This is a genomic window from Streptomyces sp. NPDC048516, assembly GCF_043199875.1.
GTDB lineage: Bacteria > Actinomycetota > Actinomycetes > Streptomycetales > Streptomycetaceae > Streptomyces.
In genome coordinates, this window is record NZ_JBICWS010000001.1 from 521610 (window position 1) to 578290 (window position 56681).

Genomic DNA, 56681 nt, shown 5'->3' on the forward strand with positions numbered 1-56681 from the left:
CCGCGGCCCCCCCCCGGGGGCCCCCCCCCCCCCGCCCCCCCGGGGGGGGGGCGGGGGGGGCCCCGGGGGGGGGCCCCCCCGCGCGGGGCCCCACCACACTGTGCGTGGCCGGGGCGGTCAGTGCTGGGCGGTGGGCGCGTTGGACGCCGTGACATTGACGGCGGCCCAGGCCTTGTCCACCGTCTTGTACTCGGTGCTCCCGGCGCCGTACAGGTCCTTGGCCGCGTGCAGCGTCGCGGCCCGGGCGTCATGGAAGTCGGTCGTGGAGACCATGTACCGGGTGAGCGCCCGATAGTAGATCGCCGTCGCCTTCTTCCGGCCGATGCCGGTCACCTTCGAGCCCTTGTAGGTGGCGGAGTCGTAGTGGACACCACCGATCGTCTTCTTGCCGCTGCCCTCGGCGAGGAGGTAATAGGCGTGCGAGGAGACGCCGGAATGGCCGTGCACCTCTCCGTCGTAGGACGCCTTCGACCAGTAGTCGACCGCGCCTTCGAGCTTGTCGAGGGACGGCTTGTCCAGACGGCGCAGGAACTTCTGGCCGAGGCCGAGCTTCTCGCCCAGCAGGTAGTTCGGCGGGTTCTTCGGGTTGTTGGCCGAGAACTCGACCGCGCTGCCGAAGATGTCCGACAACGACTCGTTGAGGGCACCGGGCTCGCCGAACTCGTTCCCCTCCTCGTCGGTGCGGGTGGGCTGCAGATCGGCCGTTGCCTCGACGACACCATGGGTGAGCTCATGGCCGGTGACGTCCAGCACGACCATGGGCTTGGTGAACGTCTTGCCGTCGCCGTCCCCGTAGAGCATGCAGCCGCAGTCCCGGGACCAGTACGCGTTGCCCACCTTCTTGCCGAAGTGGACCAGGGCGTGGGCACCGCGGCCGTCGTTCTTGATGCCGTTGCGGCCGAAGGTCTTCTTGTAGAAGTCCAGGGTGCTGGTGATGCCGTACTGGGCGTCGACGGCGGCGGTCGTCCGGTCGCTCGTGGTGCCGTTGCCCCAGCGGTTGGTGGTGCTGGTGAACGCCTTGCCGTCGGTGAACTTCTTCGCCTCCTTGTCACCGGCGTCCCGGGTCTCGGTGTTCCCGCGGGTGGAGTCCTTGAGGGTGAAGGACTTCTGCGCGGTCCGGGTGGTGGACAGCGGCACCTTGCCGACGAAGAGGGAGGCACCGGAGCCGGTGGCCGCGGAGGGGAAGCCGGCGCTCCCGGCCGCCTTTTCCGTGGCGGCCGGGGCGGCCGGGGCGGTGGAGCCCAGGCCGGTCGAGGGGCTGAGCCGTTCGCCCCGGGCGCGCAACTTGGCCTGGACGGCGGGCGACAGGAAGGAGTCGTCGACCGGGGTGTTGCTGAGCACCGCCCCGGAGGCCGCGTCGAGGACGAGCGTGCGGGTGCCGCCGGCCTCGGAGATGCGGCTGTCGGCGACCTGTACCCGGTAGGCCAGCGTGGTCCGGTTCTTGCGGGCGTCCACGACCAGTTCGGGCTCGTCGGCGCGGCCCTTCGCCACGGCGGCGGCCTTCGTCCTGGCCTGACCGGCCGACAGCTTCGGGTTCGCGTCGGGCACATCGACCTGGTGGCGGTAGGCCCGGGTCACGCTCTCGTAAGCGGACTTGGCGGTCAGGTGGATGACGAGGTCGCCACCGAGCACCGGCATCCCACGGTGGGTGCGGACGAAGCGGACATGCTGGCGGCCGTCCGGATCGATGAGTGTGTCCGTGACCTTGAGGGTGTCCTTCTTGCCGACTCCGGTGGCCGAGGCGTGTGCGTACGCGGCGGCACGGGCCGCCTCCACGGCCTTCTGGGGAGCGGGAGTTGAGGCGGAGGGGGAAGCGGCCGGCGAAGCCGCGGGGCCGGCGAAGGCGCTGCCCGCCGCCCCCGCGGTGAGAGTGGCGGCCGTCGTCACGGCGACGGCGATGGCCAGGCGGCGCCCGCGTATGTGGGGTCTACGCACTGCTGTGGGTCCTTAGCGCTGCGGGGGCGGTCGGCTGGCCAACCGCCCGTACGCGCGGTGCTGTTGTGCACCACGGGGGCCGTGGGGCCCCGCGCAAACCCTGGTATGTCTGGCATGGGCATGTAAAGCGAAATGATCAGAATGCGAGATTTCTGATCGAGATTTCACAATTAGCGAGCTTGAGATGGTCAGAAGATGACCAGCAGTGCTCTATGGGGAGAGACATGGAGTGGCGCCACTTGGTTGCTCGGGAGTTGCGCCGAACTGTGAACTGCCGGTGATTCGGCATCGTTCGCTCGGCTCGGCTCGGCTCGGCTCGGCTCGGCTCGGCTCGGGTCCGGCCCGGTCCGGCCTGGCCCGGCCTTCACCGAAGGCGCGTCGATGCGCGGCGGGGTGGTGCCTGAGGGCAGGGCGGAGGAGGGGAGGCGTGGGGGAGGCGCGGGACGGCGAGCTGAAGGCCGCCGGTCGGTCAGGCGGGCGACCTGGCGGCGGTCGCGGCCGTGCCCGGGGCCATGCGGCATCGCCTGTCGGACGCCGCGCGGAGGCCGGTGATCAGAGTGCTCCCGCGCTCACCGATGGGGTAGCGCCGGCCGGAGGGGCCGCGCTGAGGTGTGGGGGCCGGGCCGGCCTGTGTAGGCGGCGCTGATCGTTCGGGTCGCGCAGACCGTTCGGGCCGCGGTGGGCTACCGGTGGAAGAGCTCCTCCAGGGAGGCCTCGGCTCGTTCTCCACCACGGGCGGCTTCGACGACGGCCTGGTGGAAGGCGCGGCTGGCTTCTTCGGAATGGCACGGGACGGGGCTGCCGGCCATGGTGTACCAGTCGGTGGCTCCGGTGTACTGCACAGCCACATGGGCCAGGTCGTCCGACCAGGTCGTGTGGATGGTCAGGTCGCCGTTGATCACGCCGATCTCCGCGGTGCAAACCGCGCCGGGTAGGGCGTGGATCCCGACAGTGGTCCAAGATGCCCAGGTCATGGTGTTCCCCTCGGCGGCAAGGGCCCCGGCCGGCGGCCGGGCGCGGTGACTCAAGTTTGGCACTTGAGGTGCGGGAGCGCACCGCATGCGGCGGCCCAGATTCCACAAGAGACGCGTGGGCCCCGGCGGACCCTCGCGTCCGGCGGGTCGTCCACGCCGGCGCTCGGGGCACCGCCGGGCCGAAGCGGCGGCATTTCGGCCCGTGGCGGCCGGTTTTCCTGGGTGAGGTCGGTGGCTGCTCCGGGCCCGCATCGGTCACCGTCCGTGCCCGGCCCATGGGGGCAGGCCGTCCCGTCCTCGCACGCCGTGAGCGGCGACGCGCCGGCGATGTGCACCGGCCGGTGCGCGACCTCCCGGAGCAACCGTGCGGGAGACGCCCGGCCCGGGGCCGGGCCGCCGCCCGATCGTCGCCCACACCGGGGTGCTCCACGTGCTCTACGTGCTCTACGTGCTTCGGACGCTTGCATGCGCTCTTTGGCGCTCTATGCGCTCTCGTGCGCGACAAGGGCCCTCGTCCTGCATCCCTCCGGCACCGATCACTTGGTCCAAGTGCGGTGCCGGCTGGAGGACTTGGGAATCGCCGTGCTCGTTGTCGGCCATGAGCGTCCGGGCTCCCGGTGAGCAGCCGGGCCGGGGAGTGCCGATGTCGCGGCGGAATCTCAGTCGATGACCGTATGGAAGAAGGTGACGGCGGCCCCGAAGGCAGCGCCGCCGACGAGAGTGGCGGAAGCCGGGGTGCCGCCGTTGAAGAAGGTGAGCACACCGGCGCCGATAGCGGTGAGGGCGCCAAGCAGGAAGATGACGGCGGCGCGCTGACTCAGCAGGGTTGATCTGTTGTCGGACACATCAACTCCGATCTGCGCGGGAGCGACGGATCGCTCGGTGCGGATGCTGATGCTCTGACTGATCTTCTCATCCCACTCAACGGATTTTCGGCAGCACACGAGGAATTTCGGAAAGAGCCACGGAAAGAATCAAGGCGGGCCTGGGGGCCGGGCGAGGGCGCGGGGACGGAGCGGTCGCCGAACTCCCCCTGGATGGCGGGCTTTGCCGTGTGGTCCGCCATCGCAAGGGTGCGCTGCCCGGGCTGACGGGCCGGGCGTCGGCGATGCGGGGTTTCCTTACGCGGGTCGCGTCCGCGAACAGTCGAATCGACGGCGGACAGGCGGCCGCTCCTCAGCGTTCGGCGCTGCTTCCCTGCGGGGCGGGCCTTTCGCGGCCCGGCACCTGCCGGGTGATCGCGAGGACCGCCATATCGTCGTCGCGCGGTCCGCCGGTCCAGCGCTCGACATCCGCCGCCAAGCGGTCGATCAATTCCCGGGGCCCTCGGAACGGGCCCTGGTCCGCCAGCTGTGTCGCGGGGTCGTAGAACGTTCCGGTGTGGTCCCTGGCCTCCGTCACCCCGTCGGTGATCAGCAGGAGTGTGCTGCCCGCCGGGAACGGCCAGTCGGTGGGCCCGGTCCGTCCCGCGCCCAGGGCACCCATCCCCAGCGGAAGGCCCGGATCGTCGACCTCCAGTGCGCGCACCTCGTCGTCGTGGCAGAGGTAGGGCGCGGGGTGGCCGCAGTTCAGCAGCCGCAGCCCCGCGGCCCCCGGGAGAACTTCGCAGATCAGGGCCGTGATGAAGCCTTCGAGCCGGTTCTCCTCCGAGGTGTGCTCGCTCTCCCTCAGCAGTGCGTGCTCCATCCGGTCGGCCAGCGCCCGCAGGTCCAGCTCCTGCTCGGCGGCCTCGCGGAACGCGCCCAGCAGCACCGACACGGCGCTCACCGCCCCGAGCCCCTTGCCCCGCACATCGGCGATCATCAGCCGTACGCCGAACGGGGTGCGCTGGACGGCGTAGGCGTCGCCGCCGATCCTGGCCTCGCTCTGCGCGGCCTGGTAGCGGGCGGCGATGGCCAGCCGGCCGATACGTTCGGGTGGGGCGGGCAGCACGGCACGCTGGGCCGCCTCCGCCACCGAACGGACGACGTCCAGATGGCGTCCGTAACGGGCGATCACCCGGTTGACCCCGACGCCCATGAGCGCGGCGAAGAGGGTGTTGACGAGCTCCAGATGGCCTTCGAGGTTGTCGGCGGTGCCGTCCTTCACCGTCAGTGCGAAGACGCCCACGACGATGGCGACGCCGATCGCCAGGGTGTGCCGCAGGGAGAGCAGCGCACCGGCCGTGACGCTGGCGGCCGTCAGCATCGGGTCGCCCCAGTAGTCCGCCGGCGAGAACGCGTCCCAGACGAGCCCTCCGGCGACCAGAACGCTGGGAGCGAACTGGACGTATCGGGGCCATCGCGGAGAGAAAGGGGGCATAGGGATTCCTGACCAGCCATCCATGTCGGGTAGCAGGAATATGCCTGTTTCGGGGAGATTTATACAGCGGGCTCCGGTGGTCGGGCGAGGCCCGCGGCTCGCCCGACCGGTCCCTGTACCCCGTAGCTGTATCCCGCAGCCTTCGGCCACGGACGTGCCCGGGAGGGCCGAACGTGTGTCACTCCGCCGCGGCGTCGTACGGCGGTGGGCAGCCGGTGGTGGCCGGCGCCGCGAGCGCCGCGGCCCGTACGAGAAGATCCTCGTCGCGCAGCAGCACCGCCAGGTCGCCGGGGCCGCCGGCCGGGACGCGGCCGTCAGTCACTCGGGACGTGGCCGCCGGGCACCCGGGAACAGCCGCCCGGTACCCGGGAAACATCCGTCCGGCCCAGCGAATGCGGTCCCCCGGCGCCCGTGTCGCCGGGCGGTCCCGGCCGGCTGCCGGATAGCGTCGAGGCCCAGTACAGCGCCGCCCGCCGCCGCCCGACCACCGCGGCGCGGCCCTGCCGGGTGCCCGGGCGGCCGACGAGGAGGTGGGCCGTGACCACGTGGCCGGCCGTGGTGTTCGCAGTCCTCGCGGCAGCCAGCAATGCGCTGGCCACGGTCCTGCAGCGGCGCGCCGCCCGTACGGTCCCGTTGTCCACCGGACTGCGCCTCGGCCTGCTCGTCGACCTGCTGCACCGTGCGGTCTGGCTCGGCGGGATGCTCGCGGTCGTCGCCGCGGCCTGCTTCCAGGCGCTGGCGCTGTCGCAGGGCGCGCTGTCGGTGGTGCAGCCCCTCTTCGTCCTCGAACTGCCCCTCGCCCTGCTCATCGGACGGGCCCTGCTGGGCGGACGGATCCCCCGCACCGGCTGGATCGGTGTGGGGCTGCTCGTCGTCGGGCTCGGATCCGCCCTCGCCGCCGCTGCGCCCACCATCGGCACCACCCACGCCCCGTTCGACCGCTGGGTGCCCGCCCTGGTGGTCTGCGCCGCGGTGATCGCCACGGCGGTCGGTGCCGCGCTCCGCCGCGGGGCAGGCGGCGTACGGGCCGCCTGCTTCGCCGGGGCGACAGCGGTCGGGTACGCCCTCACCGCGGCCATGCTGAAGGACGCCACCCATGCCTGGCAGACCGGCGGCCCCGCCGCGTTCTTCAGCACCTGGCAGACCTACGGCTTCGCCGCCACCGGCGTACTGGCCATCTTCCTCCTGGAAAACGCCATGCAGTCGGGCCCGCTGACCGCCTCCCAGCCGGTCCTCACCCTCGGCGACGCGCTGGTGAGCCTGTCGCTGGGCGTCACCCTGTACGACGAACGGGTACGGACCGGCTGGTGGCTGCTGCCCGAGGCGCTGGGCATCGGGCTGGTCCTGTGGGGCGCGGTGCTGCTCTCCCGCGTCGCCCTGGCCCAAGACCTGACAGGCGCTCAGGAGACGACACCGGCCGCCGCCCGCGACGCCGGTACGGCGCCGGGACCGGCGGATACCTGAGCGCCGTGCGGTGGCGGGGCTACCGGAGCCACCCGCGCCCCCGGTAGCCCCCCGCCGCACCACACGAGTCTCATCGCGTGAACCTCAGCGCATGAACCTCACCGCGTGCAGCTCAGCGCATGAATCTCACGGCATGAGGCCCACGGCATGACGTTCCCCGTATGAGCCTCACAGCATGACGTGCTTGACCTGGGTGTAGTCCAACAGGCCCGCGAGGGACAGATCGCTGCCGTAGCCGGAGTGCTTGACCCCGCCGTGCGGCATCTCCGACACCGTCGTCCCATGGGTGTTCACCCAGACGATCCCGGTGTGCAGGGCGCGGGTGGCCCGCATGGCACGCGCGTGATCGGCGGTCCACACGCTCGCCGCCAGACCGAAGCGGACCCCGTTCGCCAGCCGGAGGGCCTCGGCCTCGTCGGTGAAGGGCTGCACCGTCACGACCGGACCGAAGATCTCCTCCTGCACGATCTCATCGTCCTGGCGTACCCCGGCAACGACCGTGGGGGCGTGGAACCAGCCCGCCCCGCCCGGTGCCGTGCCTCCCGCCACCACCTCGGCATGGTCCGGCAGGCGGCTCAACAACCCCTGCACGGAGGAGAGTTGAGCCTGACTGTTGAGCGGTCCGTAGTCGGCGGCCGGATCGCCGGGCGGCCCGGTCCGCAGGGTGCGCGCCGCCGCCGCGAACGCGGTCACCAAGGCGTCGTAGCGGCGGTGGTGGACCAGGAACCGGGTGGGGGCGGTGCAGTCCTGGCCGGCGTTGTAGTACGCCACGGCCGCGAGTTCGGCCGCGGCGGCCCCGGCGTCCACGTCCTCGTGGACGAGCACCGGCGCATTGCCGCCCAGTTCCAGGTGCACCCGTTTGAGGTCCGCCGCGGCGGTGGCGGCGATCTCCCGCCCGGCCCGGACACTGCCGGTGACGGCGACGAGCCGGGGCACCGGGTGCGCGGTCAGCGACCGCCCGGTGTCGCGGTCCCCGCAGACCACATTGAGCACGCCGGGCGGCAGATGCTCCGCGGCGATGCGGGCGAGCAGCACGGTGGAGGACGGGGTGGTGTCGGCGGGCTTGAGGACCGTGGTGTTGCCCGCCGCGAGCGCCGGGGCGACCTTCCACGCGGCCATCATCAGCGGGTAGTTCCAGGGGGTGATCTGCACGCAGACACCGACCCGTTCGCGACGCAGTACCGAGGTGCGGCCCTCGGTGTACTCGGCGGCGGCCGCCCCCGGCAGATTGCGCGCCGCCCCCGCGAAGTAGCGGAAGGTGTCGATGACCGCGGGCAGTTCCTCGGTCCGGAACTGCTCCGGCGGCTTGCCGGTGTCCCCGACCTCGGCGGCCACCAGGGCGTCGGCGTGCTCCTCGATCGCCTCGGCGATCCGCAGCAGCGCCCGCTGCCGCTCGCCGGGAGTGGTCGTCGACCAGCGGGCGAGGGCGGTCTGTGCGGCGGTGCAGGCCGCATCCGTGTCGGACGGGCCGGAGCGTGGCGCGCTGCCGTGCACCTCGCCGGTGGCGGGGTTGACCAGGTCCATCGTCGCGCCGGAGGCCGCCGGGCGGTCCGTCCCCGCGAGGTGATTGCGGAGCGGGGCGGGCATGGGGGCCTCAGCCATGACGCAGCACCTCCCGTGCCGCGTCGCGGCCGGTGCGCACCGCGCCCTCCATATAGCCGGCGACCCACTGGTCGGACCCGCAGACGTAGAAGGGCGGTTCGTGTGTGCCGTGCAGCGGGCCGACCGCCATCACATCGCCGGGATTCCACTGCGTGACGTACCCCTGGGTCCAGGGGTCGGTGCCCCACAGCCGCAGATATGACGTGAACGGCTGGAAGGCCTCGGCACCGTAGAGGCGCGCCACGTCCGAGAGGAGTTCGTGGTCACGGACCGAGGCGGGCATGCCCAGCAGGACGCCGTAGCGCTCGGGCGGAATCAGCGCGGAGAGGATGCCCTCGCTCTGCGGCCAGGTGCTGCCGAGCACGCCTTCACCTTCGGAGAGACCGTTGAGGCCCCGGCTGCGCCAGAAGGGCTTGTCGTAGGCCGCGGCGAACTTGGCCGCGACGGCGTGCCGCTGGCGGTGCAGCGAGGCGAGCCGGGCCCCGGAGACGCCGGTGACGGCGACCGAGCGGAGCGGACCGACCGGCAGGGCGCTGACCACGGCATCCGCCGTCAGGGTCTCCCCGCAGGCCAGCCGCACCCGGCAGCCTCCCGGCCGCACCGCCACTTCCTCGACGGGCGCTTCGAGCCGGATGCGGCGGCCGAGTTCCGCGGCCATGCGCAGCGCCACCGTCGCCGAGCCCTCGGCCACCCGCAGGCCCTCCCAGTCCTCGTAGGCGTAGGGGTCGTCACCGGGGACCGCGGCGTGCTTGCGCAGCGCGGCGAGCAGCGAGATGCGCTCGTAGGAACCCCCGGCCAGGGCGAGTTGGCCGATCTCCCAGAGCCGGACGACGGCGGGGCTCGCGCCTTCGCCGCGCAGCCAGGCGCCGACCGGCAGGCGGTCGAGGGCCGCCGCGTGCGGATGAGCCCACGGGTCCCCGGGGTCGACGGTCCGGGCCAGCGCGACGAAGGCGTCGGTGACCTTACGGTGGCAGGCCTCGTCACCGGGACCGAACCAGTGCGGCGGATCACCGGCCGAGACCCCTTCGGGGGTGGCCCGCGCCATCTTGCCGGGTTCGGCGACATAGCTGGGAATGAGGGTCAGGCCGAGCTCCGCGGCCAGCGTGAGGTAGGCGGTATGGGCCCGGCCGACCACCTCTCCGCCGAGCTGGACCAGCCGGCCGTCGGGCAGCACGGCCTGCTCGACGCGTCCGCCGACCCGGTCGCGGGCTTCGAGGACGAGGACGTCGGCGCCGGCCGCGCTGAGGTCACGCGCCGCGGCGAGCCCGGCGAGGCCGGCACCGAGCACGATGACATCGTGGTTCATGGGGAGGGCTTCCTTTGCTGTCGGTGAACGGCTGCCGGTGCGGGCGCACCGGGGCCCGGCCGGCGCACCGGCCGGAGCGGGCCCGCGCTGATCCGGAGGGCACGGCCCTACTCCAGGACCAGGCAGTGCTCCGGCCGCCAGCCGATCTCCACGCTCTCGCCGCCGCTCCAGCGGTCCTCCATGCGCGAGCGGTCGGTGTTCTGCTCCAGTACGGACACCGTGACGCCGGGGGCGAGTTCGATCAGATAGGTGGTGGTGGGGCCGGAGTAGACGGTCTCCCGGACCACGCCCTGCACCAGCGCCATGCCCGGTTCGAAGTCGGAGAGCCAGATCTTCTCCGGCCGGACCGACAGGCTGACGCTGCTGCCGTCGGCCACGCCGCTCCGGTCGCCGACCGGGAGAGCCGGGCCGCAGTCGAGGACGACCCGCCCGCCCCGGTAGGTGCCGGGGACCAGGTTGGAGGTCCCCATGAAGGACGCCACGAAGCGGCTCGCGGGGCGTTCGTAGACGTCCTCCGGCGTGCCGCACTGCTCCACGTGGCCCTCGTTCATCACCGCCACCCGGTCCGACATGGTCAGCGCCTCGTCCTGATCGTGGGTGACGAAGACGAAGGTGATGCCGACCTCGCGCTGGATCTGCTTGAGTTCGACCTGCATCCGCCGCCGGAGCTTGAGGTCGAGCGCGGCCAGCGGCTCGTCGAGCAGCAGTACCTGGGGCCGGTTGACCAGGGCGCGGGCCAGGGCGACCCGCTGGCGCTGGCCGCCGGAGAGCGTACCGGGCTTGCGGTCGCCCAGACCGCCGAGCTGCACCCGTTCGAGCATGGCGCCGACCCGCTCGCGGATCTCGGCCCGGCCGACGCCCTTGCGCTTGAGGCCGAAGGCCACGTTGTCGGCCACCGAGAGGTGGTCGAAGAGGGCGTAACTCTGGAAGACCGTATTGACGTTGCGCTTGTCCGGCGGGAGCGCGGTCACGTCCTCGCCGCTGAGCAGAATGGTGCCCGCGGTGGGGTCGGTGAAGCCGCCGATCATCCGCAGCGAGGTGGTCTTGCCGCAGCCGGACGGGCCCAGCAGGGAGAAGAACTCGCCGGGCGCGATGTCCAGGGAGAGGTCCTGCACCGCGTAGGAGCCGCCGTAGTTCTTGCTGATGTGGTCGAGCCGGACGGCGGGCGCCTCGCCGGCCGGGGCCGCACCGGGGGAGGGGGCGTGGGAGGAGGTCATGGGTGTCACTTCCCGGAGAGCAGATCGAGGCCACCGCGGCGGCCGAACAGACGCGGGATGGCCAGGGCGAGCCCGATGAGGCCGATGGAGCCGACGAGCATCAGCGTGCCGACCGCGTTGATGGTGGGCTGTACGCCGAACCGGATCGCCGAGTAGATGCGGACGGACAGCGGCTGCGGGTCCACGCCGGTGGTGAAGTAGGCCAGTACGAAGTCGTCGAAGACCAGGGCGAAGACGAGGACGGCGGAGGCCAGGATGCTGGGCAGCAGCGCGGGCAGGGTGACCAGGCGGAGCGCCTGCCACCGGGTGGCGCCCAGGTCCATCGCGGCCTCCTCCACCTCCGGGTTGAGGGCGGCGATCCGCGAACGCAGGATCACCGTCACATAGGAGATGGAGAAGGTGATCTCGGCGAGCATCACGGTGCCGGAGGAGAGCGTGATGTCCATGCCCTTGAAGAGCAGCATCGCGGCGACCCCGGTGACGATCTCCGGGGTGATCAGCGGGACCAGCATGATCAGGCCGGCCAGCGAGCCGAGCCGGGTACGGCAGCGCACCAGCCCCAGGGCCAGCGCCACGCCCAGGACCACCGAGCCCGCCATGGCCACCAGGCAGACCCGCAGGCTCATGCCGAGCGATTCGATCAGCACGTTGTCGTGGAAGAAGGCGGAGTACCAGCGGAGGCTGAAGCCCTTGAAGACGGTGAGGGACTTCTGCCCGTTGAAGGAGAAGAGGACCACCACGCCGATGGGGAGGTAGAGCAGCAGGAAGAAGAGGGTGGTGACGGTGAGGGCTAGCCGGGGCCTGCGGTCGGTGCCGCGGCGGTGCCGGCGGTGCGGGGGGCGGAGCGTCATCGGGCGGCCTCCGCCTCGTCCTTGCGGGTGCGCCGCAGATAGCCGAGCATCCCGATGAAGAGCACCGCCATCATCAGCATGGTGAGGGCGGAGCCGAGCGGCCAGTTCTGGCCCTGGAAGAACTTGTCCTGGATCAGGTTGCCGATCATGATCTGGTCCGGCCCTCCCATCAGCTGGGCGCTCACGAAGTCGCCCATGGCGGGCAGGAAGACCAGGACGGCGCCCGCGGCCGCGCCCTGGCGGGTCGCCGGGAGGGTGACGAAGAAGAAGGTCCGCAACGGCCCTCCGTACAGATCGCGTCCCGCCTCGATCAGCGAGAGGTCCATCCGCTCCAGCGCCGCGTACAGCGGGATGATCATGAAGACGATGAAGCCGTAGACGAGTCCGGCGATGACCCCGACCCCGCTCTGCAGGATCTTGGTGTGCGCGTCGGCGAGTCCGACCGCGCGCAGCGCCTTCAGCACGGGCCCGCCGTCGGACAGCACCACCGACCAGCCGTACATCCGCACCAGGTAGTTGGCGAAGAACGGGACGACGATCGCGGCGATCAGCAGATTCTTGAACCGCCCGCCGTGCAGGGCGATGGTGTAGGCGACCGGATAGGCCACGACCAGGCAGACGGCGCAGGCGATCAGGGCGAAGCCCAGCGAGCGCAGCAGCACGATGCGGTAGGCCGGGTCGGCCATGGCCGCGATGTTGTCGAAGTTGAACCCGAACCGCGGGTTGCCGAGGGGGTCGGTGGTGCCCAGGGCCAGGGTGGCCACGAGGATCAGGGAGGCGATGAGGAACCCGGTCATCCACAGGGTGCCGGGGAGCATCAGCCAGGTCCACAGCCGGGTGCCGGACGCGGAGCGCCCGCGCCGGTCCCGGAGTGCTCCGGAGGGGGTGCGTTGTGCCATGTCAGCCGGCTTTCACGTGGGTCCAGGCGGTATCGCGGGCCTGCTCGCCCTTCGACGACGCATTGCGGAAGAAGAGATCGGCCTTGAGGTCGTCGGGGGCGACCAGGCACTGCGGGAACGGCTTCACGATCGAGGCGTAGACGTCCTCGCTGCCGCCGACCGGCATGGGGTAGCCGATGTACCGGATGTTCTTCCGCACGTTCTCGGGTCTGAGCATGTAGTCGATGAAGAGCATCGCCGTACCGGGGTGGCGGGCGTTGGCGGGAATCGCGTAGCAGTCCGAGTTGATCGGCGCGCCCTCCCGCGCCACTTCGAAGCCGAGCACGGACGGGTCCTTGGCCTGTCCGAGCATCGCGGCCATGTCACCGCTCCAGGCCTGGGTCATCGCCGCGTTGCCGTTGAGCAGGTTGTTGTAGCTGTCGCTGGAGAAGCCGCGCAGCCGGGGGCGCAGGCTCTGCAGCGTGGCGGTGATCCGGGCGAGGTCGCGGTCGTCGGCGGTGTCGACGTCCAGGCCGAGTTTGAGGGCGGCCATGCCCAGCACCTCGTCGCGGTCGTCGAGGACGAAGACCTTTCCCTTGGCCCGGGCGTTCCACAGGTCGCCCCAGGAGCCGGTCAGGTCGTCGCCTATCCGGTCCTTCCGCCAGCCGATGCCCGTCTTGTACATGGTGAACGGGACGGTATGCGCGGAGCGGCGGTCGTACCAGGGGTCGGCGAAGTAGCGGTACCGGCCGAACACCGCGTCGGCATGGCGCAGCCGGGAGTGGTCGATACGGCGCAGCCGCCGGCCCTCGGCCAGCCGCTGCGCCCATTTCGCGGTGGGAAAGATGATGTCGTAGCGGTTCCCGGCGTTGAGCTTGGCGGCCATGCCCTCCATCGAGTCGAAGTTCGACTGGATGACCTTGACGCCGTACTCCTTCTCGAATCCGTCGAAGACGGCCGGGGCGACGAAGTCCGCCCAGTTGAAATAGACCAGGTCGCCGTCCGCCTTCACGTCGATCGGCCGGTCCGGATCGCCGAAGGCGTTGCGGTCCTCCGGCAGAAAGCCGCATCCGGCCAGGCCGAGGCCGAGAGCCGCGGCGGCGCCCGAGCGCAGGAACGCGCGCCGGGACGGAGATGGAGGTTCCTCGGGGGACATGGGGTCCTCTCCGTAGGGGATGTGCGCTGCTTCAGGGAGCGGTCACGGATGCACGGAAGCCCTGTCCTCCGTGCGGGACCTGTCAGCCGTGGCGCGGGGCGTCGCGCGCCGAGGGGACGGCTCATGGCGCTGTCTCACCGGTGGGGGTCAGCGCATCGCGCCACCGAGGTCGGTGCGTACCCGGTCGGCGAACCAGCCGACCGCGGCCTCGCGGCGGGACAGGGGGCCCGGCTCGAAGCCCGGGGTGCCGAGGCCTTTTTGCACCCGGGACACCAATTCGGCGTCTTCGTCATTGGTGATCCAGCCGATGTGGATGTTGAGCCGGCGCGCGAGCCGGGTCCGCGCGCTCGTCCCGCGGCGCGTGTAGAAAGCGCCGGGGACGGCCACCCTGTCGACCGCCGTCGGTATGGCGGTCCAGGCAAGCACATGGTCGGGGTAGAAGTCGATGAGCGTGTTGGGGTAGATCACCGCGTACCGCCAGATCCGCCGGTCGGCCTCGGTCAGCCCCGGCATGGGGGAGGCGAGGCGCTGGTAGAGCCGCTCGGCCCAGTTCGACGACGGCTTGTCGCGCAGCGGTGAGGCGAAGAGGACATAGGACTCGGCGGTCTCGCTGGTGTAGCCCTGGTAGTCGAGCAGGCGCATCAGCCCGGGGTGGGCGACCGGGACGTGGTAGCCCTCCAGGTAGTTGTCGACCGCGACCTTCCAGTTGGCCTGCTGTACCTCCGCGCCGGCCAGGTCGTGGATGCGGCTGCGTCCGACGGGCACCAGATCGGCCCCCGCGTAGTGGCCGACGGCCTTCGCCAGCCCGGCGCACTGCTCCGCCAGCGGAACGGCGTCCGGATCGAGGTTGGCGAAGACGAACCCCAGGAACGACTCGACCCGGACCGGGAAGAGGCCGAGGGCGGGCTTGTCCAGGCAGGGGATCTGCCGTGCTTCGGGCGCGCCGACCAGCCGTCCGTCGAGCTTGTAGGTCCAGCCGTGATACGGGCAGCGGATGGCCTTGCCGGACGCCTCGGGGGCGGAGACCAGGCGGGTGCCGCGGTGCCGGCACACATTGAGGTGCCCGGTCAGGGTGCCGTCCTCGGTGCGGACGACCAGGACCTCGCGGTCGGCGACGGTGGCGGCGAGCCGTGCGCCGGGGCCGGGGAGATCGGACTCGTGGCACACGAGCTGCCAGGACTTGGCGAAGATGTGCCGCGTCTCGGCGGCGGCCGTGGCCGGGTCGGTGTAGTAACGGCCGGACAGCGCCCGGCCGGGGACATCCTGGGGGGTCGGTGCCGTGGTGGCTTCGGGGTGCATCGGGTCGCTCCTCCATGCCGCACTGGGCGCTGGGTGCCGAGGCGGCAGGGCGCGGTGAAAGGTCCCTGAACCGGCGCACCGGCGCCCCGGATCCGTGCTGACTAATTGGTCAGTCAGATTGCTGGCGGGTTTCAACGAAATCAAGACTTGTGTCCTGACTAATTGGTTAGTTAGCTTAGTGGCATCGCCGCTCCGGCGCTCCGCCGCACGGATCCCGGGCAGCGAGCGGGCGCGCCACGCCCCGATCACGCAGGCCGAAACCCCGTAACGGCACGTCACCGGCACATCACCCCGGCACCGGGTCGCCCGGCTCCGCCCCCACCCCGCCGCCCCGGCCCGTGCCGGCCCCCCACCCCTCTCCCCGGAGGCACGCATGAGCGGTCGTCGGAACCTGATCTGGCTCGGGCTCACCCCCGAACCCGAGCGGGAGCTGCCCGCCACCGTCGCGGCCCTGCGTGGCGCCGCGCGGCGGACGCCGGACGTCCTTGCGGAAGCGACCGCGGCCGCGACCGCGGCCGAACGACGCCGCGTCGAGCGCCTGATCCTGCACGGCACCCAGCACGGCTGGCTCCGCTACCTCGCCGAGGTGACCGACCTGGTGACCGCGGTCGCCGGCCGTACCCGCCCCGGCGACCGCCGGGCCGCACTCCGTGCGGCCGAGGTCGTGCTCGACCACCACCGCATGCTGGTCGGCCTCCCCGGGCCGGGGTACGACCGGACGGCCGCGGACCGCAGTGCCCTGGAACGCGCGGTGCGCACCCTGCGCACCACCCCACCGGACGGAGACCGAGGATGACCGGGACCGAATCGCTCCTACCGCAGGGGACCCCCTCCGTGCTCGGCGCGATGCCCGGCGTGACCGAGGACGCCAGGGCGTACCTGGCCGCCGGCGGCTACCGCAGGGCGATCGGCGCGGCGGAACTCCTCGACCGGCTCGACGGCCTGCGCGGACGCGGCGGCGCCGGCTACCCCACCGCGGCGAAACTCCGCGCCGTCCGCGACGCCGGGCCCCGCCCCGTCGTGGTGGCCAACGGTGAGGAAGGCGAGCCCGGCTCCGTCAAGGACCGCTGGCTGCTGCGGGCCCGCCCGCATCTGGTCCTGGACGGTCTGGCGCGGGCCGCGGAGATCACCGGCGCGGAACGCGGCTATGTCTACGTCTCCGACACGGCGGCGGGCGAACGGATCCGCCGTGCGCTCGCCGAACGGGCACCCCAGCTGCCGTGCGACGTCGTCGACAGCCCGCACACCTATGTCGCGGGGGAGGAGAGCGCCGTGGTCCGCCGGATCAACGGCGGCCCCGCCCTCCCCACCGCCAAACCGCCCCGCCCCTACCAGCAGGGCGTCGGCGGCGCACCCACCCTCGTCGCCAACGTCGAGACCCTGGCCAAGATCGCGCTCATCGCCGCACAGCCGGACCGCCGGCGCCACACGGCCCGCGCCACCCTGGTCACACTCGCGGGCGCCGGCGCCGCGCCCCTGCTCGTCGAGGTGCCCTACAGCTGCACGCTGCGGACCCTGGCGCGGGCCCAGGGCACCCCCGAGCCGGCCGGCGTCCTCATGGGCGGCCTCTTCGGCGGGCTGCTCGGTCCCGGCCGGCTCGACCTCGCGCTGGACCCCGACACCCTCACGGCCGCGGGCACGGCACTGGGCTGCGGGGCGATCCGCTTCCTCGCCCCCGACGAGTGCCCGGTCTCCCTCGCCTTCGCCGCCGTCGCCCATCTCGCCGCCGAGAGCGCCCGGCAGTGCGGCATCTGCGTCGCGGGCACCGGCTCCGTGCGCGACGCCGTCGGTGCGCTGACGAACGGCACGGCCGACGCGGGACTCCTCACCCGGCTGCGGCGCTGGTCCACCTCGCTGCCCGGCCGCGGCGCCTGCGGTCTGCTCGACGCCGCGGCGGGCACGGCCGGCAGCCTCCTGCGCGCCTTCCCCGACCTGGTCCGCGCCCACCTCGACGCCCCGTGCCCGGGCTGCGCCGTGCCCGCCGACGCCGGCCGGCTCACCGTCCCCGTCCCGTACGTCGCCCGCCGTACGGTGCCACGCCCCCGCTCCGCCGTCTCCCCCCGCTGAAAGGACGACCGCCGTGAAACTCCGTCTCGACGCCACCCGCTGCCAGGGCTACGGCCTGTGCCAGGAACCCGCACCGGACCTCATCGACCTCGACGAATTCGGCTACGCCGCGGTCACCGCCGACCCCGCCCCCGGCACCTCCGAGGACGCCGCCCGCGCCGCCGCCGAAGCCTGCCCCAACTTGGCGCTCCGGCTGGAGAGGTGACCATGGGACGTGATCTGTCGGCCCTGTTCGACCCGAAGTCGGTCGCGGTGGTCGGTGCCAGTGACGACCCGGCGAAGTACGGCCATGCGGTCGCCGCCCAGGCGCTGCGGGCACCCGACCGCCGCCCCGTCCACCTCGTCAACCGCCGCGGCGGCACGGTCCTCGGGCGCACCGCGGCCACCTCGCTCGCCGGGATCGGCGAACCCGTCGATCTCGTGGTGATCTCCGTGCCGGGCCCCGGTTTCGAGGCCGCCGTCGACGACGCGCTCGCCTGCGGTGCCCGCGCCCTCGTCGGCATCACCGCCGGCTTCGCCGAGACCGGCGCCGTCGGGCTGGCCCGCCAGCAGGCGATCGCCGACCGGGTACGCGCCGCCGGCGCCGTCCTCGTCGGCCCCAACTGCCTCGGCATCGCCGACAACACCACCGAGCTCTACCTCGCCTCGGACCGTTTCGCGCCCGGCGGGACCGCCCTGCTGAGCCAGAGCGGCAACCTCGCCCTCGAACTCCAACTCCGCTGCGCCCCGCACGGCTTGGGATTCTCCCGCTTCGTCTCGCTGGGCAACCAGGCCGATGTCACCCTCGTCGACCTGATCGAGGACGCCGCCCGGCACGACGCCACCCGGGCCATCGCCGTCTACGCGGAAGACTTCGGCGACGGCCGGGCCTTCGCCGAGGCGGCCGCCGCCGCGGGCAAACCGGTGGTCCTGCTCACCGCAGGCCGGGGCGCCGCCTCCGCACGCAGCGCGCAGTCCCACACCGGTGCCCTGACCACCTCCGCCGATGTCGTGGCCGCCGCCTGCCGGGACGCGGGCGTCGAACTGGTCGCCACCCCCCATGAGATGACGGTCGTCCTCGCCGCGCTGCACGGGGGGCGGCGTGCCACCGGACCCCGCACCGCGGTCTGCACCGACGGCGGCGGCCACGGCGCCATCGCCGCCGACGCCACCGAAACCGCCGGGCTGGCCGTCCCCGAATTCGGATCCGCCGCACAGCAACGGCTCAGGACACTGCTGTGGGAACAATCCGCGGTGGGCAACCCCGTCGACCTGGCCGGGATGGGGGAGCAGAACCCGCACTCCTACGGCGACACCGTCGCCGCCCTGCTCGCCCTGGACGAGGTCGACTCCGTCCTGCTGACCGGGTACTTCGGCGGCTACTCGGCAGCGACCGGCGGCCTGGGCGGCCCGGCGGCCGAGAGCGGCACAGCGGGCGGCGGCAGCGCGCTCGCGGCGGGCGAGCTGGAGACCGCACAGCAGATGGCCGTCCATGCGACGAGCGCCGCCAAGCCTTTGGTGGTGCAGTCGATGTTCCCGGACGCCCCCAGTTGCCGGACGCTGGTCGAGGCGGGCATACCGGTGTTCGCCGCCACCGAGGACGCGGCCCGCGCGCTGGCGGCCATGACCCCGGCCCCCGAGGCCGCCGGCCCGCCCGGCGTCCGCCCGCTGCCCCCGGCCGCACCGCCGCTGGACGACCCCGGCTACCACGGCGTACGCGCCCTGCTGAGCGCCGCCGGAGTGCCCTTCCCCGAGGCCCGTGAGATCACCGACGAAGCCCAACTGCTGGCTGCCGCGGACGCGTTCGAGGGGCCCTACGTCCTCAAGGCCCTTCACCTCCTGCACAAGTCCGACGCCGGCGGTGTCGCCCTGGGCCTGCCGGACCGGTCCGCACTCGTCACCGCCTTCCGGGAGATGCACGCCAGGCTCGGCGCCGCCTCCTACTCCGTCGAGGCGATGGCCGACCTGACCGGCGGCGTCGAGCTGATCGTGGGGGTGCACCGCGACCCCCGGTTCGGCCCGGTCGCCATGGTCGGCCTGGGCGGGGTGCTCACCGAGGCACTGCACGATGTCGCCTTCGCCCTGGCGCCCGTCCCTGCGGACCGCGCCGCACCACTGCTGACCGGGCTGCGGACCGCCGCGCTCCTCCAGGGGGTCCGCGGCCGGCCCGCGGTCGACCTGGCAGCCGCGGCAGCCGTGATCGAGCGCGTCACCACGCTCGCCGCCGCCCACCCCGAGATCGCGGAGATCGAGGTCAATCCGCTGCTCGTCCGCCCGGACGGCGCCCTCGCCCTCGATGCCCGCGCCGTACTGGCCTGACGCCCGCCCCGCCCCGTCCCCGCCCGCCGTCCCGGAGGAACCATGGACTTCCGCTACACCGCCCGACAGGCCGATCTCAAGGCCCGTGCCGCCGCCTACACCGAGCTGCTGTTCCCGTACGAGCAGCAGGCCGAGGAGGCCGGGGGACCGCTGCCCGCCGAAACCGTCCGCGAGCTGACCCGGGCCGCGATCGACGCCGGCGTCTATGCCATCAACATGCCCGAGAAGTGGGGCGGCCCGGGACTCTCGCTGCTCGACCAGGTCATCGTCGAGGAGGAATTCGGCAAGGTCACCAACTGCCTGTGGGACGTCCCCTGGCGGCCGGCCAACGTGCTGGCGTACGGCACCGAGGCCCAGCGGGAGAAGTACCTCCTCCCCGTCATCCGGGGCGAGCGCTTCGACGCCTTCGCGGTGACCGAACCCGGCGCGGGCTCGGACCCCTCCTCGGGCACCAGCACCGCCACCCGTAGCGAGGGCGGCTGGCTGCTCAACGGCGAGAAGTGGTTCGTGACCTGCGGCGACATCGCGGACTTCCTGCTGGTGCAGGCGGACGCCGGCCCGGAGCGGGCGGCCACCCTCTTCTTCGTCGACAAGCAGGCGCCGGGCGTACGGATGACCCGGGTGCCGCGCTTCATGCACTCCGCGGTCAACGGGCACCCCGAATTCACCTTCACCGATGTCTTCGTCCCCGACGACGACGTGCTCGGCGGCGTCGGCAACGGCTACGAACTCACCAAGGAGTGGTTCACCGACGAACGGCTGATGATCGCGGCCCGTACGACGGGCGCCGCCGAGCGGGCCCTGCAACTGGCCCGCGACTGGGCGGTGGAGCGCAAGCAGTTCGGGTCCCCGATCGCCGATTTCCAGTTGGTGCAGGGGATGCTGGCGGACTGCGCGGTCGATATCGCGGTCAACCGGGCCTACACCCACCAGGTCGCCTGGGAGGCCGACCAGCCGGGCGCCGACCCCAAGACGCTGCACGCCAAGGCCTCGACGGCCAAGCTCGCGGCGAGTGAGGCGGCGGGCCGGGTCATCGACCGCTGTGTGCAGATCTTCGGCGGCCGTGGCTACGACCGTTCCTACCCGGTGGAGCGCCTGTACCGGGAGCTGCGGGTGGACCGGATCTGGGAGGGCACCTCCGAGATCCAGCGCCTGATCATCGCCAACGAGCTCATCAAGCGCGGCACCCGCGCCCTCGACCTTCCCCTGCCCTGACCGCCGCCCGCCGCCCGCCGCCCGCCACCCGCACCCCCGGCCCCCTCACGACTTCGAGGACTGACATGGACTTCCGTCTCACCACCCGCCAGGCGGACCTCAAGCGCACCGCGCGCGAGCTCACCGACACCCTCACCGCGTATGAAACCGACTGCGAGGAGAACAACGGTCTGACGGCGCAGGACCACGCCGCCATCCGCGATGCCGTCCTCGCCTCCGGTCTGCAGGCCGTCAACATGCCCCGGGAGTGGGGCGGCGCCGGGCTGACCATCCTGGAACAGGCCATTGTCCAGGAGGAGTTGGGGCAGCTCACCGGCGCCTTGTGGGACACCGTCTGGCGCCCCGCCAACGCCCTGCGTTTCTGCACCCCCGCACAGCGTGAGCGCTACCTCGAACCGGTCATCCGCGGCGAGCGCCGCGACTGCTACGCGGTGACCGAGCCCGGGGCCGGCTCCGACCCGCAGAACCTGGCGACCACCGCGACGCGGACCGCCGACGGCTGGACGCTGAACGGCGAGAAGTGGTTCGTGACCGTCGGCGACCACGCCGACTTCATGATCGTCCTTGCCGCGGCGGGCCCGGACCGGGAACCGACGCTCTTCCTCGTCGACAAGGACACCCCCGGCATCGAGATGACCCGGGTGCCGCGCTTCATGCACACCTTCGTCTACGAGCACCCCGAGTTCACCTTCAGCGAGGTGCACGTCCCCGAGGACGCCGTGCTCGGGGGCGTGGGCAAGGGCTATGACATCACCCGGTCCTGGTTCACCGAGGAACGGCTGATGATCGCGGCCCGTACGACGGGGGCCGCCGAACGGGCGCTGCGGCTGGCCAGGGACTGGGCGGTGGAGCGCAAGCAGTTCGGGTCGCCGATCGCCGATTTCCAGTTGGTGCAGGGGATGCTGGCGGACTGCGCGGTCGATATCGCGGTCAACCGTGCCTACGCGCACCAGGCCGCCTGGGAGGTGGACGAGGGCACCGTCGACCGCAAGACCCTGCACGCCAAGGCGGCGATCGCCAAGCTCGCGGCGAGTGAGGCGGCGGGCCGGGTCATCGACCGCTGTGTGCAGATCTTCGGCGGCCGTGGCTACGACCGCTCGTACCCGGTGGAGCGCCTGTACCGGGAGCTGCGGGTGGACCGGATCTGGGAGGGCACCTCCGAGATCCAGCGCCTGATCATCGCCGGCGAACTGGTCAAGCGCGGCACGGGCGTCCTGCAGCTGCCCACCGCTTCCTGATCCGGTCGGGTACCCCGCCCGGCGCCGTGCACCCGCCGGGCGGGCCCCGCGAGACCTGCCCCAACACCCGCCGAGGAGGAGCGATGTCCGAGAGCGCAGTAGAAAGAATCGGGGTCGTGGGCTGCGGCCTGATGGGCTCCGGCATCGCCGAGGTGTGCGCCCGCGCGGGCCGGGAGGTGCGAGTCGTCGAGACCGGCCCGTCCGCCGCGGAGGCCGGGCTCCGCCGGATCACCGGCTCCCTGGAACGTGCCACGGCGGCCGGCAAACTCTCCGCCCGGGACCGGGACTCCGCGCTCGCCCGGATCACGGTCACCACCGACTTCGCCGCGCTGGCAGACCGCGATCTGGTCGTCGAAGCCGTCGCCGAGGACGAGACCGCGAAGCCGGCCGTCTTCACCCGGCTCGACGAGGTGGTCCGGCGCCCGGACGCGATCCTGGCCACCAACACCTCGTCCCTTCCGGTCATCCGCCTGGCCGCCGCCACCGCGCGCCCCCAGCAGGTCATCGGCCTGCACTTCTTCAACCCCGTCCCGGTGCTGCCGCTCGTCGAGCTGGTGCCCTCCCTGCTGACCGGCGACGACACCACCCGCAGGACCCACACCTTCGCCGCCGACGTCCTGGGCAAGGACGTCGTGCGCGCCGCGGACCGCGCCGGGTTCATCGTCAACGCCCTGCTCGTCCCCTACCTGCTGGACGCGGTACGGATGGTCGAGTCCGGCGCCGCCTCGGCGGACGACGTCGACCGCGGCATGCGGCTGGGCTGCGCCCACCCGCTGGGCCCGCTCGCCCTGATCGGCCTGGACACCACACGGTCGATCGCCGAGTCGCTGTACGAGGAGTTCCGCGAACCGCGCTACGCGCCCCCGCCGCTGCTGGCCCGGATGGTCGACGCGGGCCTCCTCGGCCGCAAGTCGGGCCGCGGCTTCCACCACTACCGATGAGCACACCCTGCGAAGGCCAGCCGAAAGCGGTGATGCGGGAAGATGGACGGGACGGGCCGGCCGGGCCCGCCGAGGACACCGACACCGATCCGGGGAGCACTCACGTGGCCAAGGCTGAACGCACTCTCGAAACGCGGGAACGGATCCTGTCCGCCGCGTGCGAAGTGATCGCCGAGGTCGGCTTCGAGAAGATCCGTATGCGGATGGTCGCGGAACACGCCGGGGTGTCCACCGCCCTGCTCCACTACCACTTCGAGAACCGCGAGCGGCTTTTCGCCGAGGCGATGACCCACTCCTTCGCACAGACCGGCACCGAACTCGACCGGGACGCCGACACGGTGCCCGCCTCGGTGGTCCTGGCCCGCATTCTGCACACCATGCTGCCCACGGACCCCGAGCTGCGGCAGGACTGGCGGCTGTGGCAGGAACTGTGGGTGCGGGCCCTGCGCGACGAGACCGCCCAGCAGCTGGCCGTCGACCTGTACGACCAGCTGCACTCGTGGATCGGCCAGGCCATCCGGCGGGGCATCGCGTCGGGCGAATTCACCGACTGCGACGTGGACGCGACCAGCACGCTGCTGCTCGCCCTGAGCGACGGTTTCGGTATCCGGCTGATGCTGGGCGACCCCAGGATCGACCTCCCCGCCGCTCAGGCGGCCATCTGGCGGGCGGTCGCGGGGACGCTCGGCGTGCCCGGCGCCTTTCCCGCAATCTGACCTTCACCTCGGGCAGCCCGCCGCGGTCACCCGTGGACGGGAAGGACCGTGAGCGCTTCCTGGCACCGGGTGACGGCATCGCCGTGGCCGAACAGACCGGGCAGTCCGCCGGAGTGCAGCAGGACGGTGCGCCGCCCGGGCGCCACACTTCCGTCCCGCACCGCCGCCCGCAGTCCGGCCAGCGCCCGCCCGGTGTAGACCGGGTCGAGCGCGATGCCCTCCGTACGGCCCGCCAGCGTCAGGGCGTCCATCGACTCCTCGGTCAACGTGCTGTACCCGGCGCCGACTTGGTCCCGCCGCAGACGCAGGTTCTCCGGCGCGTGGACGGTGCCGGACAGCGCGGTGGCCAGGCCGGTGACGGTGCCCGCCGGGTCGCGCACCGCGCCGCAGTCGACGCCCAGCACCTTGCCGGGACCGAGGGTGTCCACCAGTCCGGCCATCGTGCCCCCGGACCCCAGGGCGACGACGACGGTGTCCAGGTCGGGTGCCTGGGCCAGGAGTTCGCGCCCGCACTCGGCATAGCCGTACGCGCCCAGCGGACTGGATCCGCCCAGCGGAATCAGCGCCGGGACGGCTCCCCGCTCCCGGAGCCGCTGCGCCACCTCCTCCGCCGCGGCCGCGAGCCTGCTGCCGCCCACCTCCCCGGCCCAGACGACGGTGGCCCCGAAGAGGCCGTCGAGGACGAGGTTCCCGGAGGCCGAGGAGCCGGCCGCACCGGCCAGCACCAGGACCACATCGAGCCCGAGCCGCGCACCGGCGGCCGCGGTCAGCCGGGCGTGGTTGCTCTGGGCGGCGCCGGTCGTCACCAGGGTCGTGGCGCCCTCGGCGAGCGCCGCACCGCAGATCCACTCCAGTTTGCGGACCTTGTTCCCGCCGCCACCGAGACCGGTGAGGTCGTCGCGCTTGATCCAGAGGTCGTCCGTCCCGAGGCCGAGCGCGCGGGCCAGCCGCGGCGCCGGCTCCAGCGGGGTCGGCCAGGTCGCGAGCGCTGCCCGCCGGGGGGTGCCGTGGTCCGAACTCATCGTCATGCCCTTCCGTCTGTCCTGCGGTGCCGGTACGCCGGCCAGGTTGCCATGCCGTACCCGGCGTCGGACCCCGCTCAGCCGGCGGACGCCCCGCCGGCCTTCGTCCCGCCGGCCTCCGCCCCGGCGTCGTCCATCAGGCCTACGAACATCGTCCGGTGCAACTGGCCGACATGCTGCCGGGCGACCTCGGCGGCGCCCACCGGGTCACCGCGCCGCAGGGCGTCGAGCAGGGCGCGGTGTTCGCAGTTGGACCGCCGGAGGATGTCCAGCGGATACGGCAGGTAGTAGCGGTAGAGGTCCCGCAGCACCGCGCCGTACGGTGCGGCGGCGAAGGCGATGCCGGTGGCCTCCGCCACCGCCAGGTGGAAGCGCTCGTCGTGGCCGCGGAACTCGGTCCAGCCGCCGGCCTCGTCCATCGCGCCGACCAGCCGGTCGAGAGCATCGAGGGCGGCTTCGTCGGCGTGCAGCGCGGCCAGATGGGCGACCCCGCATTCGAGGACGAGCCGGTGGTCGATCAGCCGGTGGACCTCGGCCGCTGCCGCGCGGTAGGCCCCGGCCTCGGTGACGGTCCCCTTCGCGGGCCGCTCGGCGACCAGGGTGCCGCCGGTCCGGCCGCGCCGGCGCTCCAGCACACCGTCGGCGTGCAGCGAGGCGAGCGCGCGGCGGACGGTGATGTCCCCGACGCCCAGCGCGGCGGCGATCTCGTCGGTCGGCGGAAGGCGCTCACCGGGGGCCAGCAGGCCGAGCTCGACGGCGAGGGCGATACGGGCGCGCACCGTGTCCAGGGCGGAGAGTCGCTGAATGCCGCCCAGCGGCGGGGCATTCAGGCTCCGCACGGCCTCGGGCTCCGCGCCCCCGGGCTCCATGGCGTCGGGAAGGTGTCCGGGCATGGCTCACCCTAACAAATATCTCATGATGAGATCTCTTGAATAAGAGCTCATCTTGCTCTAATTTCATCCGGGTCGCGCCGCCCGCCCGGCGGCCCGTCGTGCGACACCCCCCGAAGCCCCCGTCCGGCCCCTAAGAACGCAGGTGAGGCCCATGTCCCGACCCCTGCCCGTAGCCCTCGTCCAGGCGCCGCCCCGCCCGGCCACGGCACCCTTGTCCGGCTTCGCCGAGGAGGTCGGGGAGCTGATCGCCCGCTTCCCGCAGACCCGGCTCGTGGTGTACCCCGAGCTGCATCTGTGCGGGGTGACCGGCTCCGCCGACGCGTCCGAGGACCAACTACGGGCGGCGGCCGAACCACTGGACGGCCCCCGTGCGCGGCAGCTCGCCGAGCTCGCCGGTGACCTCGGCATCTGGCTGGTACCCGGCAGCGTCTGCGAACGGGGGCCGGCCGGTGAGCTGTTCAACACAGCGCTGGCGTTCTCGCCCGAGGGCCGGCCGGCCGCCTCCTACCGCAAGATCTTCCCGTGGCGGCCGCACGAGCCCTATGTCCCGGGGGACCGCTTCGTCGTCCTCGACCTGCCGGGCACCGGCCGGGTCGGCTTCTCGATCTGCTACGACGCCTGGTTCCCCGAAGTGGCCCGCCACCTCGCCTGGATGGGCGCGGAGGTGATCGTCAACCCCGTCATGACCACCACCGCCGACCGCGCGCAGGAATGGGTGCTCGCCCGCGCCAACGCCATCGTGAACCAGGTGTTCGTGCTCAGCGTCAACACCGCCGGCCCCACCGGCACCGGCCGCAGTCTCGTCGTCGACCCCGAAGGCCGGGTCCGCACCGAGGCGCCCGACCAGGGCCCCGCCGTCCTCACCGATGTGCTGGACCTCGACGACGTCAGCCGGGTACGCGAGTTCGGCACGGCCGGTCTCAACCGCATGTGGGACCAGTTCACCGACAGCGACGCTCCGCTGGAACTCCCGCTCTACGACGGGCGGATCGACCCACGCCGCTGGCGGCCCGCCGGACCCGCCCCATTTCCTCCCGGCACGGGCGGCTGAGCCGCCGACCCGCCCCTCACCGCACCACGGCACATCCCCCGGAGCCACCCATGGACCCCTCCGAGCACACGCTCGCCCGCACCCTCACCCTCAAGTCCGTCGTCCTGTTCGGACTCGCGTACATGACCCCGCTGATCGTCCTGGGGACCTTCGGCGTCGTGGCCGACACCACCGGGGGCGCCGTCCCCACGGCGTACCTCCTCGCCCTGTGCGCCATGCTGTTCACCGCGCACAGCTACGGGAAGATGGCGGCCGCCCACCCGGTCGCAGGCTCGGCGTACACCTACGTCAGGGAAGCCATCGACGGACGCGCCGGCTTCCTCGTCGGCTGGGCGACACTCCTGGACTACTTCTTCCTGCCCATGGTCATCTGGCTCATCGGCGGCGCCTACCTCCAGGCCCAGTTCCCCGGCGTCCCGTTCTGGGTGTGGATCCTCGGCTTCATCGTGCTGACCACGGCGCTGAACGTCCGGGGCATCAAAACCGCGGAGCGCGTCAACGACCTGCTGATGCTCTTCCAGTTCCTGGTGATCGCATTCTTCGTGCTGCTGTCCCTGCGGCACGTGGTCCAGCTCGGCGGTGCGGGCGCGCTCGCCGACGCCACACCCTTCGCCAACCACGCCACCACCCTGGCCGGCATCTCGGCAGGCGCCGCCATCGCGGCCTACTCCTTTCTCGGTTTCGACGCGGTCACCACCCTCACCGAGGAGACCATCGAGCCGAAGCGGACCATGCCCCGCGCCATTCTCCTCGTCGCGCTCATCGGCGGCGGGATCTTCGTCGCGGTGGCCTACGCGACCCAACTCGTCCACCCGGGCAGCGTTTTCGCCGATGCCGACTCCGCGGCCTTCGAGATCGCCCGGGTCATCGGCGGGGACGTCTTCGCGTCCGTCTTCCTCGCCGGGCTGGTCGTCGCGCAGTTCGCCTCCGGCGTCTCCGCCCAGGCCAGCACCTCCCGGCTGCTGCTCGCCATGGGCCGCGATGCGGTCCTCCCGCGCAAGACGTTCGGGCGGATCCACCCCCGGCTGCGCACCCCCGTCTTCAACATCCTGCTCACCGGCGCAGTCGGCCTCATCGCCCTGCGCATGAACGTGACCACCTCCACGTCCTTCATCAACTTCGGCGCCTTCACCGCCTTCACCTTCGTCAACCTCAGCGTCCTCGCCACCTACCTCCGCCGCCGCCGGGCCGGCGACCGCCCCCGCGTCCTGTCCTATGTGGTGGCCCCGGTGATCGGCGCCGCGGTCGACATCTGGCTACTGGTCCATCTCGACACCAAGGCCCAACTCCTGGGTCTGGCCTGGCTGGTGGTGGGTATCGCCTACCTCGCCTTCCTCACGAAGGGCTTCCGCAGGCCCCCGCCGAAGATGGACCTCACCGAGGATTCGCGTACCGCAGCGATCACCTGAAGCGGTCCCGCGGGGTGCGCCGGAGCGCTGCCGCCGGATGGTGTCTGATCATCTCGGGATGAGGACGAGCAGCGGCGCAGCGATGCCCGCGGGCCGAAGCCGGCGGGGTGCCCGCCGGGGAGTGTGCAGCTCGGCGTCGTCTCCACCGAGCGCCTGCCCGTGCCCCCGGAGCCCGCCGAGATCCGCTAACCGCAGGGCACCGCACCGGTGGTGGTCCGTGCGGCGGCCCGCGCGCTCTCGCTCGCCTGGAAGGTGCTCTGGCTGGTGAGTGACCTGCATCCCGAGGGCAAGGACCTCTACGACGCCCTCCTGCTCGCCGAGTCCACCGAGCTGCCGTCCGCCCTGCTCCGGCACCCCACCCCGCGAGCTGTCCGGTCGTGACGGCTGCGCGCCGGCGGATGCGGCCGCCGTGGTGGCCGCGTTCCGCGGGGCCGTCCGGCGACCGACGGGCGGACAGGGCTGCTCGCCGACCCGGATGCGGTGGTGCGTCGGCTGAGCGGAGGCGGGCCCGGCGCCGCGGACTGAGCGGGGCCCGGCGCCGGGAACCGTAGCCCCCGGCGCTTCGCTGCGATGCCGCGGCCCGGGTATGACCCGTCGGCTCCCTAACCGGTGCCGCTGATGCTCTCCGGCGCGATGACGAAGAGCACCCGCTCCTCGTCGCGGCCGCCGTACCAGGGGTAGGGCGTGCCGAGGTACTTCCGGGCGAGCTGTTCGATGTGCTCGACCGCGCCCTCGGTCGTGGTCTCGACCACCCGGCCGCGCACCTGGAAGTAGCGCGCGGGGTGGTCCGGGTCGCAGACGGCGACCGCCACGCGGGGGTCGCGGCCGATGTTCCGGGTCTTCACATGACTCCGGACGCTGTTGATCAGCACATGGGTGCCATCGGTGTCGACCCAGGTCTGGGTCACCTGCGGGGAGCCGTCGGGCATCGAGGTGGCCAGAAAGCAGGTGCTCGGCCGGCGGAGCAGCGCGAGTAGGTCAGGGGAAAGGTGCACAGCGGTCTCCCGGCCGGTCGAGGGGGCGGCGAACTGTCCGGTCTGCCGGTCCGCCGGACGTACCTTCTCACCCCCACCCCCTCTCCCATGCCGCCCACCTCCTTGCCCACGGCCCGGTATTGGGCGGTGCGAAGCACTCGGTTCCAGCCGCTATGCTTGCTGGATACAAGCAATGTATTCAGCGGATCGACCACTTCACCGCGAAGGATCACGACGATGAGTAAGGGCACGGTCCACGCCTGCGACCGGGCTGCTGTGCAGGTCACCGCCTCGTCGGGGCTGGACGAGGCGGCCGCCGGCCTGGGAACGGAGATCGTCCGCTTCTCGCGGCTGATCGCCGCGTGGAAACAGCGCGCCAAGACCGACGGAGGCGCCGCCGACCGGGTGCTGCTGGCCAGGCTGGTCGTCGGCGGGGACCAGCGGGCGACCGATCTGGCCGCCGACGCGTTCCTCGACCTGTCGACCGTCAGCCGCCAGGTGCGCTCGCTGGTCGAGCGGGGACTGGTGACCCGTCGCCCCGACCCGGAGGACCGCCGCGGGTCCTTGCTGGCGGCGACCGACGCGGGGCGCGCCGCATTCGCGCACTACCGCCGTCAGCGCGATGCCGAACTGGCCGCGCTGCTCGAACCGTGGTCGCCCCAGGACCGGGCCGACCTGATCCGGCTGCTGGGCCGTCTCAACGAAGACATGGCAGGACGACAACACACACGGCCGGGCCCCGGGGGAGACCAGGGCACGGCCGTGGAGCAGGGAGACATACGTACATGAGCACAGCCACCTCCCCGCCCGCCGCGGGAGCCGAGGCGATACCCGAACCCGGGATCCTGAGCCACCGCCAGATCCTCACCATCCTCAGCGGCTTGATGCTGGGGATGTTCCTGGCCGCGCTCGACCAGACCATCGTCAGCACCTCGATCCGGACCATCGCCGACGATCTGCACGGCCTCAGCGAGCAGGCCTGGGCGACCACCGCCTACCTGATCACCTCGACGATCGCCACCCCGCTGTACGGCAAGCTGTCCGACCTGTACGGCCGCAAGCCGTTCTACCTGGCCGCGATCACCATCTTCGTCGCGGGCTCGGTGCTGTGCACGTTCTCCACCTCGATGACCGAACTCGCCGCCTTCCGGGCGGTGCAGGGCCTGGGCGCCGGCGGTCTGATGTCGCTGGCGCTGGCGATCATCGGTGACATCGTCCCGCCCCGGGAACGCGCCCGGTACCAGGGCTACATGCTGGGCACCTTCGCCACCTCCAGCGTGGCCGGCCCGCTGATCGGCGGGGCGCTCGCCGGACAGGACCAGCTGCTGGGCATCACCGGCTGGCGCTGGGTCTTCCTGGTCAACGTGCCGATCGGCATCATCGCGCTGTTCGTGGTCGCGAAGGTGCTCAACATCCCGCACACCCGGCGCGATCACCGCATCGACTGGTGGGGAGCGCTCACCATCTCCGTCGGCGTCGTACCGCTGCTGCTGGTGGCGGAGCAGGGCCGGGAGTGGGGCTGGGACTCGTCCCGGTCGATCGCCTGTTACGCCATCGGGGTCGTCGGCATCATTGCCTGGATCTTCGTCGAGCGGTGGATCGGCGACGATGCGCTGATCCCGATGCGGCTGTTCCGCAACGGCACCTTCAGCAAGACCAGTCTGCTGTCCGTGCTGATCGGTATGGGCATGTTCGGCGGGATGCTGATGATCCCGCAGTACCTCCAGATCGTGAAGGGTGCCAGCCCCACCAAGTCGGGCCTGGAAATGCTGCCGCTGATGGCGGGCATGTTCATCGCCTCCATCGCCTCGGGCCAGATCACCTCGAAGACCGGCCGCTACAAGATCTTCCCGATCATCGGCACCGCGCTGATGGTCGCGGCGATGCTGCTCTTCCACTTCCGGGTCCAGTGGGACACCCCGCTGTGGGAGACCATGGTGTACATGCTGGTCTTCGGCCTGGGCCTGGGCGGCTGTATGCAGACCCTGGTGCTGGCCGTGCAGAACGCGGTGCCGCCGCGGGACATGGGCGTGGCGACCGCCTCGTCCACGTTCTTCCGTCAGATGGGTGCCACGGCGGGTACCGCGATCTTCCTGTCGGTGCTGTTCAGCACGGTCGGCGACAAGATCTCCTCGGCCTTCAGGACCGCCGCGTCCACCGAGCGCTTCCAGGCCGCACTGCACGACCCCGCGGTGCTGCGCGACCCCGCCAACAAGCCCGTGCTGGACATGCTCAAGCACCCCGGCAACGGTAACTCCTCGGGTGTGCTCAGCGATTCGTCGTTCATCCAGCACCTCGATCCGCGGCTGGCCGAGCCGTTCAAGCGCGGCTTCGCCGACTCGATGCACACCGTGTTCCTGATGGGCGCGGTCGTCGTCGCCCTGGCCTTCGTGCTGATGTGGTTCATCAAGGAGATGCCGCTGCGGCAGATCTCCGGTCTGCAGGCACGTGCGCAGGCCGAGGCCGAGGAATCCGCCAAGGGCGCGGGAGGTGCCCTCGACGGCACGGCGAACGGTGCCGAGGATGCGGCCGGCGGCACCGGTGATGCGGACCCGCACGGGCCGTCCGATGACCCGGTCGCCGACGCCGTACCGGTCCTCGCCGCGGCGCCCTCGGGCTCGGTGGACCGCGAAGACGGCACGAGCGGCCCGGTGATCCGGGGAATGGTGCGGGACGGCGACGGCAGGCCGGTGGCGCAGGCCGCGGTCACCCTGATCAGCGTCGGCGGCCGGCAGCTCGGCCGGACGTCGACCGCGGCCGACGGCGGGTACGCCCTGCCCACGACGGGCGCCGGCACCTATGTGCTGATCGGCTCCGCCGGGGCCCGCAGCCCGCAGGCCGTGACCGTGGTGGTGGGCGGCGAGCCCGTCTCGTTCGACCTGACCCTCAGCGGCGCGGCCGGGCTCTCGGGCGAGGTCCGCGAGGAAAAGGGCGACGACCCGGTGCCCGGCGCGCTCGTCGTGGCCACCGACGTACGCGGCGAGGTCGTGGCCTCGGGCGTGGCCGGACAGGACGGCGGCTTCGCGTTCGGTGAGCTGACCCCGGGCAGCTACACCCTGGCCGTCAGCGCCGAGCACCACCGCCCGTCCGCCCTCCAGGTGGAGGTCACCTCGGGCAACCGCAACTGGTACGAGGTGCGGCTCACGCTCGGCGCCCAGGTCCGCGGCACCGTCCGTACGGTGCGCGGCGGCCCGGTGGACGACGCCCGGGTGACCCTGCTGGACCCGGCGGGCAACGTGGTGGCCACCGCCACCAGCGGTCAGGACGGTGAGTACGTCTTCACCGACCTCGACAGCGGTGAGTACACCCTGATCGCCGCCGGCTATCCGCCGGTCGCCGCCCCGCTGCACCTGGGGGCCGACGGGAACAGCGCGTTCGACATCGAGCTGAACCACGACCCGGCGAGCTGACGGGCGTCGGTCGACGTCGGTGAATCGATGCCGGTGAGTCGATGTCGGTGAATCGATGTGAGTGAGGGGCCCGGTGCGGGGAGCGCCGGGCCCCTTGACCGTGACCGGCCCGGAGCGGCGGGGGGCGTTTTACCGGCCGCCGCGTGCCCCGGCGCCGCGCTCACCGGCCGCTGCCGCCCCCCGGTGGGGTCGCTCATCAGTGCGAGCGCCCCCACCGGGTTTGGCGCCGCAGCCTCCCGCTACGTAAAGTTCCGCCGAAGCGTGAATAGAACAAACGATCCCAGGAAAGCGGCAGCGGCGATGACGGTGACCGAAACAGGCCGGGCCGATGGCACGGGTATCGACTCGGAGCGGATGGCGGTCTGCCTGAGCGTGCTGGAGGAGCTCGACGCGCTGCCCGTCGACCACCCGGACGCCGTCGCGATACGGCGCGCCACCGCCGGGATCTACCGCAAGGTCAAGCAGCGCCGCCGGCAGGAACGCCGGGCGGCCAAGACCGCCAACGACCGGGCGGTGACCGCGGCCACGGCCACCGGTGCGCCCGACCGGATCGACGACGAGACCCAGGGACTGGCCCTCGCCAGCTCCGTGACCACCCAGATCGCCGGCGTCCTGCAGCGCCCCAGGTCCTGCTACACCTGCAAGTCGCGCTACGTCGAGGTCGACGCCTTCTACCACCAGCTCTGCCCGCCGTGCGCCAAGGAGAACCGCTCCCGCCGCGACGCCCGCACCGACCTCACCGGCCGGCGCGCCCTGCTCACCGGCGGCCGGGCCAAGATCGGCATGTATATCGCCCTCCGCCTGCTGCGGGACGGCGCCCACACCACCGTCACCACCCGCTTCCCGAGCGACGCCATCCGCCGCTTCAAGGCGATGCCGGACAGTGCGGAGTGGCTGCACCGGCTGAAGATCGTCGGAATCGATCTCCGTGACCCGGCCCAGGTCGTCGCGCTCGCCGACACGGTGAGCGCCGAGGGCCCCCTCGACATTCTGATCAACAACGCCGCCCAGACCGTCCGCCGCTCTTCCGAGGCGTACGGACAGCTGATCGCCGCCGAGTCCGCCCCGCTGCCCGCCGGGGAGCTGCCCGCCTCCGTCGTCCTCGGCCACTTCGGCAGCGGCACGCCCGCCGCCCTCACCGCCGCGTCCGCCACCCCCGGTGCGCTGACCGCCGAAGACCTCACCGCCCTCGCCCTGACCACCGGCTCCGCCACCCCCGCCCGCATCGAGGCGGGCACCGCGATCGACGCCGGCGGCCTCGTACCGGATCTGCATCCGACCAACACCTGGATACAGAAGGTGGACGAGGTCGACCCCATCGAGCTGCTGGAAGTCCAGCTGTGCAATATGACCGCGCCCTTCCTGCTGGTGAGCAAGCTGCGCCCGGCGATGGCGGCGGCCCCCGCACGCCGTAAGTACGTGGTGAACGTCTCGGCGATGGAAGGCCAGTTCAGCCGCGGCTACAAGGGCGCCGGCCATCCGCACACCAATATGGCCAAGGCGGCGCTGAACATGCTCACCCGCACCAGTGCCCGGGAGATGCTGGAGACCGACGGCATCCTCATGACGGCCGTGGACACCGGCTGGATCACCGATGAGCGCCCGCACCCCGACAAGATGCGCCTGGCCGAAGAGGGCTTCCACGCTCCCCTCGACCTGGTCGACGGAGCGGCCCGGGTGTACGACCCGATCGTCCGCGGTGAGTCGGGCGAGGATCTGTTCGGCTGCTTCCTGAAGGACTACGCGCCCGCGGCCTGGTGATCCGCACCGCCGGCCGGCCCGGGCCGGGCGTCCCCGGTCTGCGGTCCGGCCGGTGGCTCCCCGTGGCCTCCCGGTTCGGGAAGGGCGGTACGCAGCCGGCCCAGCAGGGTCCTGGCCGCCGGGCCGGCGGGCCCCTCGGTCCGCCAGGCCAGGGCGACCCGGCCACGCAGCCGCGGCCCGGTGATCTCCATCGTCCGCAGCCCGGCGGCTGACGCCGCGTCCGCCGGCAGCGCCGGGACGACGGCCACGCCGAGGCCGCTGGCCGCCAGCCGCGCCAGCATCTGCAGCACGGACGCCTCGAAGGCGATACGGGGCCGGAATCCGGCCTGTGCACAGGCGCGTTCGAGCACCCCGCGCACACCGGTACCGCGCGGCAGGGCGATCAACGGGCGCTCGCGGAGCGCGGCCAGCGGCACGCTCGTCCGGCCGGGGTGCGCCGCCAGGAGCGGGTCGCCCGGCGCGACGGCGGCGACCAGGGGGGAGTCGACCACGACCTGGCAGGAGATGCCCGCGGGTGGCCGCTCGTCCGCCAGCCCGATCAGGGCGACGTCGAGGGCACCGCCGAGCAGCGCCGCGAGCATCCGCTCCGATGTGTCCTCGGCGAGGGAGATCTCCACCTGCGGATGCGCATCGTGGAAATCGGCCAGCAGCGACGCAAGATCGAAACTGCGGGTGCCGGCGCCGGAGACCAGACCGACCCGGACGCGACCGCGGAGCAGCCCGCTGAACTCGTCCACGGTCTGCCGTATCTCCTCGACGGCGGCGAGCGCCGCCCGCGCATGGGTGAGGACGGCCCGGCCCGCCTCCGTGGTGGTCACCGAACGGCCGGAGCGGTCCAGGAGCGGCTGCCCCAACTCCCTTTCGAGCTGCCGGATCTGGGCGCTCACCCCGGGCTGCGTCAGATGCAGCCGGGCGGCCGCACGGGTGAAGTTCGCCTCCTCCACCACCGTGACGAAGTACTGCAGCTGCCGAAGCTCCATAACTGCCGATTCTAGAGAGGGGAAGAGCTAGCTCTTGGACTAATGGCGAAGCCCACAACATCATGGAGACCGGAGGCAGTTCGGGAGAGGAACCCTCACGGGGGAGGAGCAGCCGGATGAGCATCAAAGCGGCGATCGCGGCCGAACGCCGGGAACTGGCGGACCTGTTGGACGGCCTGACGGCCGAGCAGTGGGCGGCGCCGACACTGTGCGCGGGGTGGCGGGTACGCGAGGTCGCGGCCCATATGTCGATGGGGTTCCGCCACTCATTCGCCAAGACGGCCGCCGAACTCGTCAGAGCGGGCGGCAATCTCCACCGGATGACCGACCGCTGTGCCCGCAGAGACGCGGCCGCCGCCTCAACGGGTGAGCTCGCCGGCTTCCTCCGGGACAATGCTCATCATCCCTGGAAGCCGCCGGTCGGCGGCCTCGCGTCGGCGCTGGGGCACGATGTGGTCCACGGGCTGGACATCACGGTCGCCCTCGGCCTCGGCCGGCGCGTTCCGGAAGACCGGGTGCGCCTCCTGCTGGAGAAGGTCACCGCCAGGTCCGCCAGGTTCTTCGGAGCCGACCTCAGCGGTGTCGAGCTCCGCGCCGACGACCTCGACTGGTCCTTCGGCACCGGTACGCCGCTGTCCGGCGCCGCCCAGGACCTGCTGCTGGTCGCGTTCGGCCGCAAGCTCCCGCCGGGCCGTCTCCACGGGGAGCGGCAGCACCGGTTCGTCGCCTTGGCCGCCGGCTGAGGCCCGGGCGCCGGCCCGGCGGCGGCTCCTGCCCCCACACGGCAACCGCCGGCCCGGCATCACCGGGCCCCGGCGCCCGCCCGGCCTGCCGGGATCAGCCCTCCAGCCCGTGGCGCGCCAGCAGCGGCGCGAGGTCCGGGTCCCGGCCGACGACCGCACGGAACGCGCCGAGCGGGTCGACGCTGCCGCCCTTGCCGAGGAGTTCGCGGCGGAAGATCTCACCGCTCTCGCGGATCGTCTTCCCGTTCTCGCGGAACCAGCGCACGGTATCGGCGTCCAGCACTTCCGCCCAGCGGTAGCCGTAGTAACCGGCCGCGTAGCCGCCGCTGAAGATGTGGGCGAAGTAGCCGGTGCGATAGCGCGGCGGGATCGCGGACACCGAGAGCCCGTAGCGCTCCAGCGCGGCCGCCTCGAACGCCTCGGCCCCGTCGGCGGCCGGTGCCTCACCGGCGGCAAGGGAGTGCCAGGCCCAGTCCAGCACCGCGGCGGCCTGGTGCTCCACCATCCGGAACCCCGCACCGAAGTTCTCCGCCTCGCGCAGCCGGGCCGGCAGTTCGGCCGGCATCGGCTCGCCGGTGACGTGGTGCCGGGCGTAGTGGGACAGGATCTCCGGCCAGTCCGCCCACACCTCGTTGACCTGGGAGGGGAACTCGACGAAGTCACGAGGCACCTGGGTGCCGGACAGCAGCGGGTAGCGCACATCGGAGAACAGCCCGTGCAGCGCATGTCCGAACTCGTGGAACAGCGTGTTGACCTCGCTCCAGGTCAGCAGCACCGGCTCGCCCGCCGGGGGCCTGGCGACATTCAGGTTGTTGACCACGACCGGCTTGTGGCCGAGCAGCCGGGACTGCGGGACGAGGGCGTCCATCCAGGCGCCGCCCCGCTTCGACTCACGGGCGTGGAAATCGCCGATGTACAGCCCGAGCGGGCTGCCGTCGGCGTCGTGGACCTCGTAGATGCGGGCATCCGGGTGGTACGACACCAGGTCGGGGCGCGGGGTGAAGGTGATCCCGTAGACCAGCTCGGCGGCATGGAAGACACCGTCGTGCAGCACGGTCTCCAGCTCCAGATAGGGCCGCAGCACCGACGCGTCGAGCGCGAACCGCTCCCTGCGCACCCGCTCGGAGAAGTACTGCCAGTCCGCCGCGCGGATCGTGGCCACGCCGGCCGCCTCGGCCAGGGCCGCGCCCTCCCGCTCGGCATTGGCGGTGGCGGGGGCGACCAGCCGGCCGAGCAGTTCCTCGACGGCGTCCGTGGTGCCGGCGGTCCGGTCGGCGACCTCCCAGGCGGCATGGCTGGGGTAGCCGAGCAGGGCGGCGCGCTCGGCGCGCAAGGTGGCCAGCGCGACGGCGACCGGGCCGTTGGTGTCGGTACCGCGACCGAGGGACGCGGCCAGCAGCCGCTCGCGCAGGGCAGGGTCGTCCAGCGCGGCGAGCTCGGTCTGCTGGGAGAAGTTCTTCAGGCTGAGCACATACTTGCCCTCGTGCCCCAGTGCCCGGGCGTTCGCGGCGGCGGCCGCGATCTGGTCCGCCGGCAGGCCTGCCAGCTCCTCGGCACGGTCCAGTACGAGCGCGGCGTCCGCGGTGGCCGCCCGGAGGTTCTGCCCGAACTCGGTGCACCGGGCGGCGATCTCGGCATTCAGCGCGCGCAGGCGCTGCTGCTGCTCCGGGGCGAGGCGGGCGCCGGCCCGGACCCGGTCGGTGTGGTGGCGCTCCAGCAGCCGCAACTGCTCGGTGTTCCAGCCGGACTGCTCGCGCCGCGCGAAGAGCGCGTCCAGCCGGGCGAACAGCGCGGAGTCGAGCAGCAGCGCATCGTCATGGGCGGCCAGCCGGGGAGCGATCTCGACCTCTAGCGCCTGGATCTCCTCGTCGGTATCCGTTGCCGCCTTGTTGAAGAACACCCTGCACACCCGGCCCAGCAGCGCGCCGCTGCGCTCCAGCGCCTCCACGGTGTTCTCGAAGGTTGCCGGCTCGGCGCAGGCACCGATGACCGCGATCTCGTCCAGCTGATCGGCTATGCCGCGGGCAAAGGCGGGGAGAAAGTGATCGTTCCGGATCCGCGCGAAAGGCGGCAGGGCGTAGGGCAGATCACTCGGCTCGAAGAAAGGATTCGACATCGTCACAGAGGCTGACACTACGCCCGGGGGTGACACCCGGTCCCGCGGTCGTGCCATGACGACGCTTGCGTGCGCGGGTAGTTGTCACCCCGAACGTGTGGACCGGCCGCGCGGCGGCGGCCGGGGTCCCGTCCCCGGGGAGCGTCGTGGGGCCATCCGTGATGTGATCGAAGCGAGGCAAGCAACACTCCTGAGACAGGAGGAATCATGGCCAGCAAGCTGCGAGCCCGCGACATCATGTCCGGCGGAGCGCGCTGTGTGGGTGCACATGAATCGTTGATGGACGCGGCGAAGATGATGCGGGACCTGAACGTCGGCTGCCTGCCCATCTGCGGTGACAACAACAGGCTCATGGGCATGATCACCGATCGCGACATCGTCGTCACCTGTTGTGCCGAAGGCGTCGAACCGGCGACGGTGCAGGCCGGTTCCATGGGCGGCAAGCTGCACTGGATCGACGCGGATGCGGACGCCTCCGAGGTCCTGCGGACCATGGAGGAGCACCACATCAAGCGCCTCCCGGTGATCGACGTCAAGGGCGGCCACCAACTGGTGGGGATGATCACCGAGGCGAATCTCGCCAAGAACCTCAGCGATGCGGAGATCGCGGAGTTCGCCAACCGCGTGTACGCGACCGCGGGCTGACCGATCTGCCCGCACCACCCGAGGGCCTGCACGTACGGACGAGGGCCAGGCCGGCCCCGTCGTCAGGTCCTGCGGTGGCCTGTCACCGTCACCGTCACGTCCTGCGGTGGCCTGTCACCGTCACCGTCACGTCCCACGATGGCCCGCCATCGTCACCGCCCCCGTCACATCCTACGATGGCCCGCCATCGTCACCGCCACCGTCACATCCCACGATGGCCCGTCCCCCGCGACGAGCCACCGTGGCGTGAAGGAGCGGGGAATTGGCGGAATTCCCCCGGCCGCGGGCCAGGGGAATTCCGGGTATTCCGTTACTCGCTCAGTGGGCGCCGGAGTGTGGTACGGCGAGCCGTGTACCGGGGAAAATCAGGTGCGGATTCGCCCCGATCACCTGCCGGTTCAGCCGGTAGAATTCCCGCCATCCCAGGCCGTGCGCGTACGCGATACCGCTCAGCGTGTCGCCGGAGTTGACGACGACCGAGCCGCCGGTACTCCGGTGGCGTCCGACTTTGTATCGCTTCTCATGGGACTGGGTATGGCGGGACTGCGGTTGGCGGGGCTGGGGATGGGTATGGCGGGCCCGCGCCCGGGCCGACGGGTCTGCCTGTCGCTGCGGTGCGGGGCGCGCCGGGGCGCTCCGCGGAGTGCGGTGTGCGGTACCCGAGTTGAGTCCCAGCGAGGCCGAGCAGGCCGGCCAGGCGCCCCAGCCCTGACGGGCCAGCACCCTCTCGGCCACCCGGATCTGCTGGGACCGGGTCGCCCGCGCCGCCCGTGTCGCGTAGGCGCCGCCGCCGAAGGAGTGCCAGGTGGAGTGGGCGAGCTGCAGCCCTCCGGAGAACCCGTTGCCCGTGTCGATACGCCAGTTGCCTCCGCTCTCGCACCCGGCCAGCCGGTCCCAGGCCCCGCCGGAGCGGGCCTCGGCGGGCTGCCCGGACGCCAGGTTGAGCGCGCCGGCCGCGAGCAGGACCGCTGCTGCCGTGATGCCCCGGACACCATAGCCCCGGAATTCACTCCGGGCAGGCGCTTTTGCTGCCTGCGGAAATTCCATGCCCTTACTCCCGTCGCTCGCCGCGCAGTTGCCTGGCGGTCATTCAGGAATCCAGGCGCGTATGCGGTGTACGCGTTCGAATGGTGCTCGAACCACGATTTCCGTGCGGCGCCATGAATTTGACGGGGAAGAGACAACCACGCCCCGAGTTCGCCTCGGCAGAGCGCGCGGTAGCGCCGCCGCGGCCCGGCCTGCACCCTTGCCGCCGGGGCGCGGCCGTGCTTGGGCCGTGCGCACCTGTTCAGACGGGCAGGGGCGCATCCGTCTGACCGCGGGCGCAGCACACCCCCGCGGTCGGTGATCACCTGCCCGGCCCGGGGGGTGTCCGCCGAGCGCAACCGGCGCACTCGATGCACGCGCCGCGCAGGTCCGCATGCACCGCGCACGGGCCCTTGGCGGTGCAACGGCCCGTTCTGCCTTGGTGCAACGGCGCATTGCAGACGGGTACGGCGACGTGAATCGCCCCTGCCGCGGGTCCGGTCCACACGTCGTACCCGCGGCAAGGAGGGTGGCCATGGCGATGAAGCCAGAAATGATGGAACGATCCTGCCGCAGAGTGGGCTGTTTCCATGACGCCCGGTGCGGTGGATTGCGGCACTGACCTGCAGTTATGTGCGGCAGTGGGCCTGCAGGGCTCATGTGGATCTTTGGATTCCTGCAGATTGCTGAACAACCCTGCAAGCGGATCCGGACGACCCGTCGGCCCTCATCCGGTGCGAGGCCCAGCTCCTCGTCGGGTATCGGGGCAGCCCGATCGTCGGGACCGACCACCGGCCTGCGCAGGGGCCGGTTCCGGGTGATCGTGCACCGGACTGCGGCGGCCTCCGCCTCGACCTCGCCGCCTACCCGTGCCGGCTGTTCGAGCTGCTGCGCGGCGACGACCACACCTTGCTGCTGTACGCGGACGACGAGGACCAGCCGACGTCGTACGACGCGTTGGCGGAGGCGGCACGGAGCAGGGCGCACGGACAGCTGACCGTCCGGGTGACCGTCGCCCCGGGGCTCCGGACGGACGGCCTGCTGCTGTCCGTCGTCCAGGACAGCCGTGACGAATTCCGGCAGATGTACGGCGCACGGCGGCGAAGCCTTTCTCATCCGGCCCGACGGCTACGTGGGGCTGCGCCCCGCCCGGGCGAGCGGCCTGAGCTGTTGGCGCAGCTCGCGCTGGCCTTCCGTACATGAGTGGCGGCCGGTCGCGAGTGGCGGCCGGCCGCGCCTGCCGGGCGGCGCCGGTCACGGGCGGCCGCCGCTCGCTCAGGGCGCCTGCCACGCGGCGACCAGCACCCGCCCGTCGCCGTCATCGTCCAGCGCAGTGAAGGCCGCCTTGGCCTGGGCGGCCGAGTACCCGGCCGCTCGGTGCACGGCCGTGAAGTCCGCCAGGCTGACCACGCCGTCCCCGTCGGCATCGGCCAGGGCGACGGTCGCGGCGACCGACGGCCCCACGACCTTGCCGAGCATCCCCGACGTGCCGGCCCGGGCGAACGCCGCGACGAACTGCTCCCGGTCCAGGCGCCCCGTACCGTCCACGTTCGCCAGGGCGGCGAGCTCGTCGAAGGTGTTGCGCATCCCCGCCCGGAGGGCTTGCGCCTTGGCGGAATCCGCCGGTTCGCCCACCGCTTCCGCCAGCACGCGTGCCCGCTCGGTGAAGTCCTGCGCGGTCAGGTAGCCGTCGCCATCGGTGTCGTACGTGGAGAAGCGGTGCTCGTACTCGGCACGCAGGGCATCGGAGATCATGCGTCATCCCTTCCGGAGGTGGGCTCCCGGCGGAGCCCGGAGAGGCGGCCGGCCGCGCGCGGGGGTGCCGCGCCCACCCGCCGACATGAGCACATTAAGTGACCGGATGAGGGCGAGGAGTGAGGGCGGAGGGTGTGTTCGGCCGCCGGCCCCCTTGGAGGTAGGAGGGAGACAAGGTCAAGGTCGCGATCTTCTACTTCGACGATGACGGGTTCAGCTACGCCCGCCAGGAGGCCGTAGTGGTGCTGTGAGCACGGCCGTCGCCCCGGTGGACCGGGCCGGACGGCCGTCCGGCTGCCGGGGCGAGCTCGCGCCGCCTGGTCATGCCACGATCTATCAGATATTTCGGGTCGGTTACGCCTGCAACCGACCGGTCGGGCAAACGGTCCTACGGGGCATGAAAAGACAACTGAACCTGCGGCGGATACGAAGGTCCGGCACCGGACGCCGGGCGGGCGCGACGCTCGCCCTGACGGCGCTGGCCCTCCCGCTGACGGTGGCCTTCGGCTCCACGGCCCAGGCCGCCACCGCGTCGTCCTGTACCGCGAGCCGTGGCCCCTATCAGAAGCAGGCCGAGAAGTTCCTCGGGCTCACCGTGGACGGCCGGCAGTCGGCGGCCGACTGCCGGGCGATCCGTGCCTTCCAGACCAGCCACGGCATCTCGCCGAACATCGGCTACGCCGGTCCGGTCACCTGGGGCGTGATGAGCCTCGTGGCGCAGCAGAAGGCGGCCGGGAGCAATCCGAACAAGGCCCATAAGTGCCCCACGAACAAGGGCCGGATCGCCTGCGTCGACCTCACCCGCCAGCTCAGCTGGGTCCAGGACGGATCGCGGCTGGTGTTCGGGCCGGTGCCGGTCCGCAGCGGACGCGACGGGTACGAGACCCGCACCGGCGCCAAGAAGATCTACTGGCGCAACCTGCACCACGTATCGACGATCTACCACGTGGCCATGCCGTACAGCCAGTTCTTCGACGGCGGTCAGGCGTTCCACTCCATCAGCGGCAGCGTCTGGTCGGCCCCCGGCTCGCACGGCTGCGTCAACATGCGCAGCAACGACGCCAAGAAGTACTGGTCACTGCTCAAGAACGGTGACGACGTCTACGTCTACGGCCGTAAGTCCGGTACCTGAGCCCTGAGCGGGCGGACCGGGCTCGGCTGCGGAGGGGAGGGAGCGCCCGCCGGCGAAACGCCACCGGGCGCCGCGTCGTCCGGGCGCGCTGCCGTCCGCAGGCCGCGTCGTCCGTATACCGGACCGGCGCCGTTCAGCCGGACCGTACTCTCACTGCTTCCCCCGGCCACCGCCGGAGGGCGGCAGCGCGCAGGCCGCCGTACCGCCCGGCATCCGCTGACGATTCCTCGCGATGATCCGGTACACGCCGTGGGCGATCCACCGCACGGGCGGGAGCGTGAGCAGCGCTCCCACGACCGGCCACCCGCCGCCCGCGCTCATCAGCAGCTTGGCGACAGCCTGGGCGCCCCCGTGTACGGAGCCGGCCGGGGTCACCCACAACACTTCGCGCTCGGCGCGCTGTTGCGCGATGCCGAGCCGTGCGAGGTCGGTGAACTGCCAGGGGGTGGCGTCACAGCGCGGCCGCAGACGCCGTTTTGCGAACCTGACCGAGGACGTACAGAAGGCGCAGTCGCCGTCATAGACAAGTACGGGTTGCCGCTGCATCTTCCCGTCCCCTTCGCACCGGTGCCCTGGCAGTCACCATGATAGGTGCGTCGCCTCCCCGGCACGCCCGGCGGGCCCGTTGCTCGGTGGGTGCCGCCGGGCGCATGGGAACCCGGGCCCGGGCCGTATACGGACCGTGCCGGGTGGCCGGGTGGCCGGGTGGCCGGGTGCGTGGGTCGCCGGGTCAGTCGGCCAGTAGGTGGTACAGGGCCATGGGCGTGACGTAGCCGGGCCAGCGGCCGTCGGCGAACAGATGGACACCGGCGTCCAGGTAGCACTGGTCGGCGAGTTGGGAGCAGATCATGTGCCGGGTACTGGCGACATAGCGGCGCAGCCCCGGAACGGGCAGGTGGAAGCGGTGCGTGGCGATCGCCAGGTAGTCGAGGAAGCTGTAGGGGACCCCGGCGTAGCGAGTGGCGGCGGCGCAGATGCCGCTGCGCTGCCGCTCGGTGAGCCGTTCCGGGCAGACGTAGACCACGTCCGCGCCGGCGTAGGCGGTGAGGGACAGGATGCGGGCGCCGCCCGGCTCGGCCTCCAGCAGCCGGTCGCCGGGCAGGACCAGGAAGGCGTGTTCGTAGTCGGTGAAACCGTCTCCGTTGATCCACTGTCCGAAGCGGATCAGCTGACCGGTGACGCCGCTCATTCTGGTGAGACCGATGTCGCCCGGCAGGGGATGGGTGTGCTTCATGAGCAGCTCCCAGAGCCAAAGGGGGGTTCCCGTGGGTCATACCCGCTGTCATGGCGTACGGACCGCGTCCGCGGCGGCGGGTGGCGGAGTGTGGCGGTGGACGGACGCCGATGCCGGTGGAGGGCAAGGGGCAGATGGCCGAGGGGGAGGGACAGCGGCGGCTCGGCGGGGTACGGGTGTGCGGGACCGGGTTCGGCCGCCGCGGGCCGAAGAGAGCGGGCGTAAGGAGTGGGAAGACGATGAGCAGCTCAGCGTCCGGGGAGTCGGTGACGGTGCGTCAGGACGGCGCTGGGGTCGCGGGTGGTGGCGGGGCGTCGCTGTCGGGCAGCGTGGCGCTGGTGACCGGGGCCTCCAGCGGTATCGGTGCGGCCGCCGCCCTGGCGCTGGCCCGGGAGGGCGCTTCCCTCGCCCTGGTCGCCCGCCGGCGCGAGCGACTGGAACACCTCACGCAGACCATCGTCGAGCACGGAGGGGCATCCTTGGCCCTGACGGCCGATCTCGGTGACGCGACGCAGGCGCGGCGGGTGGTCGAGGAGACCGTCGACCACTTCGGGCGGCTGGACGTCCTGCTGAACAACGCGGGATTCGGTGCGCGCGGCGCGGTGGAGGACAGCGACCCCGAGAACTGGGACCGGATGGTCGGCCTCAACTTCACGGCGGTTCTGCGGATGTCGCACGCGGCGCTCCCGCATCTGCTGCAGGCGGCACACGACGGGCCCCGGGGCGTCGCCGACCTGGTGACCGTCAGCTCGGTCGCGGGCCGGGTGCCCCGCAAGGACAACAGCGTCTACTCGGCCACCAAGCACGCGGTGTGCTCCTTCAGCGAGGCGCTGCGCCAGGAAGTGACCGGACGGCAGGTCAGGGTCGGACTCGTCGAACCGGGCATGACCGCGACGGAGATGACACGTGGCGGCAGCCAGGCCGCATCGGCCCACGGGATGCCGCAGGAAAGCTGGCTGCACGCCGAGGACATCGCCCGCGTCATCACCTTCATGGTCACCCGGCCGCCGCATATGGCGGTCAACGAGATCACCGTGCGGCCGACCGCCCAGGAACACTGACCGCCCCGACCCCCGCGTCCGCGGCACTGCCGAGGAGAGGCCCCGTGCGACTCCTGCTCATCTCCGACACCCATCTGCCCCGGCGCGCCAAGGTGCTGCCGGCCCAGCTGCTCGGCGAAGTGCCCCGCGCCGATGTCGTCCTGCATGCCGGCGACTGGGTCGACACCGCCACGCTGGACCTGCTGCAGGATCGCGCCCGGCGGCTGATCGGGGTGTACGGCAACAACGACGGCCCGGACCTGCGGGCCCGGCTGCCCGAGGTGGCGTACGCGGAACTGGCGGGCGTCCGGTTCGCCGTGGTCCACGAGACGGGCCCCGCGCAGGGGCGGGAGCGCCGTTGCGCCGCACGGTTCCCCGAGCTCGATGTGCTGGTGTTCGGCCACAGCCACATCCCCTGGGACTCCACGGCGGACGACCGGCTGCGCCTGCTGAACCCGGGGTCGCCGACCGACCGCCGCCGGCAGCCGTACTGCACCTACATGACGGCGGAGCTTGTGCAGGGCCGGCTCGCCGGGGTGGAGCTGCACCGTCTGCCCCGCGGCGGATGAGCCCGCGGTGACCGCCGCACGGCCCGCGCACTCCTCGCGGACCCGCCCGTGCACGCGTCACCGACCGGCCTGCGCACTCCGCACCGACCGGTCCGCGCACTCCTCACAGACCGAGCAGGCCGCGGACGTAGGCGGCCTGGCCGGCGTGCTGCAGATCGTCGGCGATCACGCTGACCAGGCGGACTCCCAGGGTGACGGGCGGTGTCCAGCCGCGGTCGACGACGCGCTTCATGTCCTTGTCGTCGATCCCGGCGAGGTACTGGACGGTGTTGTCGTGCACGGCGCCGTGATAGCCCGTCAGGAGCTGTGCGCTCAGGTCCCCTACGGCCGCCACGTCCTTGCCGGAGTGTCCGTAGCCGGTGTCGTCGGCCGCGAAGGGGAGCCCGAAGCTGTCGTACCAGCCGTCCGCGGTCCAGATCTGCTCGGTGCCGGCCACCCCGGCGAGGTGGTCGTCCTGGATCCTGGTGAGGTGCCAGACCAGCCAGGCGATCGAGTTGGCGTCGTCGGGGCGGGTGCTGAGTTCGTCGGGGTCGAGCCCGGAGACCACGTCCTCGACGACCTCACGGATGCGTCCGAAGGCGTCGACAAGCAGATCCGTGCTGGCGTTCATTCAGGGCTCCTTTGCGGCGGCGGAGGTCCTCGCGCGGAAGGTCCGCGGATACCGGTACCGGTGGACCGAGGGGTCGCGCTCCGGTGGCGGTCAGGCACCCGGAGGGCGTCAGCCCCGGCACCCCGCCCATGGTCGCAAGCCGGCCCCGGGAATCGGTGCGGGGCAGGCCGAGAGGCCAGATTTTCCCGGATCGGGGAACTCGATCGCGCGCCGGAAGGGGCGGCCACGGGAGACGCCCGGTGGCCCCCCACGGGTCACCGGGCGTCTTCTGCCGATCTGCCGGGCCTCAGGGCCCGGCAGGTCCGGTCATTGCGGCCAGCACGGAGCGCCAGTCCTCGCCCGGCCGTGCGCGCAGGGACGGGGCCAGCCGGCCGGCGTGGTAGTGCCAGCGGTGATCGAGGTCCGGGTGGACCTCGTCCGTCTCCTGGATCTCGCTGTCGCTGCCGAGCAGTTCGGTCAGCCCGGTGGCGAGGTCGTGCCAGGAGAGGTGGCCGCTGACGGCGTTGGCGACGCCGTGCACGGGCGAGTCCAGACAGGAGACCACGGCCCGGGCCAGGGCCGCGGCGTGCACCCAGGCCGCGCCGTACCACGCATGACCGTGCGTACCCGGCCGCGGAAGGACGATCGGCCGGCCCTCCCGCGCCGCCTGGTAGAGCACCCCGGTCGCACCCCAGCGCAACTGGTCCCGCAGCCGTTGGTGCGCTCCCCAGACGAGCGGGGAACGGACGGCGCTCGCGCCACCCCGGCCCTGGGCGCCGGCCGCCCCCAGCAGCAGCCCTTCGCAGTCGACCTTCGCCTGTCCGTACGCGCTCAGCGGCTGCTGCGAGGCGGACTCCTCCGCCACCCACTCGCCCGCCGGGTGCCCGTAGGCGTCCACACTGCTGACGAAGACGAACGGGCCGCGCGACCAGGTGCCGACCATCGCGGCCATCGCCGTCACATCGACCTCGGGCCGGGTGAAGGTGCAGGCGGAGTGGATCACCGCGTCGGCGCTGCCGACGGCCTTGCGCAGGCCGTCCAGGTCGGTGAGGTCGCCCTCGACGACGTCCACGCCTTCCCCGGCGACGAGGTGGGCCGATTCGGGCCGGGCCAGGGCCAGGACCGGACGTCCCCGAGCGGCCAGTTCGCGCAGCACGAACGCGCCGACCCCGCCGGTAGCGCCGGTGACCAGCACCGTGCCCTCGCGCGTGCGCCGCGGGCGGGAGGGGGCGGCCGAGGGCGCGGCGGCCCGCTCCGCCTCACGTGCCGCCAGCAGCGCGGTGACCGCGCGCGGGGTGCGGGCCTGCATGATGTCCAGGCCGGTCAGCGGCAGTTTCAGCGCCTGGCGCAGACGCTCGGCGAGCTGGACGGCGACCAGCGAGTGGCCGCCGAGCAGGAAGAAGTCATCGTCCGGCCCGGGGGCGTGCCCCAGGAGGCCGGTGAACCCTTCGGTCACGGCATCCGCGTGCGCCCCCTGCGGTGCGGGGGCCGACGGGAACCCCGGGAGCCGGGCCGGATCCGGCGTGCCGTCGGCCGTGCGCGGAAGGGAGTCCAGCAGGGTCACCGCGGCGGGCACCAGGTCAGCGGCGAGCGCCGTGCGCAGACGGGAGCGGAGCTCGGCGGGGGAGGGGCCGCCGATGCCGCGCAGTACGGCATAGGCCAGCAGCGGGCCGCCGGCCGGTTCGACCACGGCGGCCTCGGCCACCCCCGGGTACGAGCGCAGCAGCACCTCGGCCGGGTGTCCGCCGCCTTCGCCCCCGGGCGCCGGCGGCCCGCCGGGCAGCTGGGACAGCCGGAGGCCCGGGTCGTCCGCCACCGCGGTGAGCAGGGCGGCGTGGTGCGCCCCGAGCGCGGCCGCCGCCTCCTCGTCCAGCGCGGTCCGGCTGTACTGGACGATTCCGGCGGGGGCGTCGGTGTCCACCATGCCGAAGGAGAGGTCGAACTTGGCTTCTCCGGCGCCGACCTCGACGTAGGTGTCCGCCAGGCCGGGCAGCCGCAGCGTCGTGGGTTCGCCCAGGACGTCCGCGGTCACCCGGATCAGCGCCGTCCCGTCGGGGTTGCGGGCGGCGGCGCCGAGGCGGTCGAGGATCAGGTCGAAGGGCACCTCGCGGCGCTGCTGGGCGTCCAGCAGCGCCTCCCGTACCCGCTCCAGAAGGTCGGTGAAGGACGGGTCGCCGGCGGTGTTCACCCGGACCGGAAGGGTGTTGACGCACAGTCCGACCAGGCCGCGCATCTCCGGGCCCTGCCGGTGGGTGCCGGCGACCCCGATCACCAGGTCGTCCTGGCCGGTGAAGCGGTGCAGTGCGGCGAAGGACGCGGCGAGCGCCACGGTGAACAGGGTGGACCGGTGCGCGCGGCCGAGTTCGCGCAGGGCGGCCGGCACCCGAGGGTCGAGCGGGGCGCTGTGGACACCGGCCGGGCGGACGCCGGTGTCGGCGGGCGGGTGCGCGGGGCGGGGCAGACGCAGCGGCCGGACGCCTTCGAGGCGTCCTGCCCAGTGGTCCAGGCCCGCTTCCAGAGCGTCGGCGGCCGCCTGCTCACGGCGCGCGAAGTCTGCGTACTGCGCAGGTTCCGGCTGCGCCTCGGTGGCGGTGCCCTCGGCGGCGGCCGCGTAGCTCCGGGCCAGTTCCCCGGCAATGGTCTCCAACGAGGCGCCGTCGATGGCTATGTGATGGAACGTCAGCAGCACGGTGTGGTCCTGCTCCGCGTGCCGCAGGACCAGGGCGCGCGGCAGGGGCCCGGCGGCGAGGTCGAAGGGGCGGTGCGCCTCCTCGTCCAGCAGCGCGCCGGCGCCGTCCGCGTCCGTCTCCACGACACGCAGCGCGATCGCCTCCGGAGCCGGCAGCACCTCCTGGTACGGCTCACCGTCCTGCTGCCCGTAGCGGGTGCGCAGAATCTCGTGACGGCGTACCAGCGAGGTCAGCGCGGCGGCCAGCGCGTCCAGGTCGAGCGGGCCGCGCAGCCGGGTGGCGAAGGGCACGCTGTAGGAGGCGTCACCGTGGCCCAGCCGGTTCATCAGCCACATGCGGCGCTGGGCGTGGGAGAGCGGGGCGGGTCCTTGGCGGACGGTTGCGGGAGCGGCGGCGGGCCGGGCGGCGCGGGAGCGTGCCCGGCGCAGCAGCTCCTCCTGGAGCGCCGCGGCGGCGGGGGTGTCAGTGGCCATCGGTGTCCTCCGGGGCGCCGGGGCGCAGATCGCTGTGCGCGGCGAGGAGCGCGCGCTCGACCAGCGCGGCGTGCCCCGCCACCGTGGGGGCGGCGAAGAAGTCGGCGAGCGTCAGCTCGACGCCGAGCTCTTCGCGCAGGTCGTCGGTGACCGCGAGCGCGAGCAGCGAATGACCGCCCAGCGCGAGGAAGTCGGCGTCCGCCCGCGTGACCTCACGGCCCAGTGACCGGCCCCAGACCTCGGCGACGGCCTGCTCCAGCGGGCCCAGCGGCCCGGCCGCCGCGTCGGGCAGATCCGCGGTGACCAGGTCCGTCAGCGCGCGGCGGTCGACCTTCCCCGAGGCGGTGAGCGGCAGCGCGTCGACCAGCTGCACCTCGTCGGGGACCAGATGGGCGGGCAGGAGGGCGGCGAGCCGGTCCTGCAGGGTGACGGGGCGCGGCACCGGGCCGGGTGAGGCCACCACGAAGGCGGCCAGGCGGGCGTCGTCGGGGGAGGGGCGGTGCACGGTCACTGCCGCGTCCGCCACCTCGGGCTGCTCCCGCAGGGCGTGTTCGATCTCCGCCGGTTCGATCCGGAAGCCCCGGATCTTCACCTGGTCGTCCGTCCGCCCGTGGAAGTCGAGGGTGCCGTCCGGACGCCGGGAGACGAGGTCACCGGAGCGGTAGAGGCGCCCCAGCCCGGGCCGGTCGCGGAAGCGCTCGGCGGTCAGCTGCGGCTGACCGGTGTAGCCCAGCGCCAGCCGGCTGCCGCCGATCCACAGTTCGCCGCGCTCCCCGTCCGGGACCGGTTGCCCGGAGTCGTCCAGAAGGTGCACGGTCGCCCCGGCGACCGGCCGGCCGATGGGCACCTGGCCGTCGCAGTCGGCGTCGGTGACGCGGTGGGCCGTGGTGAAGGTCGTCGCCTCCGTCGGCCCGTAGCCGTTGACCAGTTCCAGCCAGGGGAAGGCGTGGAGCACGTCGCGGGCGTGGTGCGCGGACAGCGCCTCGCCGCCCACGATCACCGTGCGCAGCAGCGAGAAGAGCCGCGAGCGGCGGGCGGCCAGCTGGTGGAAGAGCGCGGTGGTGAAGAAGGCGACGCTGACGCCGTGGCGCTCCACGTTCCGGGCCAGGTCCTCGAACGAGGGCCGTTCGGCGGTGCACACCACCACGGCGGCTCCGTTGGCCAGGGCTCCCCACACTTCGAAGGTCGAGGCGTCGAAGGTCATCGGCGAGTGGAAGAGCACCCGGTCGCGGGAGGTGAGGGTGAGGTATGCCGGGTCGGAGACCAGCTCGGCGATCGCACGGTGCGGGAGGGCCACGCCCTTGGGCCGGCCGGTCGAGCCCGAGGTGAACATGATGAACGCGGCGGCGTCCGGGCCGAGTTCGGCGCCGGTGAGGTCGCCACCGTCCACCAGCGGTGCACCGGGCAGCGCAAGAGCCGGACCGGAGAGCGCCGCCGATTCGAGGAGCTTGCCGTCGCCGACGGTCAGCGTGGCGCCCGCGTCGGCGGCCAGTGCCTCGGAACGGGAGCGCGGGTGCGCCGGATCGAGCGGTACGCACACTGCGCCCGCCCACCACAGCGCGAGCTGGGCGACGACCGTGCGGGCGGAACGCGGCATCAGCAGCGCCACGGCGTCACCCTGGCGCACGCCGTGCTCACGCAGATGGGCGGCGAGCGCACGGGCCGAGGAGACGAGCTGGGCGTAGGTGAGCGTGGTGTCGCCGTCCGCCACGGCCAGGGCCTGCGGGGTCCGTGCGGCATGCCAGGCCACCAGGGCCGTCAGTCCGGCCGTGGGTGCGGGCCGCTCGGCCTCCGGGGCGGGCGCGGGGTGGTCACCGGCCGGGGTGCGCTCGTCCTGCGGGGTGCCTTCGGTGGGCACGGGATCTTCCTTCCGGGTGTCGGGGGAGTGCGGGGTGCGGGTGGTCATCTCAGGCTCCTGCCGGTTGCCGCGCGGCGAGGCGGGTGTCGACGAGCAGCGCGACGGCGCGCAGGTCCGGCTGGCGAAGCAGCTCGGGGGCGCGCAGCCGGACACCGCTCTCCTTCTCGATGACGGTCAGCAGCCGGGCGGCGAGCAACGAGGTGCCGCCCGCCCCGGTGAAGCTCTCGGCCAGCGAGATCTCGGACCGGGCGAGCAGATCGCGTACGGCGCTCAGCACAAGCCGCTCGCCGGGGGTGGCGCCGGCGGGCCCGATGCCGTCCGCGGGGGCATCGCCGGGACGGGGTGCCTCGGCGGCTGCCTGCCGGGTCAGCTCGGCCCGGTCCACCTTGCCGTTGGCGTCCAGGGGGAAGGAGTCCACGAACCGTACGTCCGAGGGCACCGCCTGCTCAGGAAGCCAGGCGCGGACGGCCGGCAACAGCGCGTCGGCGGTGAGCACGGCGCCGGCCGCCGGCCGTACGTACGCCACCAGCCGGGTGTGGCCGTCGGCGGTACGCGGCGCGGTGACGACGGCGCCGAGGACCGCCGGGTCCTTCTCGAACGCGGCCTCCACCTCGGCCGGTTCGATCCGTACCCCGCTGATCTTGACCTGGCCGTCGAGGCGGCCCAGAAATTCCAGCGCACCGTCGTCCGGCATCCGCACCCGGTCCCCGGTGCGGTACAAGCGCTCCACTCCGGGCAGATCGATGCCCTCGGGCACGGCCGGGAAGCGGCGCGCGGTCAGGTCGGGATCGAGGTAGCCGAGCGCCAGACCGCTTCCGCCGATGAGGAGTTCACCTTCCGCTCCCCGCGCGACCGGCCGGCCGTCCGCGTCGGCGACGACCACGGTCACGCCCGGGAGAGGGTGGCCGATCGGCGGCGCGGACTCCGTGTCCGCCGCGTCGTCCGTGCCGTGCATGGCGTACACGGTGGAGACCACGGTGGCCTCGGCCGGCCCGTAGGCGTTGTGCACGGTGGCGGTCACCTCGGCGCCCGGCCGGCGCCGCATCCGGTCACCGCCCACGAACAGATGACGCAACGCCAGGCCCTGCGGCCAGGGACGTTCCAGCAGCGGCTCCACCATCGGGGTGGCCGAGACCACCGCCGTCACCGCGGACGCACGCCACCAGTCGGCCAGCACCACCGGGTCCCAGCGGACCTCGTCGGGCGCGGGCACCAGCGCCGCGCCGGACGTCAGCCCGGCCCACAGCTCCATCAGATGAGGGTCGAACGCGACGCCGATCAACAGCGACTGCCGGTCACCGGGGGCCAGCCCGGTCGTCGCGCGGTACCAGTCCAGCAAGGTGCCGAGCGCGGGCTCACCGACGGCCACCGCCTTGGGGCGGCCGGTGGACCCGGAGGTCAGCACGGCGTAGAACGCCCCGGGGGGTGCGGAACGGGCCGTGGCGCCGGGGTCGGCGAACGCCGCCACCACCGTGGCGGTGGCGTTGGCGCCCTCGCCGGGCAGCGCCAGCGGCAGGTGCTCGGCGCTCCGGTGCCGGGGCGGCAGGACCTCGGGATCGCCGATCAGACAGACGACGTTCAGGTCCTCGGTGACGGCGCCGGTACGGCGCTCGCCCGGGCGCGGGCCCAGCGGCAGATAGACGGCGCCGATCCTGGCGAGCGCGACGGCGGTCACCACGAGTGCGGCCGAACGGTCGAGGCAGACGCCGACCAGGTCTCCGGGGCGGACCCGGTCACGCAGCGCCCGTGCGGCCTCGTCGGCGGCGTCGTCGATCTGCCGGTAGGTCCAGCGGTGCGCACCGTCGATCACCGCCGGAGCCTGCGGGGAGCGGGTGGCCCACTCCTCGAAGAGGGCGAGCACGCCGCTCCCCCCGTCGGTGGCGGGCAGGGCGCCGTGGGCGATGCTGAGCGAGCCCTGCGGTGCGGGCAGTTGGCCGTCGCAGGCGGTAGCCGGGGCCGGCGTCCGGGCGGTCATCGGCTGGGTCATCGGGACTCCGTCACGGTGGTCGGGGCGGCGGGAGCGGGCGCGGGCACGGCAGGGGTGCCGACGGCCGCGAGCGCGGTGGCCTGGTCGGCCAGCACCGGGTTCTGGAACAGCAGCCGCAGCGGCGGACGCTGCCCCAGCCGCGGTTCGAGCCAGGCCGCCAGCTGCGCGGCGAGCAGCGAGTGGCCACCGGCCATGAAGAAGTCCGAGGACGCGTCGAAGCGGCCGTGGCCCAGGGCCTCCCGCCAGCCCTCGGCGAGCAGTTCCGTCATCGGATCGGACGCCGGTGCCGGACCGGACGGCAGCTGTGCCGGTGCGCCGGGGCTCTCCTCGGCGGGGGCGGCCGGCTCCATCGCGGCGGCCCGGAGGGCCAGCGCCGCGCGGTCCGGCTTGCCGCCGGCCAGCCGCGGCATGGCGTCGAGCCGTGCCCAGCACCCCGGTACCAGGGCGCTCGGCAGCCGGCTGCTCAGCTCGGTGTGCAACGCCTGCTCGTCCCACGGCGCAGCGCCGTTTGTGTCCTCCAGGAAGCCGACCAGCCGGGGCCCGCCCGCGGCCGCACGGTCCAGGACGACGGCGCAGGACCTGCCGCCGAGCGCGGCGGAGGCGGCAGCCTCCACCTCCTCCAGCTCGATGCGGTAGCCGCGCAGTTTGATCTGGTGGTCGCGTCGTCCCAGGAAGTACAGCTGACCGTCGCGGCCGCGGTAGCCGAGGTCACCGGTGAGGTAGACCCGCTCACCGCCCAGGGCCTCGACGCCGATGAACCGGGCGGCGGTGGTCTCCGGGTTGCCGACGTAGCCCTCGGCCAAGCCGGCTCCGGCGATGGCCAGTTCGCCGACCGCGCCGTCCGGCAGCGGCCGGTGGTGCGCGTCCAGGACGTGGATCCGTTCGCCGGGCAGCTCGGTGCCGAGCGGGATCTCCGCACCGTCGGCGAGACCGTCCGGGGTGAGCTCGTGGACGGTGGAGCTGATGGCGGCTTCCGTGACGCCGTAGACGTTGAGCACGGTGGTGTCGGTGTCGGCCAGGTAGGCACGCATCACGTCCGCCGGGAGGCGTTCGCCACCGAGCACCAGCAGCCGCGGCGCCCAGTGCCCGTCGCGCAGCACGGGGCGCATCTCCTCGCGGGTGGCGAGGAAGTAACTGGTCGGCAGGTTGGCCACGGTGACCCGCGCGGCGACCAGCAACGCGGCCAGCTCGGCGCCGGTCAGCACCTCGTGCTCGGGGGCGACCAGGCACGCCCCGGCGTACAGCGACGGCAGCACCTCTTCGAGAGCCACGTCGAACGTCGGCTGCGCGAACAGCAGCACCCGGTCACCCGGTTCCAGGCCGAACCGGTCGGCGGCGCCCGTCAGATGGTTCTCCAGCGCCGCGCGGCCGACGGCGACGGGCTTGGGAATGCCGGTCGAGCCGGAGGTGTGGATGATGTAGGCGGCACCGGGGACGACCTCGGCCGCCCGCGCCGGCGGCAGGGCCGGCGCGTCGATGGTGGCCGTCGGCAGCCCGCCGGGAAGCGTGACGGGCGCGTCCGCGGAGGTCAGCACCAGCGCCGGACCCAGCCGGCCCAGCAGCAGCTCCAGGCGGGCCGGAGGATCGGAGGGCGAGAGCGGGCAGTACACCGCACGGGTCCGCAGACAGGCCAGCAGCGCCACGACCGAATCGGCGCCGCGGGGCAGCACCGCGGCCACCGGCTGCCCGGCGGTCACCCCTGCCGCCCGCAGCCGCTGCGCCAGCGAGGTGACCCGGTCGTCGAGGTCGCCGTAGGTGATCCGGCGGGCGCCGATGAGCAGCGCGGGCAGGGACGGGTCGTGCGCGGTGGCCGGGTCGAGCGGATCGTGTGCCGGTGCCGGGAGCGCGGCGGCCGGGAGGGCCTGCGGCGGGGCCGTCGGCGCCAGGTCCGCCAGGGTGGCGCCGGGAGCGTCGAGGTAGGCCCGCAGCAGGTCCAGGAACCGCCCGGCGAGCAGCTTCGCCACGTCCTCGCCGAACATGTCGGCGTCGTAGTCCCAGACCAGGGTCATCCCCGGCGCGCCGTGCCGGAGGCTGACCCCGCGCCGGTCGTCCGGCAGCAGCACCACGTCCAGGTCGAAGCGTGTGGTGCCGGTGTTGAAGCCCTCGAACAGGGTGATGTCCAGGCCGGGGACGTCGATCTCGGGCAGCTCGGCGTCGTGGGCGCTGAACATGACGCTGAACAGCGGGTTGTCGGCGCCGGAGGTGTGCAGCCCGAGCGTGCGGGTCAGCTCCTGGATCGGCACCTCCTGGTGCGGCAGAGCACGGATGAGGGTGTCGGTCACCTCGTCCATGGACTCCTCGGCCGGGGCGGCCGGGTCCAGCCGGAGCGCGAGCGGGATGGTGTTGACGAACATGCCCACCGCGCCCTCGAAACCGCGCGGGCGGTTGCCGACGGCGGTGCCGATCACCATCTGCGAGCGGCCGCTGTGCCGGCGCAGCAGCTCGGCGAAGAGCCCCAGCAGCGTGGCGAACGGCGTCAGACCGCGCTCCCGGGCATGGCCGCGCAGCGCCTGTGCCAGATCAGCGCCGATCGACTGCCGCAGCTGGGCACCGCGGTGGCGGCGCCGGGAGCCGGGCCGGGTCAGACCGGGCAGTGGCATGTCGTAGGACATCTCGCGCAGTTCGCCGGCCCAGAACTCCAGGCTGTCGTGCCGCTCCCCCTTCTCCTCGTCCCGGGCGCCCGCCCGGACGTGGTCGGCGTACGAGGGCGCGGGCGGCAGCTCCACCGGCTCGCCCAGGACGTGGCCCCGGTAGACGTTGAACACATCGCGCAGCAGGATCGCGAACGAGTGGCCGTCGTGGATCAGATGGTGCTCGACATGGATGAGCCGGTGACATTCCTCCGCGAGCCGGACCAGCGTCCAGCGCAGCAGCGGTGCCTCGAAGGTGTCGAGCGGGGTCTCCGCCTCGGTGCGCAGCAGCTCCTGGAACGCGGCCTCCGGGTCCGCCTCGCCGCTCAGGTCCACCGTGTGCAGCCGTGGCACACAGGCCTCGGCGACCCGCTGCCCCGGCATCGCCCCGTCAACGGCGACGAGTTCCAGCCGCAGACCGGGGTGCCGGTCGAGCGTGGCGGCGAGGCCGCGGCGCAGCGCCTCGGCGTCGAGGGTGCCCCACAGGTCGAGAGCGGCGGTGAAGTTGTAGGCGCGGCTGCCCGGTTGCACCTGTTCGTGCAGCCAGACGATCTCCTGCGAGGAGGAGAGCGGAAGCATGGGCGGTCCCTGAGGTTGTCGGGGCGGGTTTCTCCGGCCGGGGCGTGGTCGGGCCCGGCCTGGGGCGCAGACCGGCCGCGGATCGCGCGGCCAGGGCTGGCGGTGTCGGTGAGCGAAGGCGGGGCGGGGCCCCGGGAGGGGTCAGCCGGCCGTCGGCGCCGGGGTCCGTAGTGCGCCGGCGAGCGCGGTGAAGGCACTCTCGGCGGTGTCGTCGGAGAGGATCGCGCGGTCCCACACCATGCGCAGGTGCAGCTCGGGGCCCTGGGTGACGGAGACCGCGAAGGGGCCGCGCACGGCCCTGCCGTCGATATGGATCTCACGGCCCGTCACCCCGCCCAGCCGCAGCGGGGGGTGCCGCCGGGAGTCGTCGACGGTCAGCATGCCGTCGAGCCGGCCGGTCCATCCTGAGCCGGCCGCGCGGGCGGCGTGCACCACGGCGTCGAACGGGGTGGCGGCGTGGTCCAGGTCGTCCCACCAGGCTTCGGCCGTAGCCGACGCCCCGGGAGCGTCCCCCGTGGCGGTAGGGAAGACCACGGTGTTGAGGAAGCAGCCGAGCACCGGAGCGGCACCGGGCGGCCGGCCGCCCCACGGGTAGCCGAGCGGCACCACCCGGCCCGCCCCGAACAGCGCCGCCGCGGCCGCCCGGCAGGCGCCCAG

Annotated in this window: 48 protein-coding genes (1 of these 48 only partly in view); 21 read left to right on the forward strand and 27 right to left on the reverse strand. The window is 72.7% G+C overall.

Going from position 1 to position 56681, the window contains the following annotated elements; genetic code table 11:
- Positions 1–117: 117 nt before the first annotated feature.
- The 5 genes from ACGFR7_RS02390 to ACGFR7_RS02410 form a co-directional block, all read right to left on the reverse strand.
- A complete protein-coding gene (locus ACGFR7_RS02390) occupies positions 118–1935 on the reverse strand; it encodes a M4 family metallopeptidase (protein ID WP_393312050.1) in 1818 nt (605 codons plus the stop codon).
- Positions 1936–2618: 683 nt separating this feature from the next.
- The gene (locus ACGFR7_RS02395) at positions 2619–2909 is read right to left on the reverse strand and encodes a hypothetical protein (protein WP_393312052.1); all 291 of its coding nucleotides are present in this window, start codon (positions 2907–2909) and stop codon (positions 2619–2621) included.
- Between the two features lie 659 nt (positions 2910–3568).
- On the reverse strand, positions 3569–3754 hold the full coding sequence (locus ACGFR7_RS02400) for a hypothetical protein (RefSeq protein WP_244417136.1): 186 nt from the start codon (positions 3752–3754) through the stop codon (positions 3569–3571).
- Positions 3755–4085: 331 nt separating this feature from the next.
- The gene (locus tag ACGFR7_RS02405) at positions 4086–5210 is read right to left on the reverse strand and encodes a PP2C family protein-serine/threonine phosphatase (RefSeq protein ID WP_393312054.1); all 1125 of its coding nucleotides are present in this window, start codon (positions 5208–5210) and stop codon (positions 4086–4088) included.
- A gap of 178 nt (positions 5211–5388) precedes the next feature.
- Positions 5389–5532, reverse strand: a complete 144-nt coding sequence (locus ACGFR7_RS02410; RefSeq protein WP_393312056.1) for a hypothetical protein — start codon at positions 5530–5532, stop codon at positions 5389–5391.
- Between the two features lie 215 nt (positions 5533–5747).
- Between ACGFR7_RS02410 and ACGFR7_RS02415 the strand changes: the two genes are divergently transcribed.
- Complete coding sequence (locus ACGFR7_RS02415) at positions 5748–6674, forward strand: DMT family transporter (protein WP_393312058.1); 927 nt, start codon at positions 5748–5750, stop codon at positions 6672–6674.
- 168 nt (positions 6675–6842) lie between these two features.
- Here the strand turns inward: ACGFR7_RS02415 and ACGFR7_RS02420 are convergent, their stop codons facing one another.
- From ACGFR7_RS02420 to ACGFR7_RS02450, 7 genes are all read right to left on the reverse strand, one after another.
- On the reverse strand, positions 6843–8276 hold the full coding sequence (locus ACGFR7_RS02420; protein WP_393312060.1) for an aminobutyraldehyde dehydrogenase: 1434 nt from the start codon (positions 8274–8276) through the stop codon (positions 6843–6845).
- The gene (locus tag ACGFR7_RS02425) at positions 8269–9582 is read right to left on the reverse strand and encodes a flavin monoamine oxidase family protein (protein ID WP_393312062.1); all 1314 of its coding nucleotides are present in this window, start codon (positions 9580–9582) and stop codon (positions 8269–8271) included. Before ACGFR7_RS02425 ends, ACGFR7_RS02420 begins: the two co-directional genes overlap by 8 nt.
- Before the next feature lie 107 nt (positions 9583–9689).
- The gene (locus ACGFR7_RS02430) at positions 9690–10808 is read right to left on the reverse strand and encodes an ABC transporter ATP-binding protein (RefSeq protein ID WP_393312064.1); all 1119 of its coding nucleotides are present in this window, start codon (positions 10806–10808) and stop codon (positions 9690–9692) included.
- Positions 10805–11650, reverse strand: a complete 846-nt coding sequence (locus ACGFR7_RS02435) for an ABC transporter permease (RefSeq protein ID WP_393312066.1) — start codon at positions 11648–11650, stop codon at positions 10805–10807. The genes ACGFR7_RS02430 and ACGFR7_RS02435 overlap by 4 nt, the downstream gene beginning before the upstream one ends.
- Entirely contained in the window at positions 11647–12549 is a 903-nt protein-coding gene (locus ACGFR7_RS02440) for an ABC transporter permease (RefSeq protein ID WP_393312068.1), read from the reverse strand. The genes ACGFR7_RS02435 and ACGFR7_RS02440 overlap by 4 nt, the downstream gene beginning before the upstream one ends.
- A gap of 1 nt (position 12550) precedes the next feature.
- The gene (locus ACGFR7_RS02445; protein WP_393312070.1) at positions 12551–13684 is read right to left on the reverse strand and encodes a spermidine/putrescine ABC transporter substrate-binding protein; all 1134 of its coding nucleotides are present in this window, start codon (positions 13682–13684) and stop codon (positions 12551–12553) included.
- A gap of 147 nt (positions 13685–13831) precedes the next feature.
- Positions 13832–14983 (reverse strand): aromatic ring-hydroxylating dioxygenase subunit alpha, encoded by a 1152-nt coding sequence (locus ACGFR7_RS02450; RefSeq protein ID WP_393312072.1) that lies wholly within the window; start codon positions 14981–14983, stop codon positions 13832–13834.
- A 373-nt stretch (positions 14984–15356) separates the two neighbouring features.
- Here ACGFR7_RS02450 and ACGFR7_RS02455 point away from each other — a divergent pair, with 373 nt between their 5' ends.
- The 8 genes from ACGFR7_RS02455 to ACGFR7_RS02490 all read left to right on the forward strand — a co-directional run bounded on the left by ACGFR7_RS02455 (position 15357) and on the right by ACGFR7_RS02490 (position 23458).
- Positions 15357–15779, forward strand: a complete 423-nt coding sequence (locus tag ACGFR7_RS02455; RefSeq protein WP_393312074.1) for a hypothetical protein — start codon at positions 15357–15359, stop codon at positions 15777–15779.
- Positions 15776–17050, forward strand: a complete 1275-nt coding sequence (locus ACGFR7_RS02460; protein ID WP_393312076.1) for an NADH-ubiquinone oxidoreductase-F iron-sulfur binding region domain-containing protein — start codon at positions 15776–15778, stop codon at positions 17048–17050. Before ACGFR7_RS02455 ends, ACGFR7_RS02460 begins: the two co-directional genes overlap by 4 nt.
- Positions 17051–17063: 13 nt before the next feature.
- Positions 17064–17255, forward strand: a complete 192-nt coding sequence (locus ACGFR7_RS02465; protein ID WP_393312078.1) for a ferredoxin — start codon at positions 17064–17066, stop codon at positions 17253–17255.
- A gap of 2 nt (positions 17256–17257) precedes the next feature.
- The gene (locus ACGFR7_RS02470; RefSeq protein WP_393312080.1) at positions 17258–19348 is read left to right on the forward strand and encodes an acetate--CoA ligase family protein; all 2091 of its coding nucleotides are present in this window, start codon (positions 17258–17260) and stop codon (positions 19346–19348) included.
- A gap of 42 nt (positions 19349–19390) precedes the next feature.
- Positions 19391–20563 (forward strand): acyl-CoA dehydrogenase family protein, encoded by a 1173-nt coding sequence (locus ACGFR7_RS02475; RefSeq protein ID WP_393312082.1) that lies wholly within the window; start codon positions 19391–19393, stop codon positions 20561–20563.
- Between the two features lie 65 nt (positions 20564–20628).
- Positions 20629–21801, forward strand: coding sequence for an acyl-CoA dehydrogenase family protein (locus ACGFR7_RS02480; RefSeq protein ID WP_393312084.1), 1173 nt, complete (start codon positions 20629–20631; stop codon positions 21799–21801).
- An 83-nt stretch (positions 21802–21884) separates the two neighbouring features.
- Entirely contained in the window at positions 21885–22742 is an 858-nt protein-coding gene (locus ACGFR7_RS02485; protein WP_393312086.1) for a 3-hydroxybutyryl-CoA dehydrogenase, read from the forward strand.
- A gap of 104 nt (positions 22743–22846) precedes the next feature.
- The gene (locus ACGFR7_RS02490; RefSeq protein WP_393312088.1) at positions 22847–23458 is read left to right on the forward strand and encodes a TetR/AcrR family transcriptional regulator; all 612 of its coding nucleotides are present in this window, start codon (positions 22847–22849) and stop codon (positions 23456–23458) included.
- A gap of 26 nt (positions 23459–23484) precedes the next feature.
- On the opposite strand, the gene ACGFR7_RS02495 is transcribed toward ACGFR7_RS02490, so the two are convergent.
- On the reverse strand, positions 23485–24486 hold the full coding sequence (locus ACGFR7_RS02495) for a D-cysteine desulfhydrase family protein (protein ID WP_393312090.1): 1002 nt from the start codon (positions 24484–24486) through the stop codon (positions 23485–23487).
- Positions 24487–24557: 71 nt separating this feature from the next.
- Complete coding sequence (locus ACGFR7_RS02500; protein ID WP_393312092.1) at positions 24558–25373, reverse strand: FadR/GntR family transcriptional regulator; 816 nt, start codon at positions 25371–25373, stop codon at positions 24558–24560.
- A gap of 151 nt (positions 25374–25524) precedes the next feature.
- Between ACGFR7_RS02500 and ACGFR7_RS02505 the strand changes: the two genes are divergently transcribed.
- From ACGFR7_RS02505 to ACGFR7_RS02515, 3 genes are all read left to right on the forward strand, one after another.
- On the forward strand, positions 25525–26424 hold the full coding sequence (locus ACGFR7_RS02505; RefSeq protein ID WP_393312094.1) for a carbon-nitrogen hydrolase family protein: 900 nt from the start codon (positions 25525–25527) through the stop codon (positions 26422–26424).
- A gap of 50 nt (positions 26425–26474) precedes the next feature.
- Positions 26475–27833, forward strand: coding sequence for an APC family permease (locus ACGFR7_RS02510; RefSeq protein ID WP_393312096.1), 1359 nt, complete (start codon positions 26475–26477; stop codon positions 27831–27833).
- Positions 27834–28040: 207 nt separating this feature from the next.
- Positions 28041–28214: a hypothetical protein gene (locus tag ACGFR7_RS02515; RefSeq protein ID WP_393312098.1), complete on the forward strand. Its 174-nt coding sequence runs from the start codon at positions 28041–28043 to the stop codon at positions 28212–28214.
- A gap of 221 nt (positions 28215–28435) precedes the next feature.
- On the opposite strand, the gene ACGFR7_RS02520 is transcribed toward ACGFR7_RS02515, so the two are convergent.
- Positions 28436–28828: a PPOX class F420-dependent oxidoreductase gene (locus tag ACGFR7_RS02520; RefSeq protein ID WP_393312100.1), complete on the reverse strand. Its 393-nt coding sequence runs from the start codon at positions 28826–28828 to the stop codon at positions 28436–28438.
- Positions 28829–29044: 216 nt separating this feature from the next.
- Here ACGFR7_RS02520 and ACGFR7_RS02525 point away from each other — a divergent pair, with 216 nt between their 5' ends.
- The 3 genes from ACGFR7_RS02525 to ACGFR7_RS02535 all read left to right on the forward strand — a co-directional run bounded on the left by ACGFR7_RS02525 (position 29045) and on the right by ACGFR7_RS02535 (position 33978).
- Positions 29045–29596: a MarR family winged helix-turn-helix transcriptional regulator gene (locus ACGFR7_RS02525; protein WP_393312102.1), complete on the forward strand. Its 552-nt coding sequence runs from the start codon at positions 29045–29047 to the stop codon at positions 29594–29596.
- On the forward strand, positions 29593–32217 hold the full coding sequence (locus ACGFR7_RS02530) for an MFS transporter (protein ID WP_393312104.1): 2625 nt from the start codon (positions 29593–29595) through the stop codon (positions 32215–32217). Before ACGFR7_RS02525 ends, ACGFR7_RS02530 begins: the two co-directional genes overlap by 4 nt.
- Positions 32218–32517: 300 nt before the next feature.
- Positions 32518–33978 carry an SDR family NAD(P)-dependent oxidoreductase gene (locus ACGFR7_RS02535; RefSeq protein WP_393312106.1) on the forward strand — a complete coding sequence of 487 codons (1461 nt, stop codon included), beginning with the start codon at positions 32518–32520 and terminating at the stop codon, positions 33976–33978.
- Here ACGFR7_RS02535 and ACGFR7_RS02540 read toward each other — a convergent pair.
- Complete coding sequence (locus ACGFR7_RS02540) at positions 33957–34958, reverse strand: LysR family transcriptional regulator (RefSeq protein ID WP_393312108.1); 1002 nt, start codon at positions 34956–34958, stop codon at positions 33957–33959. The two genes, ACGFR7_RS02535 and ACGFR7_RS02540, sit on opposite strands and share 22 nt — an antisense overlap.
- A 116-nt stretch (positions 34959–35074) precedes the next feature.
- Here ACGFR7_RS02540 and ACGFR7_RS02545 point away from each other — a divergent pair, with 116 nt between their 5' ends.
- Positions 35075–35701, forward strand: a complete 627-nt coding sequence (locus ACGFR7_RS02545; protein ID WP_393312110.1) for a maleylpyruvate isomerase family mycothiol-dependent enzyme — start codon at positions 35075–35077, stop codon at positions 35699–35701.
- 94 nt (positions 35702–35795) lie between these two features.
- On the opposite strand, the gene ACGFR7_RS02550 is transcribed toward ACGFR7_RS02545, so the two are convergent.
- Positions 35796–37817, reverse strand: coding sequence for a M3 family metallopeptidase (locus ACGFR7_RS02550; RefSeq protein ID WP_393312112.1), 2022 nt, complete (start codon positions 37815–37817; stop codon positions 35796–35798).
- Positions 37818–38024: 207 nt separating this feature from the next.
- Here ACGFR7_RS02550 and ACGFR7_RS02555 point away from each other — a divergent pair, with 207 nt between their 5' ends.
- A complete protein-coding gene (locus tag ACGFR7_RS02555; protein ID WP_393312113.1) occupies positions 38025–38462 on the forward strand; it encodes a CBS domain-containing protein in 438 nt (145 codons plus the stop codon).
- A gap of 318 nt (positions 38463–38780) precedes the next feature.
- Here the strand turns inward: ACGFR7_RS02555 and ACGFR7_RS02560 are convergent, their stop codons facing one another.
- Entirely contained in the window at positions 38781–39509 is a 729-nt protein-coding gene (locus ACGFR7_RS02560) for a transglycosylase family protein (protein WP_393312115.1), read from the reverse strand.
- A gap of 888 nt (positions 39510–40397) precedes the next feature.
- On the opposite strand from ACGFR7_RS02560, the gene ACGFR7_RS02565 reads away from it, so the two are divergent.
- The gene (locus tag ACGFR7_RS02565; protein ID WP_393312117.1) at positions 40398–40691 is read left to right on the forward strand and encodes a hypothetical protein; all 294 of its coding nucleotides are present in this window, start codon (positions 40398–40400) and stop codon (positions 40689–40691) included.
- A 72-nt stretch (positions 40692–40763) separates the two neighbouring features.
- On the opposite strand, the gene ACGFR7_RS02570 is transcribed toward ACGFR7_RS02565, so the two are convergent.
- Positions 40764–41243, reverse strand: coding sequence for an EF-hand domain-containing protein (locus ACGFR7_RS02570; RefSeq protein ID WP_393312119.1), 480 nt, complete (start codon positions 41241–41243; stop codon positions 40764–40766).
- Positions 41244–41640: 397 nt separating this feature from the next.
- Here ACGFR7_RS02570 and ACGFR7_RS02575 point away from each other — a divergent pair, with 397 nt between their 5' ends.
- Positions 41641–42375, forward strand: coding sequence for a L,D-transpeptidase family protein (locus ACGFR7_RS02575; protein WP_393312121.1), 735 nt, complete (start codon positions 41641–41643; stop codon positions 42373–42375).
- A 150-nt stretch (positions 42376–42525) separates the two neighbouring features.
- Here ACGFR7_RS02575 and ACGFR7_RS02580 read toward each other — a convergent pair whose 3' ends face one another.
- Positions 42526–42921 (reverse strand): thiol-disulfide oxidoreductase DCC family protein, encoded by a 396-nt coding sequence (locus ACGFR7_RS02580; protein ID WP_393312123.1) that lies wholly within the window; start codon positions 42919–42921, stop codon positions 42526–42528.
- Between the two features lie 184 nt (positions 42922–43105).
- Positions 43106–43609, reverse strand: a complete 504-nt coding sequence (locus ACGFR7_RS02585; RefSeq protein WP_393312125.1) for a hypothetical protein — start codon at positions 43607–43609, stop codon at positions 43106–43108.
- A gap of 239 nt (positions 43610–43848) precedes the next feature.
- Here ACGFR7_RS02585 and ACGFR7_RS02590 point away from each other — a divergent pair, with 239 nt between their 5' ends.
- The gene (locus ACGFR7_RS02590) at positions 43849–44670 is read left to right on the forward strand and encodes an SDR family oxidoreductase (RefSeq protein WP_393312127.1); all 822 of its coding nucleotides are present in this window, start codon (positions 43849–43851) and stop codon (positions 44668–44670) included.
- A gap of 44 nt (positions 44671–44714) precedes the next feature.
- A complete protein-coding gene (locus tag ACGFR7_RS02595; RefSeq protein WP_393312129.1) occupies positions 44715–45218 on the forward strand; it encodes a metallophosphoesterase family protein in 504 nt (167 codons plus the stop codon).
- A 103-nt stretch (positions 45219–45321) separates the two neighbouring features.
- On the opposite strand, the gene ACGFR7_RS02600 is transcribed toward ACGFR7_RS02595, so the two are convergent.
- From ACGFR7_RS02600 to ACGFR7_RS02625, 6 genes are all read right to left on the reverse strand, one after another.
- Positions 45322–45828 (reverse strand): DUF664 domain-containing protein, encoded by a 507-nt coding sequence (locus ACGFR7_RS02600; protein WP_393312131.1) that lies wholly within the window; start codon positions 45826–45828, stop codon positions 45322–45324.
- 286 nt (positions 45829–46114) lie between these two features.
- The gene (locus ACGFR7_RS02605; RefSeq protein WP_393312133.1) at positions 46115–48970 is read right to left on the reverse strand and encodes a condensation domain-containing protein; all 2856 of its coding nucleotides are present in this window, start codon (positions 48968–48970) and stop codon (positions 46115–46117) included.
- A complete protein-coding gene (locus tag ACGFR7_RS02610; RefSeq protein WP_393312135.1) occupies positions 48960–50876 on the reverse strand; it encodes an amino acid adenylation domain-containing protein in 1917 nt (638 codons plus the stop codon). The genes ACGFR7_RS02605 and ACGFR7_RS02610 overlap by 11 nt, the downstream gene beginning before the upstream one ends.
- Position 50877: 1 nt before the next feature.
- Positions 50878–52815: a non-ribosomal peptide synthetase gene (locus tag ACGFR7_RS02615; RefSeq protein WP_393312137.1), complete on the reverse strand. Its 1938-nt coding sequence runs from the start codon at positions 52813–52815 to the stop codon at positions 50878–50880.
- Positions 52812–56024: an amino acid adenylation domain-containing protein gene (locus ACGFR7_RS02620; protein ID WP_393312139.1), complete on the reverse strand. Its 3213-nt coding sequence runs from the start codon at positions 56022–56024 to the stop codon at positions 52812–52814. Before ACGFR7_RS02620 ends, ACGFR7_RS02615 begins: the two co-directional genes overlap by 4 nt.
- Before the next feature lie 141 nt (positions 56025–56165).
- Positions 56166–56681: the final stretch of a non-ribosomal peptide synthetase gene (locus ACGFR7_RS02625; protein WP_393312141.1), read on the reverse strand. It continues 780 nt past the right edge of the window; the window shows 516 of its 1296 coding nt (coding positions 781–1296); the start codon falls outside the window, past its right edge; its stop codon occupies positions 56166–56168.

What these genes read in the sequence shown, in the direction of transcription:
- ACGFR7_RS02395 (WP_393312052.1), bottom strand. Translation starts at nt 2,909, where the DNA reads ATGACCTGGGCATCTTGGACCACTGTCGGGATCCACGCCCTACCCGGC.
- ACGFR7_RS02405 (WP_393312054.1), bottom strand. Translation starts at nt 5,210, where the DNA reads ATGCCCCCTTTCTCTCCGCGATGGCCCCGATACGTCCAGTTCGCTCCC.
- ACGFR7_RS02420 (WP_393312060.1), bottom strand. Translation starts at nt 8,276, where the DNA reads ATGGCTGAGGCCCCCATGCCCGCCCCGCTCCGCAATCACCTCGCGGGG.
- ACGFR7_RS02425 (WP_393312062.1), bottom strand. Translation starts at nt 9,582, where the DNA reads ATGAACCACGATGTCATCGTGCTCGGTGCCGGCCTCGCCGGGCTCGCC.
- ACGFR7_RS02435 (WP_393312066.1), bottom strand. Translation starts at nt 11,650, where the DNA reads ATGACGCTCCGCCCCCCGCACCGCCGGCACCGCCGCGGCACCGACCGC.
- ACGFR7_RS02440 (WP_393312068.1), bottom strand. Translation starts at nt 12,549, where the DNA reads ATGGCACAACGCACCCCCTCCGGAGCACTCCGGGACCGGCGCGGGCGC.
- ACGFR7_RS02445 (WP_393312070.1), bottom strand. Translation starts at nt 13,684, where the DNA reads ATGTCCCCCGAGGAACCTCCATCTCCGTCCCGGCGCGCGTTCCTGCGC.
- ACGFR7_RS02450 (WP_393312072.1), bottom strand. Translation starts at nt 14,983, where the DNA reads ATGCACCCCGAAGCCACCACGGCACCGACCCCCCAGGATGTCCCCGGC.
- ACGFR7_RS02455 (WP_393312074.1), top strand. Translation starts at nt 15,357, where the DNA reads ATGAGCGGTCGTCGGAACCTGATCTGGCTCGGGCTCACCCCCGAACCC.
- ACGFR7_RS02460 (WP_393312076.1), top strand. Translation starts at nt 15,776, where the DNA reads ATGACCGGGACCGAATCGCTCCTACCGCAGGGGACCCCCTCCGTGCTC.
- ACGFR7_RS02470 (WP_393312080.1), top strand. Translation starts at nt 17,258, where the DNA reads ATGGGACGTGATCTGTCGGCCCTGTTCGACCCGAAGTCGGTCGCGGTG.
- ACGFR7_RS02475 (WP_393312082.1), top strand. Translation starts at nt 19,391, where the DNA reads ATGGACTTCCGCTACACCGCCCGACAGGCCGATCTCAAGGCCCGTGCC.
- ACGFR7_RS02480 (WP_393312084.1), top strand. Translation starts at nt 20,629, where the DNA reads ATGGACTTCCGTCTCACCACCCGCCAGGCGGACCTCAAGCGCACCGCG.
- ACGFR7_RS02485 (WP_393312086.1), top strand. Translation starts at nt 21,885, where the DNA reads ATGTCCGAGAGCGCAGTAGAAAGAATCGGGGTCGTGGGCTGCGGCCTG.
- ACGFR7_RS02495 (WP_393312090.1), bottom strand. Translation starts at nt 24,486, where the DNA reads ATGACGATGAGTTCGGACCACGGCACCCCCCGGCGGGCAGCGCTCGCG.
- ACGFR7_RS02500 (WP_393312092.1), bottom strand. Translation starts at nt 25,373, where the DNA reads ATGCCCGGACACCTTCCCGACGCCATGGAGCCCGGGGGCGCGGAGCCC.
- ACGFR7_RS02505 (WP_393312094.1), top strand. Translation starts at nt 25,525, where the DNA reads ATGTCCCGACCCCTGCCCGTAGCCCTCGTCCAGGCGCCGCCCCGCCCG.
- ACGFR7_RS02510 (WP_393312096.1), top strand. Translation starts at nt 26,475, where the DNA reads ATGGACCCCTCCGAGCACACGCTCGCCCGCACCCTCACCCTCAAGTCC.
- ACGFR7_RS02525 (WP_393312102.1), top strand. Translation starts at nt 29,045, where the DNA reads ATGAGTAAGGGCACGGTCCACGCCTGCGACCGGGCTGCTGTGCAGGTC.
- ACGFR7_RS02530 (WP_393312104.1), top strand. Translation starts at nt 29,593, where the DNA reads ATGAGCACAGCCACCTCCCCGCCCGCCGCGGGAGCCGAGGCGATACCC.
- ACGFR7_RS02535 (WP_393312106.1), top strand. Translation starts at nt 32,518, where the DNA reads ATGACGGTGACCGAAACAGGCCGGGCCGATGGCACGGGTATCGACTCG.
- ACGFR7_RS02540 (WP_393312108.1), bottom strand. Translation starts at nt 34,958, where the DNA reads ATGGAGCTTCGGCAGCTGCAGTACTTCGTCACGGTGGTGGAGGAGGCG.
- ACGFR7_RS02545 (WP_393312110.1), top strand. Translation starts at nt 35,075, where the DNA reads ATGAGCATCAAAGCGGCGATCGCGGCCGAACGCCGGGAACTGGCGGAC.
- ACGFR7_RS02550 (WP_393312112.1), bottom strand. Translation starts at nt 37,817, where the DNA reads ATGTCGAATCCTTTCTTCGAGCCGAGTGATCTGCCCTACGCCCTGCCG.
- ACGFR7_RS02555 (WP_393312113.1), top strand. Translation starts at nt 38,025, where the DNA reads ATGGCCAGCAAGCTGCGAGCCCGCGACATCATGTCCGGCGGAGCGCGC.
- ACGFR7_RS02560 (WP_393312115.1), bottom strand. Translation starts at nt 39,509, where the DNA reads ATGGAATTTCCGCAGGCAGCAAAAGCGCCTGCCCGGAGTGAATTCCGG.
- ACGFR7_RS02570 (WP_393312119.1), bottom strand. Translation starts at nt 41,243, where the DNA reads ATGATCTCCGATGCCCTGCGTGCCGAGTACGAGCACCGCTTCTCCACG.
- ACGFR7_RS02575 (WP_393312121.1), top strand. Translation starts at nt 41,641, where the DNA reads ATGAAAAGACAACTGAACCTGCGGCGGATACGAAGGTCCGGCACCGGA.
- ACGFR7_RS02580 (WP_393312123.1), bottom strand. Translation starts at nt 42,921, where the DNA reads ATGCAGCGGCAACCCGTACTTGTCTATGACGGCGACTGCGCCTTCTGT.
- ACGFR7_RS02585 (WP_393312125.1), bottom strand. Translation starts at nt 43,609, where the DNA reads ATGAAGCACACCCATCCCCTGCCGGGCGACATCGGTCTCACCAGAATG.
- ACGFR7_RS02590 (WP_393312127.1), top strand. Translation starts at nt 43,849, where the DNA reads ATGAGCAGCTCAGCGTCCGGGGAGTCGGTGACGGTGCGTCAGGACGGC.
- ACGFR7_RS02600 (WP_393312131.1), bottom strand. Translation starts at nt 45,828, where the DNA reads ATGAACGCCAGCACGGATCTGCTTGTCGACGCCTTCGGACGCATCCGT.
- ACGFR7_RS02605 (WP_393312133.1), bottom strand. Translation starts at nt 48,970, where the DNA reads ATGGCCACTGACACCCCCGCCGCCGCGGCGCTCCAGGAGGAGCTGCTG.
- ACGFR7_RS02610 (WP_393312135.1), bottom strand. Translation starts at nt 50,876, where the DNA reads ATGACCACCCGCACCCCGCACTCCCCCGACACCCGGAAGGAAGATCCC.
- ACGFR7_RS02615 (WP_393312137.1), bottom strand. Translation starts at nt 52,815, where the DNA reads ATGACCCAGCCGATGACCGCCCGGACGCCGGCCCCGGCTACCGCCTGC.
- ACGFR7_RS02620 (WP_393312139.1), bottom strand. Translation starts at nt 56,024, where the DNA reads ATGCTTCCGCTCTCCTCCTCGCAGGAGATCGTCTGGCTGCACGAACAG.